Raw genomic sequence first — 57,671 nt, 5'->3', positions numbered from 1 at the left:
CATCATATCGACCTTCATTTTGGCAATCTGCTGGGCCACCTCCAGCTTTTCGGCCAGATTCAATTTGGCCCCCGGCACCTGCTCACCATCTCTTAAGGTGGTGTCAAAAACATAAATTTTTCGTGACATACTCTTTCTCCTTTTATGAATATAGTTTAGATAATTTAGAAACAAAGAACAATGATTGCTTTGTGCTCAGTTTCCACAAACAATTTTGTAACGTGTAGGCGAACAGTTCATCGAACTGTCCGCCGTACAGTGTAGAAATTCGCGAAGGCAACGAGCCAATCACAAGCTTGCTTGTAGTTGGCGACTGCCCGCGACCTCGAAGAAATTCGCATCGCGATTTCTTCTGGTGTTTCGTGCGAAACTGATCGCAAAGCTCACGGCACTTTCTTAATTACCTAATTTGGGGTAAAAAAAGCTCCCTTATCATCTCAATCAGAGACGAAAAGGGAGCTTTCCGCGGTACCACTCTTATTCATACAGACCCTGTATGCACTTTATCGATACCCTTTACTGCCCCTGAAGATTCTTTTTCGTCTAAAATTAGTGTATAAAAAAACGCCTGTCTCAAACGAGACAGACGAAAAATCTGCTATACCACTCTTTTTATAAATCTTCAATACGGGCTTAATAAAACCGATATCCATCCCCTGTAACGGTGGGCTTCCGTCTTAACCTAATTTTCGCCGACTCTATCGGCGCTGTTTCAGCAAGCAACTCCGAGGTGAGTTCATCATCTTCTGATTTCTGCTTCACACCACCCAGCAGATCTCTGCAAATCATCCAACAACTACTATTCCGCATCTACGTCTTTCTGATATTTTATTCATCATAAACGAATCAAACCCGTTTGTCAACCCAATAAAGCAGAAAAAGCAGCCGTTTATAAACAGCTGCCAATGATAGTGAAGTGAAAAAAGATGTCGAAACTTTTCTCACTTCACAAATTATAAATTGTTAAGCTTAACTTTCTCTGTAACTTTTCATTTATTTAAGCAGATGTTAAAGAAAGATGAAAGACAATGCTCTTTATTTCTAAAAACGCCCAATCTTTTTACACCGCCATCCATGCCATGTCTGGTTGTAATCTGATTGCCTGCTTGTCCGTTACACATAATGATCCCGGCCAGAATTAGCGGAAAATCTCCCGGGCCATTTTCTTGGCTGTCGGGGTGTCGGCCAGTCCGCCTTCTGCCGTTTCTTTGAGCGTTTTTGGCATCGCATCCCCAATGTCTTTCATGACGGTAATCACCTCATCCACCGGGATGACACTCTCAATACCTGCCATGGCCATTTCTGCAGCAATCAGGGCACTGGCCGCCCCGCTGGCATTGCGCTTAACACAGGGCACTTCGACCAGCCCGGCCACCGGATCACAAACCAGCCCCAGTACACTTTTCAGCGCAATGGCACAGGCATGGGCACTCATGTGTGGGGTACCGCCCATCAGTTCTACCGCTGCTGCCGCCGCCATCGCCGCGGCACTGCCACATTCAGCCTGACAACCGCCTTCCGCCCCAGATATACTGGCTTTCTTGGCAATTACCATACCGAGTCCTGCGGCGGTAAAAAGACTCATCACTACCTGCTCTTCTGTTAAATCGTATGCTTCTTTCAAGGTCAGTAAAAGAGCCGGAATGATCCCACAGGAGCCAGCGGTGGGAGCTGCCACAATTCGCCCCATGCAGGCATTCACTTCAGCAATGGCCAGGGCCTTGGCCAGGGTTTCGCTGAGCACCATCCCGCCGAGGGACTGACCGGCACGAATGGCCTGTTTCATTTTAAGCGCATCCCCGCCACTCAAACCACTGGCTGACTTACTCCCGCTGTTTAAGCCTTTGCTGGCGGCTTCGGCCATCACCTGCAGGCTTTTTTTCATTTCTTCGATCAGGTCTTGCTGGGATCTTTCCATCTGCAGCGCCTGATCGGCCAGAACCAACGCCGAAATAGGTTTTCCCTTTTTTGTCGCCTTGTCTGCCAGTTCCTGTACGGAATCATAACTTATCATCTTCGCTCCTAATAGATTGGTTTGATTAAAACCGCCTTTTTTACAGAGTTCACTGCTTCAATTAAACTGACCAGTTCTTCATTAACGGCCTGGTCGGTTTCAATCACCATCATTGCTTCACCGCCTCGTTGGGAACGATACATGTTCATCTCGGCAATGTTGATCCCCTGATCAGCCAGCAAATTGGTCACTGCCGCGATCATTCCCGGCGTATCATGATGGGGCACCAGCAGAGTGTAGTATTCGCCATTAAACTTGACATTGATCTCATTAATCCGGTTGACCACAATTCGGCCACCACCCACCGATGATCCCTGGACAATGGTTTTTTTGCCCTGTGAATCAACCGCTGCAATCAAAGCCGTATTGGGATGAACCGCCTTGTTGCCGGATTTTTTAAATTTAAAGGCCATGCCCAGGTCCCGGGCCAGCTCCAGACTGTCTTTGATGCGTTCATCATCCGGAGCCATCCCCAATAAGCCGGCAATAATTGCCTTATCGGTTCCGTGGCCCTTATAGGTTTGGGCAAACGAACCATAGAGCTCTATCGTCACCGTCGCTGGCTGCCCACCGGACACCGCCCGGGCGATTTTTCCGATCCGCACCGCTCCGGCCGTATGGGAACTGGAGGGGCCCACCATAATCGGTCCAATAATGTCAAATACATTCATCCCAACCTCACTCTTTTGGCATCAGCCAGACTTTTAATTACCTCTCCTCAACGATGCCATCTTTTTTATTTTCTTACCCTGAACACTCTTTTTTAAGCATCCGCCTTCTGACTGAATTTAAGAACTGGTTTACGTACTGCTTTTACCTCATCCAACCGTCCGACAATGGTATCATGGGGTGCCGATTTTACTACTTCAGGATTTTCTTTGGCTTCCCGGGCAATCTGTTTCATCGCCGCAATAAAAGCATCCAGGGTTTCTTTGCTTTCGGTTTCGGTTGGTTCAATCATTAGTGCTTCTTTGACAATCAACGGAAAATAGATCGTCGGCGGATGATAGCCAAAATCAATCAGACGCTTGGCAATATCAAGTGCCGACACACCGGCTTTTGCCTGCTTTTGAGCTGAAAAAACAACTTCATGCATACAGGTTTTTCCGAATGGCAATTCATAATCCTCACAGAGCCCAGCACGGATATAGTTAGCATTTAGCACCGCCATTTCTGAAGCTTCCCGTAGTCCCTTTGCCCCTAATGAACGGATGTAGGAAAACGCTTTAACGACCACTAAAAAATTACCATAGAACGATTTAACCCGGCCAATTGACAGCGGCCGGTCACCATCAAGATAATAGCCATTGGTGCCGCTTTCCACTACCGGCCCTGGCAGTAAGGGAACCAATTCTTTTTTGACTCCCACCGGACCTGAACCCGGGCCGCCACCGCCATGAGGTGTGCTAAAGGTTTTGTGGAGATTGAGATGTACCACATCAAAGCCCATGTCACCCGGGCGGGTTTTGCCCATGATGGCGTTTATATTGGCACCGTCATAATAGAGCAGGCCTCCTGCCTGATGGACGATCTTCGCTATTTCGACAATATTTTCTTCAAACAAGCCCAGAGTACTGGGATTGGTCAGCATCAGTCCGGCAATTTCATCACTCATCACCGCCTGCAGTGCTTCAAGATCAACCCCACCAGCCGGATTGGACTTCACCTCGATGACATCAAAACCAACAACCGCCGCCGAAGCCGGATTGGTGCCATGGGATGAATCCGGCACGACAATTTTTTGTCGCTTGGTATCACCTCGGTGCTGATGATAGGCTTTAATAATCATCAGTCCCGCCATTTCGCCATGGGCGCCAGCCGCCGGTTGCAGCGATACCCGTTCCATTCCGGTAATCTCTGCCAGCATTCGATCGGTTTGATAAAGCACTTCCAGACAGCCTTGAACAGTCTGCTCCGGCTGATAGGGGTGAACCCCGGTAAAACCACAGTACTGAGCCACCGCTTCATTAACTTTGGGGTTATATTTCATGGTACAGGAGCCCAGGGGATAAAAACCCGAATCAACCCCATGATTCATTTGCGAAAGGGCCGTAAAGTGGCGGATTGTATCGATCTCGCTAACCTCCGGTAAGGCCACTTCTTCTGCACGTAAAAACGCTTCAGGGATCATGGAATCAATGGATAGCTCGGGAACATCACACATTGGCAGAATATCAGCTTTTCTTCCCGGCACCGACTTTTCAAAAATAAGCGCTTCTTGTTTAATCACAATGCTTCACCACCTTTTCTACCAGCTGATCAATTTCCTGGCGGGTTCGTTTTTCAGTGACCGCCAGCAACCAGCCATACTCAAACTCCGGATAGGCCTTTTTTAATTCATAACCGCCGATGATTCCATCCCCCAGCAGATCTTTGTTTAAGTCTTCCGGTGCAGTTGTGCCGATAACTGCAAACTCTTTAAAGAATGGGGCTGTAAAAGCCGGGGTAAATTTTCCGGTGGCAATCAGCCTGTCATGGAGATAATGGGCTTTACGAAGGCATAGGGTAGCCACCTCTTTTAGCCCCGCCTTGCCCAGCAACGTCAGATAAATCGTTGCTGCCAGGGCATTCAGGGCCTGATTCGAGCAGATATTTGACGTCGCCTTATCCCGCCGGATATGCTGTTCTCTGGTCTGAAGGGTTAAAACAAAGGCTCGTTTGCCGTCATGGTCAGTGGTTTGTCCAACCACCCGACCGGGCAATTTTCGCATCAGAGCCTTGGTTGTTGCCATAAAACCCAGTCCCGGCCCGCCGAAACTGATTGGATTCCCCAGGCACTGACCATCTCCAACCACGATATCGGCCCCCAATTCGCCGGGAGATCGAAGGATTGCCAATGACAATGGATCGACAGAGGCAATAAACAACGCTTTTTGTTGATGGGCAAGGTCCGCTACCCGGCTCAACTCTTCAATAACGCCAAAAAAGTTCGGACTTTGCACAATCACCGCAGCAGTCTGCGCGCCGCATAAGGCTTCAAGCTCGTTTAAATCGATGGTACCATTTTGAAAACCAATTTCTCTTACCCGCACGTTTTTAAAGTGGGCGTAGGTTTGCACCACCTGGCGATGCTCAGGAGAAACGGTGCTGGCAATCAGCACTTCGTTCCGACCCGTCTGACTGACAGCCATTGCCACCGCTTCGGCCAGTGCCGTTGCGCCATCATACATTGACGCATTGGCAATCTCCATTCCGGTCAACTCACAGATCATCGATTGAAACTCAAAGATTGCCTGCAGGGTGCCCTGACTGATTTCCGGCTGATAGGGTGTGTAAGCCGTGTAGAATTCCTGTCGGGAGGTCAGACTGCCAACAACACTGGGAATAAAATGATCATACGCCCCGGCTCCCAAAAAACAAGTGCAGCTGTCCAGGTCGGTATTTTTTTGTGCCAGCTCCCGCATCAATGTGATCAGTTCCATTTCTGACAGGGCTTCCGGCAACGCCAGTTCCCGGTCCAGCCGGACTGCCACGGGGATGTCCGCAAAAAGTGCATCCCGGGATGTCAGACCCAGTTTTTCAAGCATCGCCTGTTGTTCTTCCCCGGTTGTTGATAAATAAGATGCCATCGATGTTCCTCCTTTATAGTGTGGCTTTCAGTTTTTCAAGTTGTTCTGCTATCGCTTCATCGTCAAAGCAGTATTTCATTGTAGTAAACTGGCTGCGGAGCTTTTTAACGTCTTCCGCCACCGCTTTTTTACGCAGAATCACATCGGCCATCAATTCAGCCGTCTCTTTAAAGGCTTCCCTGGTAAAGCCAAAGCGGGTCATCTCGGCAACACCAATGCGGATTGCCCCGGAAGCGGTAAAGCCCTCTTCCTCCGGTGTTGCCTGATAATTAATGATGATATTGCTTTCTTCGAGACGTCTGGCCACTTCTGGACCAATGCCATAGCCAACCTTCACCACCACCTGGTGGGTCTCGGTATAGGAAATCTGTGGATCGCCGGCCACATCAAGTCCAGCTTCGGCCAGCGCTTTGGCAAAATATTTGGCATTCTCAATGACAGTGCGCTGATAATCATCTTTGAAATAATTCATTTCGTAGGCCGCCATTAACAGACCCAACATTGTGCCGAGATGGTGGTTGCTGACACTGCCCGGAAACGCCCGGGTCTCGATGGTTTCCCAAAGGCCATACTTATAATCATCCTTGTCATAATTTCCGGCGATGACCCCACGCTGGGTACCAAAAAATGTTTTATGGGTGGAACCAGTTACCAGCTCAGCCCCTTCTTTAAAGGGATCCTGGAAATAATCACCGACCAGTCCCAGGACATGGGCCATGTCATACATAATCACCGCATTGAGTTGCTGATCATCGATAAATTGGCGTATTTCCTGTACCGGTTCCTTGTGCAGAACCATACTCTTGCCAAAGATAATTAATTCCGGTCGATACGTCGCAATGACTTTTTTTGTTTCTTCGACATCGATCTTAAAGAGATTATCCGGCTCCACCGGGAAATTGACAACTGCCGTTTTTTCCGTCCGGGGATCGACAGCGATATAATCATGCAGGGCGCCCATTGGCTGGGCACTTAAATGACCACCACGGATGATATGATTGTTCAGGATATAGCCCAACCGCTTGGCCTCAACCTTGCGGTTGACCCGATTCTTGTAATCCATCAAAGCACTAAAGACTGCCATATTGGCCATTTGCCCGCTGATTACCCGGGTTTCAACCTCGGCACAGTTAAAGTACTGCTTGAATTCCTCCATCAGCAGGTATTCAATCTCGTCGATAAAAGCCGTTCCCTGATAATAAAAAACGTCATAATCATAAAAAGATTTGGTTTTTTTGTGCTCCGCATAACGAAACGACGGATCCATCACTGATAACAACCGTACTGCCGATGAATGGGCTTGTTCCGATGGGATCAGGTTAATGGTTTCATACTGCCGGTGATGGCTGTTGTCAAAGCTCTTCTTCAGCAGATTGAGGGCTTTACCGGGATAATCGGCGGCACTTTCAAACTGTCTTGTCACCTCCACACCATAAAGAATCGGGCGGGCATACGGGGGCGCATCACTTTTTAAATGGTAGGGCACAATCACTGCCGCCACCCGTTTATTGCGGATTTCAACCTCCACCAGGTCATTGATTTCGACATCACCATCAAGGAGCGCCAGGCCAATCCCACGCATCGCTTTTTCATCGGTTATCTGACTATCCAGTCCATAGCCTTCGGCTTTTAAATAGGGTACCATGGTGGCACTGGTAATCACGCCGACTTCCCTGCCATCTTTAAAAACCTTGCATCCGGCCCGGGCCACACCCTTACCGGTAATGGCCAAGGGTCTGACAATTTTGGGCAGTTTGGATAAATCGCTAAAATCCCGTTCCATGATGGCCTTAAAGCCGCAATACTGTTCCCGAAGTGGTTCCCGCCCCAGATAATTGCCCTTATCCGCGGCAAAGCTGACAGCAAATTTAGCCAGTGGACAGGAAAAAATCGGAATCTCCTGACCCTCGTTATCCAGTCCCAGTTCGTGTCCATATAGCGGCAGACCGGCTTCCAGTCTTAATGTATCCCGGGCCCCCAGACCGACGGCCATGGCACCCAATCCCAGCAGCTCTTCCCAGATTTCCGGGCCCTGCCCGGCTTTGGCAAACAGTTCAAACCCCAGGGGTTCCCCGGTGTAGCCGGTTCGGGCCACCAGGAGGGGAGCCCCGTGATAATTAAGAATTCCCAACGCATTCTTAAGGGGTTCGGTCAAAAATTCGCTCCCGGTTAATTTTTTCAAAATATTCTTGGCTTCCGGGCCCTGCAGTGAAATCATCGCCAGCTCAGCGGATTGATCGGTTATTTGGGCATCAAAGGCTTTGATTTCGTTATTCAGGTGCTGCCAATCTTTGTCGGCGTTGGCCGCATTCACTACCAGCAGGTAGCGATCTTCATAAAAGCGGTAAAGGTAGGCATCATCAATGGCACCGCCGTTTTTATTGGGAATCATCGTATACTGGGCCTGAAGCAGATCCAGCGCAAAAACATTGTTGGTCAGGACATACTGTAAAAAAGCGGTGGCCTCTTTTCCGGTGATGATGAAGCGGGCCATATGTGAAACATCAAAGATGCCCGCTTTAATCCGGGTATGGAGATGCTCATCAACAATGCCATGGGGATACTGAATTGGCATCTCCCAGCCCCCAAAATCTACCAAGGTGGCTCCGGCTTTGACATGATTGTCATATAATACAGTGCGTTTTAAATCTCCCATTTGCTGATCTCGCACGCTTTCTATTCCTGACAAAACGCTTCGTACTCGGTTGCGTCCATCAAGTCATCAACTTCTGTGGGATCATCCATTTCAACACAAATCAACCAGTTTTCAAAGGCATCGGTATTAATCAGCTCTGGCTCATCATTCAGCGCTTCGTTAATTTTCTCGACCGTTCCGGCCACCGGCAAATAAATATCGGAAGCCGCCTTAACCGATTCGACCACCCCAAAGGTTTGATCCTTATCAATATGATCACCCACTTCCGGCAATTCAACAAAAACAATATCTCCCAGGGAATGTTGGGCGTAATCGGTAATCCCGATAGTGGCCCGATTGCCTTCTACCTTAACCCACTCATGATCCTTTGAATACTTCAACCCTTCAACAATTCTCATTTTTCAATCCTCCATTTTTTTCTAATTTTACCAAAAAACAAAAAAAGCAGAAAGCTAATGCCTTCTGCTCTGTTATTGACCTGAGAGATTTCTGTTTTAAAGTTGCCCCTTCGGTGCGTTTTCGCTTTCCAGAGAGATGTCCGGATGCGGTCCTCTTTACCTGAGATCATCACTGATATTATGGCTAATACCAGCTTATTCCTTCGGTGCTGCACACTCTGCAGTCTCTCCCGTATCCATCATTCATCATACCATCGTTTAATTGTATTCTTCAGCCTGATCTATTTATCAAGTTGTTGTGAGTATACACTGCTGCCCCGGTAATTGTCAACCACTGAAACCATATTATTTCAAACGGTGTCTATTTTTATTGTGCCTATCCTTTACCCGAATAGCTGCCCACTTTTGCGAAACGGCTATTTTCTTCGTGAATCGTTGTTAGCTTGGGCTTTAATTTCTGGTAGAATAAACTGGTTTAATGAAGCTAAATTGATTATGCGATATGAAAATTATTACATTTAACGCTATACTAAAAAGGAGAAAAATTATGAAAAAAACACTATTTGCCCTACTCTTATTTGCCCTCTTCATCCCAATTCAAACAGTCTTTGCCGAGACTGATATCATCCCGGTCTTATCCCGTGGCCATATCGAAAATTTGGGTGACTATCCAGCCGATCACACCTGGGTCGAAAGCCCTGAAATGATCGGCACCGTTGGTCAGAGTAAACGAATTGAAGGCTTCGAATTAAAACCTGATGCGGATGTGTCCTCGGAGATTGAACTGTGTTACAACGTCCATGTCCAGAATATCGGCTGGCACTATGATGAAAATGATCCCAGCACTTGGGCTAAAAACGGCGACTATGCCGGCACCCGTGGCAAGGGACTGCGCATTGAAGCGATCAAAATTGTTCTGCTTGACACCACCGGCAAACAGGTATCCGGTTATCATGTCCGTTACTGCGGTCATGTCCAGAATATTGGCGACTTGCCATCCGTTTCGGAAGAATGGTTCCTCGATGGTGAACAGCTTGGTACCGTTGGCAGCTCGCTTCGCCTTGAAGCATTAAAACTGGAAATTTTCAAGGATGCCACGACTGGCACCGATTTAAGTGCCTACACTGCCCTGATAAAACAAATTGAAAGTTTAAACGAATCCGACTTTAGCAAAACTTCCTGGAATAATCTGCAATCTGTTGTTTCTCAAAACAAGATTGATGAGCAAAGCAGTTCCGCTGAAATCGCCACCGCCATTGCAACTATCCAAAAGGCGATGAACCAGCTTGAAGATCTGACCCAATCAACCATTTACAGTAAAGCCGGTAGCTATGGACCAAGTAGCGGAAGCGAATCGATCAATCAGGATGTAATTATCACTACCGGTGATGTGACGCTTCAGAACTTGACAATTGATGGTAATCTGATCATTGATGAAGCCGTTGGCGACGGAAACGTGACCTTGAACAATGTCACAGTTTCCGGTGAGTTACGGGTTTGCGGCGGTGGCAAAAATAGTATTCACATTAACGGTGGCAATTATTCGAAAATCCTGGTTGAGCAGGCTCCGGATGGCGGCGTCCGGATTGTTACCACCGGCCTTGACGGAGTGCCAGTTATCCTAAGCGAAAACGCTGCTGGCGAAACCCTGATTCTTGAAGGCGAGTTCGATTCAGTCACAGTCAATGCTCCCAATGCGGTGATTAAAACCCAGGGGCAGACCAGCATTAAAACCCTGGATGTCGGCGAAGACGGTCAAAATACCGCCATTGAACTTGGTAGTACCACCGCCGTAACAAACCTGGCCTTGTCAGCACCTACTAATATCACTGGTAGCGGTAGGATCAGCAAAGCCGAGATTTCCTCAGACAATGTCAGCTTTGAAAAGGCTCCCGATAATTATACGGTTGACCCCGAGGTGGTGGTGCCACCTGTAATCCCCACCCCAGAACCGACACCTCAGCCACAACCCGGGGGCAGCGGTGGTGATAACGGCGGTGGCGGTTATACCCCACCGAGCAAAATCAGTCTGAGTGTGACCACTGTCCCAACTGTCAGCCCATCTAAAACCTACGATGGTACTACCGCCACCGATGTAACCAATCAGCTACTCGACACTGCAGCCATCACTGGAATTTCGATCGGTGATACCGTAACCGTTACCGCCACGGCTACCTATGACAATAAAAACGTCGGCAGCAATAAGGATATCACCATCACCTACAATCTATCCGGAGCTGCTGCCAGCAAGTACAATCCCCCGGCGACCACGACAATCAAGGGCGAGATTCTGACAAAACCCCTGAGCCTCCCGACAACACCGATCTCAAAAGAGTATGACGGAACAACGATGCTTGACACCGTGATTACCGAAGACATAGGCCAGCTGACCGCCGATAATTTCACGATCACCCGAACAGCCACCTATTTAGACAACAACGTAGGAGCCAATAAACCGGTAACCTGTTTCTACACCCTGTCGGGAAACGATGCCGGCAATTACAGCGCCCCGGCCGACCACTCGGGTACCGGAACCATTACCAAAAGAACCCTGACGGTCTCTTGCACCAGCCTGAATATCAATAAAACCAAAACCTATGATGGCAGCACTGACGTGTTTAATGGCAAGGGCAAAATTCAAGCTGGCAATAACGTGATCAGCGTGGCAACCGGTGTGGCAGCCGACCCCACTATTATCGTCACGGCCACCGCTGCTTATGATAATCAAAACGCCAGCGACAACCGAACTATTACGATTAGCTATTCAATTGACAGCACCTCTGCCAACAATCGCTATCAGGTCCCAGCGACAGAAACCATCAGTGGGGCTAATATTACCGCACGGTCATTGACAATAGCAGCTCCCACTCCGGTGGCCAAAGCCTACGACGGCACCGCCAATGTCTTTACAGAGGTCAATAATACGGGTATTATTTATAATACGTCCGTCCCAGCCGGCAATATTGCCGACACGGATTCTGGCAAGGTGACAGTCACCGCAACCGCCACCTATGATACCGGCAAGGATGTTGGCCCCGCTAAGCCAATAACCATCCGCTACACCCTTTCTGGGGATGCTGCCGGGAATTATCAGCCACTGCCCGATGATCACAGCAAAACCGCTGCCATTACCCCACTGACGCTAAATACCGGAACCGTGTCAGAAAAAACAAAAGAATATGACGGTACCAGCACCGCTAAACTGAATGTAAATGTCAGCTGCAGCGATAACAACGGTCTATTTGCCTCTGAAGCAGGCAAAACACTTTTATCCAAAGTAGACTCAAAATACTATACCGACAGCGCTTGTCAAACTGAAACCAGTAAGCCCTCAGATGCAGCTAATCTTTACATCAAGTACACCATTACTCTGGAAGGCACTTCAGCCAGCAATTATGTTTTTGCTGATAACCAATCCAGCTTAACCGGCACGACAAATGGCGGCAGCATTACCAAGAAGAAACTATCGGTTACCGCTGAAGCGATGGGGCTGCAAACCGAGAAAGACTATGATGGTAACATCAGTGCCAGCTCTACTCTCACTGCCATCACGGGCGGCACTGGCCTGACGGGGATCGTCGGCACCGAGCAGGTCACCGCGACAGCTTCAAGCCAGTATGATAGCGCCGATGCCGGTGACCGTACTATCACTACCAGCTTTTCGCTTTCCGGCCCTGATGCCAGCAATTACCTGATCGATCCCCTGATCAGTAGCGGCAAGATCAATCCGATTCAGCTAAATTATACCGGGGCCTTGCCTGATAATATTTCGAGTTACGCATCTAAAACTTACGACAGCACTCAAACAGTAAAACTCAATGGCGTTTATATTCAAGATCAGGATGTCACATCTGACGTTAACGGCATCCTTTCAGGTGAAACAGCCAAAGTCACCGCGACTGCCACCTTTAATGATAAAAATGCCGGCACCGATAAACCGGTCACGATAACCTATACGGTTAATTCCACCAATTATCTGGCCCCGCCCCCGAATACTGGAACAATCACGGCCAGTATCGACAAAAGGATGTTATCTTACGACGATAGCCTCCAGCTGGAAACCCTTAAAAAATGGGATGGCAAGACTTCAGCCATAGTCATCGATGCGAAAATCAGCCCCGCCACCGACTCATATTCCGGGATTGTTGCAGGTGATACCGTGTCGCTAGCTGCCTGTAGCGGGGAATACTATTCTGGAAATGCACCAACTTCAGCCGTCACACCGGATGATAGTTGGTACGAGATCCGCTTAACCCCCACCCTGAACGATGCAGCTACAAAAAATTATGTTATGGAATCGAAAAACGTTTCTGGCAGAATTCTACCGACGAATGCCGTCATCGGCGCTTCCTACAGTGGCAGCACTTGGAGTAATTGGAATTACGGCAATTTTGGTAGTATTAAAACTATAAGTCCGCCTGACGGGATGAAGCTTTTTATGTATGAAGCCAACACCTTCTACGGCCTTGGCTCCGATGGGAAAATTTATACTGCAACTGATGCTGCGAACATCACCAACTGGACACCCATTAATAATATCCAAGTCACATCTTCAGGTGCTTATCAGGTCTTTGGCCTTGATGCAGATGGCACGCCATTGGCGGTCGGTTCTGATGGAATGATTTATTTTTGGGCTGATCCGCAATGGTCAATTGATAGCTCCTCAATGGTAACTCTTCAAGGCAGTGGGTCACCGATCAACCCCACCTATTATAAAGAAGGTGCTTCGGAATACCTGATCTATCAGGACATTGCCGGTAACCTTTACAAAAGTGGTTTTGACAACTCGGGAGCTACTAGTATTTGTACCGCTCCGAAGCCGCCATCGACTTTTTCCCGTGAGCTAATCTATTACGACGGCTCTACAGTCGTCCTGTTCGCCTACTAAATCCAGCAATCGGATTCAAGAGATTCAATTGTAAGCGAAAATTGTATCCCACATACCCAAACAGAATAAAATCTGATAAAATCACCTCAGTATAACGCTGAAGGTGATTTTTATGTTAAACAGTGAAAAAGAGATAAATCATAAAAAATGGGTTGGGAGTATAGAAGCCTAGGAGCGCAGCGGATTAGAGCAGAAAAAATTGTGTGAAGTAAATCAGGTTAATTATCATAACTTCCAGTACTGGAGACAGCGTCCGAAAAAGAAAAGCGCCCTTTAGGAAGGTGTCTTGCCATCTGGGCCAATGTTTTGGATTAACTATTGCCGACACTGTTTAGAAGAGACAACAATTTTTACACAGGCACCTTGTGGGGTGTTTTCTAAGAACAACTGTCCTGAATGTTTTTGTGCCACTTTTTCGGCAATAGAAAGACCAATTCCATAATTTCGACTCCCTGTCCGGCTTGTATCCTGTTGCCAGAACATTTCCTTTGCATGGTGTATCGCTGTTTTTGAAAAGCCAGGCCCTTGATCCTGAACGCTAAATAATGTTTCCTGTTCATTTTGGCATGCAGAAATAGTAATATATCCTCCGGTTTTAGTAAAGCGTATCGCATTTTCGACAATGTTGATCAGCGCGCGGGCCAGCATGGAAGGGTAAACCATTATTGGGCGTAAATTCTCGCTATACACATACTCTAGCGAAATTGACTTATCTTTAGCCAGTGGAGAAAGAATCGTGTTAAGTTCGCCCAACATTGGGACAATATCAATCGTCTCCATTACTTCATTATCCATATCAATAATGGATACCTGCTGCAAAGCACCCACATACTGCTGTACCCGCATTCCTGCGCTAAATATAGAATTAACCAGCGCTGCCTGTTTCTCTTCCAAAGTATCTTCCAAAAGTAATTCGGCGTTACCATTGATTACTGTCAACGGTGTCTTTATGTCATGGGCAAGGGCGGCAATTTCTTGTTTGCGTTGCTGTTCAGATTCCCATTGTCTGATAAGCGTATCTTTCAGAATGCTCCGCATGTCGTCCATTGATTGCAGCGCGTGGTTAAATTCATTTATGCCCACAGATGTGGTGATTGGTGTATCCAGGTCTTGCTGTGCGATTTGTTTGCTGGCATTTTCTACCAAGGCCAACTTATTACCCAGCTTTCGACCCATGCTACGAACAAAAAGCAGGAAAAATAAAACCGATGCCATAACTGCCAAAAACAACATGATCAGTTCCGCATTGGGCAAAACGTTTTGCAATGTTGGATTGGTAAAGCTAGCCACATAGCGCCAAGTGAAAAGGCAACGGCTTCCATCCTCATAGAATACATACACACCTGTGCCATAGGTTACGTTTTCAGCTGTATATCTTGAAACCTCCTGTGAAAGGGTACTTCCCTCCAGGGAAGATGCCCTTACATTTCCCTCTTTGTCAAAATAGATATAATCGTACAGAGTGGGTTCTAAATCATTTGTGAACATCCCACTCTCGCTTTGCCGGTCTATTTCCACCCTGGCTTCCCTCTCTCCTGCATTGGCTGGCGCAATAACGCCAGCTTCCATGCAAAGAAAAAGGATGATGAATGCCAATGCAAAGATAACAACTATTCCGACAAAAAACAGCAGTAGCGTGCGAGTGAAATAGCCTTTTAAACCGATTGCTTTTCTCTTTTCCAACGGTATCCAATCCCCCATACGGTTTCTATCGGCTCAGCTCCATAGGGTTTTAGCTTTGCACGGATATTTTTAATATGCTCCACAATGACACTTTCGTCTGATTCTCCATCATATCCAAAAACCACTTCATATATTTGGCCTTTGGAAAACACCTGTCCAGCATGTTCCATTAAGGTGGCGCAGATGGCATACTCACTTTTGGTAAACGCAATGGCGATATTTTTATATAACACCCGCTTTCCGGACACATCCAATACCAAATCCCCCAGGCGCAACGTGTGTAGATGACTGCGGGATTCCCTGCGTAAATGTGCGGCCACCCGTGCCCGTAGCTCCGCAGCCGAAAACGGCTTTTGAATATAGTCATCAGCGCCAAGCCCAAGACCGTGCACCAAATCATCTTCAGCCGTTCGCGCTGTAACAAAAAGAATCGGTATATCGATTGTGTCTCGGATACGCTTACAATAGGAAAATCCATCTTCACCAGGCATCATGACATCCAGTAAAATCAAGTCGGCAAGACGAGCCATTTCCGGCGATACTTTACAGGTTGCCGTCACTGTTTGCACCAAATGGCCTTCCCGCTCCAGTGCCGTTTTTATAAAAGCCAGAATTTCTGGTTCATCATCAACAGCTAAAATATGTGCCATCGTATCCCCCCTGTATTCTTAATTATACAATGATCCGGGATAAGAAGACAACCGACCATTTATTCATCGTTTTTTCTCCCTTCCCAACGGTGAAACCATACAAACAGAACTGCCAGCATCAGCAAAGTCACTATTGCAGCTACGACTATGCCTAACTGCATAGCGGGTACTGTGCGCATATCGCCCTGCGTCCAATACCTGGACAACAGACTGACAAGCCGGACGCCCCAGGCACTGGGAACATAAAACCAAATGGTTTCACCAAGCCCTGTAAGCATAAGCGCAGAAAAAAGAATTTCCGCAGCAGCCACTGCAAAGCTCACATTCCGACCAAACTGAAAGCCCAGCCAGGTGTGAAACAGATATTCAAAAACAGCACAGCCCCAAATAAGCAAAGCCATGCAAAGCGTGAGAGAAAGAGGAACTGAAAAACCCGGTATCCTGATTACCGCCACAACACTGTAGCCCAGGGTAACTATCAGACATGCTACAAGACCGCCAAGAATCAAAAAGATCAGTTCAGACAGCAGGTTCTTCATCCGTGATGGGGCGCTCAAAAGGAGGAACCCTCCTCCGGCTTCCACATCTTGTTCGGTGAGGATTGAGCAAATCCATGCCGCTAAGAGCGGATAGATGAGTGTTAACACCTGATAATAGTTTACTGTAAATTTTTCCGGAGGATAAATGGTCATGCTTTGGTATACCGTAAAGACTAGAATTCCCAATACAGGAATAGCAAGGTGAACGATAAAAAAAGGGGTTTTGGATAGCCTGATGGCATCAGAAGATAGTTGCATGCTAAACTTTTTCATTCTATTCACTCCTTCCATTAAACCAGATCTTTGTTAACAGAAGTGATACTGCAAGCAGAACGGAAGTAATGAGTATGCCGGGGAACACCACACTGCTATCATGGAGCGGGCTGTCAGGAGCCATCAACACACCATTGGGATTAATCCCCAGTATGGGTGCCATTAAGCGGGCAGGTATTGCAAATGGAATAAACCAAAAACGGCCGCCAGCAATATCTTGAATCGAACAAATTATATTTACGCCAAGAATCCCCAAAAAAGTCACCACCGAATTTAGCTTGGCGGATAAGAACATTCCCAAAGGTATTTGCCATACCCATGCAATTGTTAAGACAACTGCGGCAGCCAGTCCCCGCCAAATAGGATACTGAGAACCAAAGAAAAGACCGGAAATGGTGGTCAGACCAAAAACGATGAGATTACCAATGAAAATATAAAAACAACCCGTCCAAACCTTTGCAAGCCACACACGGCCCTTCGGTGCAGGCAAGGTAGCCACATTGAAAAACTGCATTCTTTTGTCTGGCTCGATCAGATTAATGCAAATCAATGCCACCGTGACCGGAAGGAACATCATATACCACCAGTTATACGCACCTATCTGAGTCAATGCCCCGCCCATCAATACAATAGCCATGAGCGCAACTAGCGATGGGAAAAGCACTAAGCTTTTTCTGCCAAAACTGCGGCGTCCCTTTATAAGCTCGGATTTTATAATATTTACCATTCTAGTAAGCCTCCCTGTTACTGCTCATGCGAACAACATCCATAAACAGGGCTTCTAGTGAAGCGGTATCATTGGGAAGTTCTCCCTGATAGCCTAACCGCCCATTGGCAATGATGCCGATTTTATCCACTGTGTTCTCAACCTCAGAGAGAATATGACTTGACAGAATAACGGTGATTCCTTGTGCAGGGAATGAGCGTATCAATTCACGTAGTGATTGAATACCCATCGGGTCAAGTCCATTGGTTGGTTCGTCCAAAATAAGCAGCTTGGGGTGGTTCAGCAAAGCTCCGGCAATACCCAAGCGCTGTTTCATACCCATCGAAAATTGCCGAGCTTTCTTTTTTCCTGTGCCTGTTAAATCTACGATATGTAGCACCTCGTCAATTCGGGTTTTCGGTAAGCCTAACGCTGTGGTTCTCACCAGCAGATTTTCGTAGGCTGTGAGGTTTCCATACAGCGGGGCACTTTCTATCAATGCGCCGATTTCAGACAAATTTTTTCGTTGCCACGGCCTCCCTTTGTATCGTATTTCTCCTTTTGACGGCTTTGCAATACCGGTTATCATTTTCAAGGCAGTGGATTTTCCCGCCCCGTTAGGCCCCAGCAATCCGTATACAGTATTTTCCGGGATAGAAAGCGAAAGTCTATCCACAGCGTTTTGTCCCTGATATGTTTTTGTGAGCGCTTCAGTTGTTAGAATCATATTTGACATAGTTGTATCTCCTTTCGATAAAGCAACTATATCAGGAGACTATAAGGAATTTATAAGGATTAGAAACTCACTCAAAAATAATCACTACCTGAATGTAGAGGGCGCAGAAAGAAGAAGCATGTCAAAACTGCTCAGTCATTCCCCGTTCCTTTTAACCTTAAACCGCAGTACGGTCTTACGTTTATCCACGCTTGTCCGGCGGGGATCTGACAAATAGATTTCCCGATGGGTTTTATCAATCCGCAAATAGCCATGGTCTTTGCAAAAAGTTTCCATCCGTTCAAAGCTGGCCGGCTCATCATCATAGCTGCCCAGATGCAGCATCTGACAACAAAGTCCTTCATTTAGCGCTTCAACCTGAAGACCCTCAAGCCAGGGATTGGGCTTTTTCTTTTTCACCTCATCAAGAAAGCGCTTGGCCAAATCAGCCGTTAAGAAATCTGGCTGGCGAATCATAATGGTATAAGCATAATTGCTCTTGTCGGTGCTGTCTTTGGTCTTATCCACCAGATCCCAGACTCCTTCAAGGGGGAAAACCGCATAATCATAATACCCTTCGGGAACCGCCTTGCCCTTATGTGACATTTTAACGGCATAACTAAAACTGTAAAGTGCGGCCACCGCCTCGGTAAATTCGTCTCCGTTGGGATCCCCCTCGCCCTTAATTAGGGCAAAGGGAATTGCTGGCACGTCAATGATTGACGGCTGCCTCTTGGGAAGGTACAAGTCCTTAAACTGCTTTTTATATTCCACCTTTTCCACGAATAAACCTCCTCTTAATTAAGCGAGATATAGATGTGTATCTCGGCGTTTTCCATGTCTTCACCTGGCTGATATTCCTCAAAATCACAGCCAAATTTCCGGTCAAGGGACATCTCCCAGAGCTTCATCCAAAACTCTCCCACTGCCTTTTGAACATCCCCATGGACAATGAATTTTGCATAGTTTCCAGGCATAATGGTTTCAATCGTAACCTGTTCGGGCTGCAAAACCCCGCTTTCTACCTCGCAGCCGACCATAACATCGTAAGCGCCCAACTCAGCCTTTTCGTAATTGGTGTAAAGCCCGATACACTTTTCATTCGTTTTACCTTTTAACAATGCATCAATTCCACCACCATAAAACTGTTGCCAGGTTGTGCCAATCTTTTCACCCATCTGGGGATCGGTATTACTGGTTCTAATTCTTAGTCCCGCCACTTTTTTTTCGTCCAATTGCACTAATTCATATTCCATAATGTATACCTCTTTCCTTCATAAGATAGCTTCAGTATACACCCTTTAATATGACATCTTATGTCATATTAAACATATTTTTTTAAACTATTGACCAGTTTTTTTCTGATCTGCTCCCGCAACCACAAGGGCTCCATCACCTCAACCGCATCCCCATAGGACAATAAATACCCTTCAATCCAGCCATCCTCCGGCAGTCTGACTGAAACGATGAAGCTATCATCTGCCTGCTTTTTTATGGCCTGCTGATCAAATTCATCGTAGACCCGAAAAGCCATCGATGCCTCAATTTTAAGAACCAGTAAAAACTCCTGGGGTTTTCTCTTAAACAGTTCAAAGTCCACCTGGGGAGGAGTCTCCCGAATAAAGTATTCTGCCAGAACTTCCAGATTTCTGATACGGCTGACCTTAAAAAAACGATTTTCTGCTTTGCTCAGACAAAATCCGTACAGGTACCAAGCCTGTCCTTTAAAGAGCAGCTTGAGGGGCTCAATCGTCCGTGTGGTTGCTTCGCCATAGGAACTGTAATAGTCAAACCGAATACGCTGATGTTTTAATATAGCGTTTTTCAGGTGATTAAACTTCTCCTGCTCTTCCAAACCGCTGCCCCAATTCGAAAAATCCACATCAATCCAGTCAGCATTGTTTTTTTCAAACAAGACTGCCAGTTTTCTGAGTACCGGCTCCACCTCCGGCACATTGAGCGCCTTCATACCCTGAAGCGATGAAAGCACATTGATTTGATCGTTTTCCGATAATACGGATTTTTGTATGACATAATTACTTAACAGGCAAATTCCTCCGCTTTTGCCTTTTTCAGTATAAATGGGAATCCCGGCCGCACTCAGAACCTCCACGTCCCGATAAATAGTGCGCATGGATACTTCAAAGTAATCGGCGAATTCCCGGGCTGTGACCTTTTTCTTTTCGATGAGCATATAGACCATTTCAAACAAGCGATTGACCTGCACGAGCACTTCCTCCAAATTGACTGTTAATATTTTTGTTCGGCGTTTTTCTTTCAATTTTATCTTATTATATTGGTTCCGATTCTCTTCGGGTTAGTTTATCCATTCATTGAACCCTCTATTTCGCATATTAAAACACCATCAATACTTCAATTATACTTATAGTATACTAAAAATACTGATGTTGTCATTTTTTTTACCCTACAAAAAAAACGCTACCCACACGGGACAGCGTTTAAGCTATATCCAAAGTCGAAATGAAGTGCTGAAAATTAGCACTTCTGATTGTGTGGCCATGAGCGGACTGGCTTGCCTGTCGGATTCATTCGCACAAAGGATCAGACCCCTGGGTCACAATAGAAATTCAATTGGCCGGTACTGAGCTTGTCTTCCAACTCAACGCTGTCACAAGAACTGCGTTACGTTTTAATTCACAATAATCTGTTTTAAATATTTTATAACCAGATCGGCAAAACGATTGATGTCCTTGATGTAGGCAAAGTCCTTGCCATAGATCAGCTTTTCGGCCATCAGATCCTGCTCCTTGCCGGTGAAAACGCCCAGCACCATAATCCCCTGCTGCCGGGCAAAACGAACTTCCCGGGCGGTGTCGGCAATGGCCACCCGGCCCCGGTAGGCCTCGGCTAAATCATTGACCTGGCCCTTACCAACCTTGATATCGTTGGGCCGTCCATCACTGAGCACAATCAGGATCTTGTTATCCTCCCGGCGTTTAATCAAATCTTCACAGGTCGCCTTAATGGCCAAACCATCGCGATTGTTTCCGGAGCAATAATATTCAAAAATATTATCATTGGCTGAAAGCGGTGATTCGTAATCCCGGAAGCGTTTGATCACCGTATAATCCAAGAAACTTGAAAAACCCAGCACCCGGTTGGGTAGCCCCAACTGGGTTAAGGCCATCGCCAAAATATAGGCCTGAATGGCTACCTTGGACTGATTACGCCGCTGGGAACCGCTGGAATCGATGAGAATATCCACCACAAAGCTGCCCTTGTTATTATCGATATTCTTGACAAAGACCTTATTGTTGCTGCTGCGGCCAATCCGCCACAGTTTGCTGGGGATCAGCTGGCCAGAATCCGACGGGATGGCGTCGACAATTTCCTCCTGCACCAGGGTCCGGGACATGCTCTCCCGCAGCTTATTGATATTGCGCTTGAACACCTTGTAGTTGGCCCGAAACACATCAGTATTTTTAACCTGATGCCGCTGTACATATTTTTGCTGAAATTCATTATCACTATCGCTACGAATTACGCCATCAGTCATGTGAATCCGACAACTGCCGTGAGCCCCTTTACAAACCCGGTTCTGCAGCTTTTTAACCTCGCTGATTTCTAAAAAAGAGTTGCCGTAATAATAGGCCACCTTTTCATAGATTTTTTCAATGTCCTCTTCCTGAACCCGCAAAATCCGGTTGTCGGCGTCATTGGATAGGCTGGCCATATCGCCCTGGGATTCGCCCAGCAGGGCTTCGGCAATTTCTTCAATCGAGGCTTCAATATCCAGGTCTTCGGGATCTTCAAACATTTCTTCCAGCATAAAGTCCGAAAAATCACCACGGATATGATTTTTATTGTGACCGGATTCGTAAGCTTCACCGCCCTCACCCTCGACAAACAGCGGGAAATATTTCATATAAAGATCTTCAATGCCTTTAAGCAATTCGATGGTATCTTCCCGCTTCTGTAATGCCATTAGGTCATTGGCAATACTCCGCGTCTCGGTATCGACCATCGGGGTTTTGCCGATTTTTTCAAGAATCATGGCGTGGCGAACCTTTTCGAGCAGATCATCGGTGTGGAGCTTGTAATAATTGGAAAGAATATCGTCATAGGCGTTTTTACGGATATCATAAACCCCGGGGCGTTCGGCAATAATCTTTTCTTCCACCACCACATCACTGCCCATGGCAATCAGGCTTAAGAGAATATCCTTATTAAAACCGGCCCGATGGCGACTGATGACGTATTTTTTAACGGCTGGCCAGTTAATGTATTTGCGTCGTCCCCCGGCGGTGACAGCATGGTAAAGGGCGACATTTTTGGAAATAAAACTTTTCTCACCACTGTCCATGTTTTCGTCATAATCGCCGGAAATAGTCCACATCAGGTTGGCCACCCGATTGTCAAACTCATAGTCTTCGTAAATCCATTTGGCATCCTTCACAGCGCTTTCCTCCCTTCCCTGGATTGTGGCGTTTTAGTGGGTAAAGACATCAGATGCTTCCCAACTCTCCCGGATCCGGGTTTTGATGACATCCAGGACAATTTCCTTTTCAAACTGGTCAAAGGTTTTGCCGATAACACCCATATCCACGGCCAGCATTGGTTTGAGCCCCCGACGGATGGTTTTTAAGCTACCGATAATCCCCCGGAGATCCACCGATTTGGTTGAAATTTCGGAGTTTTTCGATTTTGCCTGAAGATCCAGAAAGATCCCAGCAAACTGCGGCAGGATTTCTGGATTGGCATCGGGGAAATATTCTTTTAGAATAATCATCAGGGTGTCTTCTTCAATCTGCGGAATATCAATGGTCATAAATCGGGAGACCAGGGCTTCGTTAAGCTCTTTGGTGCCAGCATATTCATAGTTCATCGTGCCGATAAAGCGGGTGGCATCGTGGAGCTTGATTTTTTCGTAACCCGGCACATCAATGACCTTGCGGTAATCAAGCGCCGAGTGAAGCACCACCAGAGCATCATTTTTGGCCATATTGATTTCGTCAAACACCCCAAAGCCGCCATTAATGGCGCACTCATAGACCGATCCCCGACGCAATCGAACCTCGTTATCAATAAAGGTATCGGTACCAATCAGGCTGGAGCTATCGGTGTTGACATGGAATGAGGTGTTCCACTGGGGCCGGTTAAAGAGCTCGCAAATATTGTCAGCCAGAACATTTTTCCCGGTGGCCTTGGGGCCGGAGAGCAGGATGTTCTCCCCCTCTAAAATGGCGGTAATGCACATCGACCAGATGTCCTTGCCATAAAAAACGGTTTCAGTACTGGGAACCCGGTCCTGAAGGCGATCTTCCAGTTTATAAAAATGTTTGAAGTACTTTATATCATCGAGCAGTTTCTCGCTGATTCCCTGTTTTAATAGTTCCTGTGTTAATCTCATTTCTTTTTTCCTTTCGCTAATGCTCTGCACTCATTCTGCAACGATTTATTTAGAATGATTTGAATATAACACAAAACCCAGCGGAATGGTTAGAAAAAATGCAAAACAACAAAAATTTATATCTTTTTTAAGCCTTTTATCATAATCTGTCAAAGCCCGGTAATTCTTTTAAAATCGGTTATTCTGTTTTCCGCCAAAAAAGCGACCCCCAAACGCGAAGGATCGCTCTTTGTTGTTTCGTATTATTTTTTGATCGCTTCCAGTACCTTAATCATCCCCGTGTTGGCATTTTCAATAACCGTCGCAATCTGTTCCCGGGTTATATCGTCCAAATGAAAACCCGCTACCACGGTACACACACAGCGGCAACTTTCAGAAACTTTTTTAGCCAGTGGGATCGCCAGAGCATCGTCCTTATGTGACCGAGGGGTATAGCTGCTCAACCGACCATCATCGCCAATGGCAGTGCAGCCGATATGGGTGTCACCGCCAGTGAGCAAAATCAGCCAGTCTTTGCCAACCGGGATGATCTCATACTGTAGCGCCGTTTTTCCGCTGCCCTGGGTCAGTATGATGCGATTATTCATGGCCGTCCTCATGACCCCAGCGGGTAAACAGATTGTGGGGGATCTTTAATAGATCAAAGACCTTGCCGACACTCTGGTTAATCACATCGTCAATCGATTGGGGTTTGTGGTAAAAGCCCGGCATTGGCGGCAGAATAATCCCGCCTGCCTCGGTTACTGCGGTCATATTGCGCAGGTGAATCAGGGTCAGCGGGGTTTCCCGAACCATCAGTATCAGTGGTTTGCGTTCCTTCAAGGCCACATCACCAATCCGAACGATCAGGTTATCGCTAAAGCCATTGGCAATGCCGGCCAGGGTCTTCATGCTGCAGGGCGCAATCACGGTGGTATCAATGCCATAAGAACCACTGGACACGGCCGCCGCCATATCCCGGCTGTCGTAGATACAATCGGCCAGTGACAGCACGTAATCTTCAGTATAGCTGGTTTCCAGACTAATGGTTTTGGCTCCCCATTCGCTTAAGATAAGCGAGACATGGTGTTTTGTCTCTTTTAATGCTTCCAGCAACCGGATACCATAAACAACCCCGGATGCCCCGGTAATGCCTACCGCAATTTTCATGAGTGTTTTCTCCGTTTTTCTGTTTTTTCATAATCAATGCCAGTTTCATTAATGATGACCCCGTAAACTATTTCAGCAGTTTCTCTGGAAATAATATCGTCCAGTACATCTTCATAAACTTTCTGCGGCGCTCGCTTGTGCGGATCTCCCCAGCCGCCGCCACTGCTGGTGTTTAGATAAATCCGATCACCCTTCACCGCATGACGAGGCGCTTCCTTACTTTCCATACTGATTTCTTCTCCTGAATGTACAAAAACGCTACGGTTTTTACTACCCGGATGCCCCCCCCGAAGTCCGTAGGGGGCAAATTTAATGCCATCGCCAAAATTGACTACATCACCGGTTTCAGCGGTGATCTCAAAGGCGTATTTCATCCCGGAGCCTCCCCGGTATTCACCGGCCCCGGCGGTATCATTATCCATCTCATGATGCAGGGTTAAATGAGGGTACTGAACCTCGTTGGACTCGATATTGGGAGCCTTGACCCCGCCGAAGTTGGATAAGGTTGCCATATAGGGTTTTCCGTCGTGGCCAGCCATCGCTCCGCCGCTGCCCAGCGAACAAAATGAAAAGCCAACATAGTAACGACCGTTACGGGGATCAACGCCATAAAAGGATGGTCCCAGATAACGATGGTAACCGGCCGACACCCGGCCCGACTGTGCTTGATCCAGGGCTTTAAAAATCACACCGATGATTTCGCTGGCCGGGGTCAGAGTACACAGCGTCATTGGTGCCGGAAGCCGAGGATTGACCAACGAACCCTCGGGCAGATTGACTTCAATGCAGTCGAAGGCACCGCTGTTTCGGGGTATATCTTTACCCAGAAACCACAAGGCAGCAATCCCGGCAGCACAGGTAGCCGTCACTACTGATGTATTGATAAAACCTTTGACCTGGGCATCGGTGCCGGTAAAATCGACTAGCATCCGGTCCCCAGTGATGGACACCGTCACGGCGATTTTGACCGGTTCGGTTTGAAACCCGTCATCATCAATGTAATCCACCGCTGTATAGGTGCCGTCTGGTATTTCTGCAATCCGTTGACGGGTCAGGGTTTCGGTCTGCAGCAACGACTCGCTAACCGCTTTCTTGACGGTAGCCACCGAATAGGTGCCTAACATCTCTTTGATTCGACGGGCGGCCAGACGGTTGGAACCGATCTGAGCCAGAAAGTCGCTGGTGAGCATCTCCGGATTTCTTGTATTCAAGCGGATCAACTCCAGCACGTCGGTAATCATTTCGTTGTTTTTCATCAGTCGGGTCGGTGGAATCCGTAGCCCTTCCTGAAAGATCTCCGTTGCCTTGGGATTATAACTCCCGGCGGTGGAGCCGCCGATGTCGCCGTGATGGGCCCGGCTGACACAGAAGAACAACAGCTCGTCCTGATAAAATACCGGGGTAATAATGCCAATATCCGGCAGATGATTGCCGCCGTCATAGGGATCGTTGATGATAAACACATCACCGTCTTCGATGACTCCGCCGTATTTTTTAAGCACCGCTTTAACGCTAAATGATCCCGCCGTGGCCAGAATCGGAATGCCGCTGAGTTGAGAGACCAGGTCGCCAGCCGCATCACAGATACAGCAGGCGAAATCACAAGCTTCGGCAAAAATCGGGGAATGGGCCGAGCGCTCCAGGGCGATGCCCATTTCGCTGGTGATGCTATCGAGCCGGTTCATAATCACCGTCCGGTTAATGATATCGTCAGTTCGTAGGTTCATCGGTCGCCTCCTTTCTAAGTGCAAAGATGCCCTCATCCTCACAAATACAATAAAAACCGTGCGGAACAATCAACGTCGTATAGGCAAAATCAATTAGGGCCGGACCGTTAATCGGTTTTTTTAAATCGCCAGCCTGATAAACGGGAACGGCAATCTCACCCTGACAATTAAAGACCTCACCAGCAACGATTTTATTTGTCACCCTGCTGATAGCTTTTGAAGATGGGAATAAAATATTCTCCTGATCGCGTTCTGAACAGGCCAGGTGTAAATCAATAATCTCCCATTCCTTGTCTTCGGCATATTCATAAATAGCCTCATGGGTTTTATAGAAGGCTTGCTCTACATCCGTAATACTTCCGGGACTAAATTCACCCAGCGTCCAGGGTACGGATATCTCGTGATGCTGACTGACATAGCGCATTTCCAGCATCAAATCAAAACACTGGCGGCTTTTTTCTACCCCCAAACGCTCCAACTGTACAGTCCCTTCGGCTTTCATGGCTGCAACCATGGTGTTTAATCGCTTGGCATCCCAACATCTTTTTTCCATTAAAATGCTCTGGTTGATGTCGTAACGGCAGGCCGCGCCCAACATGCCCCAGGAACAAAAGACTGGCCCTTGTACCGGAATTAGGGCTTCCGGCATCTGCAAGGATTCCATAATCCGGGCCGCAAACAAACCAAAGGCACCACCGGCACTGATTAAGCTGTAAATTCGGGGATCATTCCCTTTCTGAGTCGTCACCAGCCGCATGGCATCAGCCATCATTTCGGCGGTAATGCTGTAGATAATCCGGGCGGCATCCTGCACTGAAAGATTTAAGGGATCGGCCACCTTTTCTTTAATCGCTTTAACGGCCTGATCCATGGATAGCGGCAACTTGCCGCCAAGAAAATTGTCGCCGTTGATCAGCCCCAGCACGAGCAACGCATCAGTAACGGTCGGTTGTTCACCGCCCTGGTTATAACAGGCCGGGCCGGGAATGGAACCAGCAGAATCCGGCCCAATCAATACCCGACCACCAGCTTCCACATGGGCAATACTGCCGCCGCCAGCGCCGATGGAGCGGATATCGATCATCGGAATGCTCAGCGGATAGCCATCCAGTTCAGTTTGCGGCACCAATTGATTGACCCCGCCACTAACGACATGGAGGTCAAAGCTGGTTCCACCCATGTCGGCCAATACGGTATGGGTACGACCCAGGGCCTTCCCCAGAGCCTCATTGCCGACAGCCCCACCAGCCGGACCGGATAACAGAGTTTTGACCCCAAAATTCTCTAGGGCCCCCGAATCACTAAGACCGCCGCTGTTTTTCATAATATGAATCGGTTGATCCCAACCAAAGGCCGCCAGTTCCTTTTTGACATTCTTCAGGTAATCGGCTAGCACCGGGGTGCAATAGGCATTGATCACTGTGGTGGTGGTGCGCTCATATTCCCGGATTCGGGGTGAGACTTCTGCAGATAGCGATACAAAGACTTGAGGCAGTTCCTCCCGAATAATTTCAGCAGTCCGCTTTTCGTGTTCCGGATTAAGAAATGAAAACAAATAGCAAACGGCAATCGCCTTGACCTCCGCTTCCCGACACTTTTGACAGGCAGCTCGAACGGCGGCTTCGTTAAGCGGTTTGATAATCTGACCCTGATAGTCCATCCGCTGTTCAATACCCAGTCGCAGCCGCCGGGGCACCAGCACCATCGGGTTTTCGATCGCCAGATCCCACTGATTAGCCAGTTGGGCCCGGCGAATTTCCAGGGCATCGCGAAATCCCGCCGTCGTAAACAGGGCAGTCTTCACCCCTTTTTTCTCCAGCAGAGCATTGAGGGCCAGAGTCGTCCCCAACGAAATTTTTTCAGTCTGGGCTAATAGTTTTTCCAGATCGGTTCCCCAAACCATCGCCAGTTCTTTAAGTCCGGCCAGAATGCCCTGAGCGGGATGATCATGATTTGTGGGATTTTTCAGGGCAATTCGCTGTTCGGGCTGATCCCCTAAACAGCCCACCGACGTGTAATCGGTAAAGGTACCACCGGTATCAATCGCAATTTTTATCATCGTTTGTCCTTCTTTTTATATACTTAATCATTTCTAATGCTGCCATAAGCTCTGCTAGCCAGTTTACGCGATACAATTTCTACACTGTACGGCGTACAGTCTATCGACTGTTCGCCTACACGTTACGAAATTGTTTTCGTGAAGGCAATGAGCCAATCACAAGCTTGCTTGTAATTGGCGACAGCCTGCGAACCAGAAGAAATTCGCATTGCGATTTCTTCTGGTTGTGAAACTGACTATCAAAGCAATTATTGTTCGATTATTAAAATTCTCAACTCAACTATTTTACATATTTAAACAATCGTTTGACGTCTTCAATGACATTTTCATCGATATCGATTTTGGGTGAGTAACCGCTAAGCGGTTTAGTGGCGTCGATGCCCATTTTGGCCGTCAGGCCATCGTCACCAGTAGAGGGATCCAGGGTTTCGCCCATCATATTCGGGAAGATCATCACGCCCCTGTCGGCCTGCAACCGGGTGGCCATCGCCCACAGCACTTCCTGCTCGTTGAAGACGTCGACATCCTCATCCACGACAATCACCATTTTGATGTGATGATCCATGCCCAAGGCGGTTAACATAACCTGTTGCGCCTGTCCTTCGGCGGTTTTCTTCATCGACACATAGCAGTGGAAAATCCCACAGGAAGATAAGGGCGAATGAACGGCCTTGATGTTGGGTAGATTCTGTTTTAAGAACTTGGTGATATCCCCTTCCCTCTGGATTGAGACAATCGTAATGTGTTCACTGCTCATCGCTGGGGTCAGATCGTGGAAAATCGGTTTTTCACGGTAGCGGATGGCATTGACCTGAAAGACATTTTCGGTGCTGCGGAAGCAGGCGTAATTGGTGTATTCGGCAAAAGGGCCTTCCGGCTCCCGAACATTGCAGAGGACTTCACCTTCCAGCACAATTTCGGCATAGGTGGGTACATTCAGATCCATGGTGGCACAGGGGGATACTTCCAGCGGTTCCCCGAATAATCCGCCGATGGCGCCGTATTTTCCCAGATGATAAGGAACCGAAGCTTGCGAGCCCAGGGCAATATTGGGATGGACGCCGATACAGATGGCGGCTTTCATGTTCTCACCCCGTTCCTCACTCTTTCTGAAGAATTCCCACATCCGCTGACGGGAGTGGAACGAAATCCCCAGTTTATTTTTTCCCTTCAGTTGCAGCCGATGAAAACCCAGCGTTTCACAGCCGGTTTCGGGATCTTTGGCAACGGTCACACCCGAAGTGATGTAAGGACCGGCATCAATGGGAAAGTGGGTAATAATCGGCAGTTTGGTTAAATCCACCGCATCACCGGTCAGCACATGGGCATTGCAGGGCGGGTTTTCAACCACCTTAACGTCATCAAAGCGATTTTTGATCCGCTCGGCAAACTCAAAGGAGAGGTCTTCGGTTTTAACGCCCATCGCCTTGGCAAAGCGGCCCTTGGTCCCGAGAATGTTTGTCACCACCGGAATATCGCCGCCCTCCACCTGATCAAACCACATTACCGGATATTTCCGTTGTTTTTCCAGCTCCATCATCAAGGTGCTGATTTCATATTCCCGCTTAACCGGTTCTGTCACATGACAGATTTCCCCATCCTTTTCCAATTGTTCTAAAAACACCCGTAAATCCTGACTCATCTTCGCTTTCTCCTTAAATTGTAAATAAACTTTAACGCTTATGAAACTGCCGTGAGCTTCGCTGCCGATTTGCGCTAAACAATTTCTACACTGTACGGCGTACAGTCTAACGACTGTTCGCCTACACGTTACAAAATTGTTTTCGCGAAGGCAACGAGCCAATCACAAGCTTGCTTGTAGTTGGCGACTGCCCGTGAACCAGAATAAACTCGCCTGGCGATTTATTCTGGTTGCGCAAACCAACATCAAAGCAACGATTGTTCGGCTCTTTTGAAATTGGTAATTTTCTGAATGATCACATTAGCTACTTATAAAACTACAAATTGCTTTGGCACCTGTTTTCTAAAACAGATACCAAAGCACTTGATTTTTCTTTATCTTATTTTGATTTTATGGATTATTTTACCATTCCTGATTTTAATAATGCATCATAAACTTTCTTTTCTGCCAATGTTGCCAATGGCCAGGTTACACCAATGGTTATCAGGCTGGATACCGCCGCAACACCTACCGGCAGACCAAGAATGAAAACCAGACCCACTCCCACAATGGCGTTTCCTAAAACACAAACGCCACCCTGAGCCAGAATGTGATGCGACCATTTGGTCATGTCACATTTTACCGCCACGAAGGATACCCAGATGGACGCAATGCCATTGGCAAAGATAAAGGTTGGCCAAAGGGGCGTATACATGATTGAAATCAAGGCTTCCACTTCGGCGGCAATCAGTCCGCCGGGCTGTCTGTAAAGCAGGGTCAGAATCCCGGTAAAGAATGCCCAAACCGTTCCATTAATCAGTAACATACCCATTTTCCCCCAGGGCAGCATGTTATCGATCTGGCCGGTAATCTGGCAGGCGATCACAAAGACGATCCCCATGATGACGGCACCAATTAAAGATTTGGTGTCCGTTTTAAAAATACTTTTTTTCCCAATTGCTTGTTCGTTTTGCATGTTATACTCCTTTTTTGTATAAATTAATTTTTATCTATGCAGTTTTTTAACTGTTATAAAATGGTTTTAATCAAGACTCCGCCAAACCCGATCATCAGGCAGACGATGGTCATTCCTTCGAGTGGCCGGAGATTGATTTTTTTCTGAAAATTTCGGGTTGTATGGCGGCCGTAGCCTCTGAGTTCCACCGATAGCGCCGCATCACTGGATATCCGCATGGCTCGATACATCAGCGGTAAAATTGAGGCCGGCAGGTTGCGGATTTTCTCAATTACGGTATCATTGGGTACCCCCCGGACCGACTGGCTGTCACAAATAGCTTGGTATTCCCCAATCATCACCGGAAAAAACCGGGCTACCATTGGCACCAGCATCGCATAGCGATAAGGAATCCGCCAGTGAATCAGCATCTGAGCCATATCCATAGGATCGGTATGAACCCCGAACTGATAGGCCGAAAATGAGATGATACCAATTCTTAAAAAAGCCAGCATGGAAGTGGCGATAAAGCCGCTGTAAATCTGCAGCATCCCCCAGGAATAAAGCAGCTCACCTTCACGCCCAAAGATCAGATTGATAATCAATACCTGGGTGCCGATAATCAGCAACACAATTGACAGCATTTTAAAAGCTTTCAACGATTTCTCCGAGAGCAGTTCAGAAATCAGGATCACCCCCAGCAGAATGCCATTGAGAAGCATACTGCGCGACATCAGGGCGGTCAGCACAAGAAACAGACACCAGGTCAGTTTAAGCCGCGGATCCAGTTCTTTTAGATTAAACATTTAAAATCGCCTCCTTCGATGAGTTCCAATCGAGCCAATTCGTTCAGATAATTGTCTATTATTTCGGCTTTAAATTCCAAAGCCAGTTGATGGTTGTGCATCACCACAATCCGATTGGCAAAATCTCTGGCTTCAGTCAAATCATGGGTTACCAGCAAAATGGTGACTCCCTGACTGCTGAGATGGGCCAGTTTTTCCATGACCACTTGACTCTGGGCACTGTTTAAGCCGGAGGTCGGTTCATCAGCAATGATCAACTCGGGGTCATTAATGACCACTGACCCCAAGGCCAATAGTTGTCGCTGTCCCCGGCTTAACCGCTGGGGATGGATTTCGTCCAATCCTTTTAGGCCGATCAGAGCCAAGGTTTCTTGAATCTTTTGTTCGATTTGCTGCGCACTGAGGTTCTTATTTTTTAAAACATAGCTGATTTCATCGCGTACCGAGCTGCAAAAGATCTGATCATCGGGGTTCTGAAACAGAAACCCGATCCGGCGCCGTAGTTCGCCCACATTTTTCTTGGTCACCGGACTTCCAAATAGTTCCACCGAGCCCGAGGTTGGTTTGACCAATCCTTCAATGAGCTTGAGCATGGTGGATTTACCGGAACCGTTCTGGCCGATGACCGCTGTGAAATCGCCTTTTTTCAGACTAAAATTTAGCGGCTGACAGCCGATTATCCCACCTTTGTAGGTATGCGATGCACCGCTTAACTTAATCACGTCGAACCGCTCATCCACTTGGATCGGTTTCGCCCGGCGATTGGTTTTCCGGCAGCCATATTTTTTCTGATATTCACCAACCGGCAGAAAATCTTTGACCGTCCCAGCTTCCATTACAAGCACCCGATGGGCATCTTTCAAAACTGCACCAGATTTATCCATAACGACCAGGGTGGTCACCTTTTTCTCCCGGTTCAACCGCCCCAGGTGCCGATAGAGTTCCGAGCTGGTTTTGGGATCCAGTTCGGCCGTGGGTTGGTCCAGTAGTAGGATCGGGGTTTTCATTGCCAGAATACTCCCCAGCACGACCTTCTGGGCTTGTCCGCCGGAAAGGGCATCGGTTGTCCGATCTGAAAATGCCCGGATTCCGAGAAAATCCATGACCGCATTAACCCGATACTCAATTTCATCCTGACTCAAATTGAGATTCGCAACCCCAAACGCCAGTTCATCGCCAACCCGACGATTGACCATCTGGTTTTGCGGCTCCTGCATCATATAGCCCAGATAGTCAGTCATTTGGCAAAGTGGTATCTTTGACACATCCCGATTCGCTACCGTCACCGTTCCATCCAGTTCACAGGGATAAAACTTCGGCGCCGCCGATGTAATCGCATGAAGCAATAACGATTTACCCGATGCCGCACCACCGGTAATGGCAATGAATTCGCCCTCATTGATATTTAGTTTGATGTTTTTAAGCGCTGGTTCCGGTTCGTCGGGAAATGTCAGCGCTGTAATATCCAATTGGATGATCGGTATCATGGAATGGCCTCGTGATTGAATTTTTTTAAAATGACGGTTTTAGTATAAAGCCGAATACTCCGGTCTTTGCTACGCATAAAATTACTGCCGTTTGGTATAAGACCGTGCACTCCGGTCTTCGCTGCGCTGCGACCTTCGTCGCGGGCTACGCCCTATGAAGAATTTGAAAAATGAAATTTTTTATAAGCGAGCTTAATAAAACTTCATTTCCCAAATTCTTCACACGGCTTTATGCTTTCGCGCAAAATAAAAAGTTTCGACTATCCCAGGGTAATCCTAAGGATAGCCGAAACTTTACCGTCGTTTCATACTATATCAATTCATGGCAGGTCTCCTGACTCTGGTTTATCTGTTTTTGCGCCTTCCCGTTTCCAGTGGCATCTGCAAAAACAAAACCATTACAGTGATGGGTTCGTTCAGGATTTTCACCTGATTCCCTATTCTCCTTTGTAAGGCACCATAAATCGTATATCTGTTAAGTTGTATTAATCATAGCGAATTTATTGACAATTGTCAACAGATTAACAAAATTTTTCTTTCTGATTCATCATATTCATTGTTAAAACTGGCAAAATCAATCGTGCCTGTTCTTAAAAAGCAGAGTTGTATCTCGCTTAATGAACAATCGTCTAATTTATCTGATCAGTATTGGCGCTCTGTTCTAATTTTTCTTTATTTTCAGTTATCGCTGATAAATTCCAGTAATACTGCTCTGTTGCATAATATGTCCGTTCATCGCTTCAAGCAACTGCTTTTTTCGGGCACTGCTGTCAAGCTCCAAAAAACAATCAAGTACATAAAATTGAAATAAGTAACGATGACTGTTCCTGACGAAAACCGGCTGTTTCGGTCCCCGATAACGGTTACGGCCATATCCGCATCCCTGTTTTGCGTCACCCAGCACGGGCACAATCGAACCATAGGGTATATTTTCAGAAATCGTTTCTGATTTGGGAATATTCCAGATCAACCAATGATTATAGGCCTCAATTAAAGGAATATCCAGATCATCCATAATAATCGCTATTGATACCGCTTCGGGAGCCAAATTTTTTAATTCAAAAGGGGGTGAACTATCCTCCCCAAATCCAGTATGCCGTTTAGGCATCAGACCATTATTTTCAAACGAACGACTGATGACTTCAAGATTTTTCCGATTCTTCATAACGATTCCTTTCTTTGTGTTAAATCACCATACCGATACAGTTTTACTGATCCAGACAGTGTTGTTTGTCGCTTGCGCAAGTTTTTTGTGGTAACCTTTTTAAAAAAGCGGCATACCCAAGGCTAATAAGAATCAGCACAACACTTACCACTGTATCTTGTTCAAAAGTTGATTGTCCTGAAAAAACACTGAAGGCATTTAAAACTCCATGGGTAAAAATACCAGGCAGCAAGCTGCCAGTTTTGATAAAAAGAATGGTAAACAAATACCCGATGGCAATGGCATAACCAATCTGGAGAAAGGTTTGCCAATATTCAGCTCCATTTAATAAATTAACACTGTGTCCAATCCCAAACGTGACACTCGATATGATTATTGCCAACCTTGCTCTTTTTTGTAAAATCGCTTTAAATAAAAAACCGCGAAAGATCACTTCCTCAATAAAACCAACAAAAAGCATCGTGACAAATACCAGAATCGTTTCAAGTGGCGGATATCGGATCGTTACTCCACCCCATAAATTGACGCTGGCAATGATAATCAGCGGAATAAAAAACAGATATCTTTTAAAATCGCCCCTTGCAACGTTACAAAGGCCATAGTACGATTGCAATTCATTTCGCCGAATCCACCTAAACAACAGAAATGAAATAGCCCCCCCCAGCATCGCTGAGAAACATGATCGGATACCTACCGAATCGGACAGGGAATCAGCCAGACTAAACAGAACTACATAAATGGCAATCCACACCAACGCAAATGCTAACGGATTCTTTTTAAATATATTTGTCATTTTTCTCTTCCCCCGCTTTCAAAGTTAGTACGGCCCCTTTAAAACCCACCTTTAACAAATTCAGAATATGTGCTTCATCAAAGGTCATTTGATTATTCGCCAACAAGCTCGCAATACCATGAACCATAAAAAAGATTTGCTCGAACAACGCCTCAGCCTGACCGGGTGACAATCTAATAGCCTGGGATAAAATCTCTAATACGGGTCGAAGTTCTTCGTCTCGTATAATTTCGAGCAATTCTTTATCAGCAAACTTATCAGACTGAAAAAGGAATTTAAAAATTGCTTTTTCCATTACAGCAAATCTTATATAGCGTATCCCAATTTCCAACAGCGGATTGCTTTCATCATAACCGAAATCCATAATAAACGCAGTATGGTAAGCATCCGCTTTTTTGTAAATAATGCTTTTCAACTCATTCATTCCTGAAAAATAATACATAATTGGCTGAGTCGAGCAGTTCAGCTTTTCAGCAATTTTCCTGGCATTAACTATCTCGATTCCGTCAGTTTTTAATAATTCAAATGCAGCATCAATGATCATGTCCTTTGTAATTCTTGCTTTTGGTGGCATGGTTAAGCCTCTTCCGTATTGCGATTTTTATAATATAACAGCAGTAATATAACTATTGTTATATTACTGCTGTTATATTCGTTTGTCAACAGATTTTATTTAGTTTGGATTTTCGAATCCAAAATCCCCGGAAAATTGATTCATCAGACCATCACATTGTTTAAAACAACCATTTCACTTTAAGCTAATCCCTATGGTAATTATCACGATTACGAGCGAAAATTTAAGTTAAATCTATATCGTCGATGGATCTCTTAGAATTAACTTATTCTAAAGAATCAAACTCTTTTTACATCAGGGATAAGTTTTTTCTATGAAAAAAATGGTTATGGATCTATAATAAAGTATCGAACCGATGTTTATTCGTATTGAAATCGAAGATAGGAAGGACTACCATGACAAAACAAAACACTACTGCCGATCCTTTTTTAACCGGCTACGATCCCCATACCCATGGCGGCCAGTTTCTGGAAAACCTTGCAACCGCCAACTGGTTATCCGAGGCTTTATTCACCGCTCTGGAATTGAATTTTTTTGAAATTTTAAACGCTTTCGGGGATGATGGCGCCAGTATTCCTGCGCTTTCAGAAAAGCTGGGAACGGATAATGCGGCCTTGTCATCCTTTCTGCCACTACTGGAAAGCCTGGGACTAATTTTCTGTTATCAGAAGAATTACAGTAACACCATCATAACCAGACGCTACTTGCTGTCATCCAGTCCGGATTATTTGGGTGATGCCATCAAATTCCGAAAATTTCAATCACAACAATGGCATCAGCTAAAAACCTCGTTGCTAAAAAACAAACCAATTAAACTCAATCAAGAATCGGAGTCTTTATCTCCCGAACAAATAAACCAACTGAAAAAAAAGGCAATTCATGAGTTAACCCGCATGAAAGCCCTTGAATGTGTCAAATTTTTTCCTAAATTATCCGGGAAAATTTTAATCGGTGGTCCCGGAGCCCAAACTATGGCGGACTGTTTTATTGATACTTTTCCAACACTGGATATCACCATCCTGATCGATGATAATCCCTTCCAGACCGATCCTGCCGCTTTAAGCAACCTCAAAAGGCCAGTATTTAATAGCTGTTCCATTGACGAACTGGACACCACGGCTGCGAAAAGTCAGCATATCTATTCACTGATCTTATTCACGGGTTTATTCATCGCTAACGATTATCAATCTATTCTGGATCAATTACTTACCTGTCTGCCGATGCTTAAACCTCAAGGTATCCTGATGCTTCACGATGCTTTTGATGAGCATGCTACCCTGATGGCCAGATTGTCGGGGGTCAATCGGATGATCCATTTCGGTGGCAAAGTCTGTTCTGGCGAGCCAATTATTCACAGCTTGCAAAAAACTGGTCTTCATGTCTCACCTTTGATCCCACTGGAAACTGATACCGCTGTCATCTTTGCCAGCCCATCACCCAACTTTAGCGATTCGCTATCACTCTCGCCCCTGCAGCGTTTAAAGCATCCGATCCTGGCCATTGGCTTTGATGAGGTGATGGCAATCGCTCCCGATTCAGTCGTCGTGACCGAATTTGCTAAAAATAAATGCGCCTTCGGATGCTCGTCGGCCAACCTCAAACACTGTCAGGCCAATGAGATCCCACTGGCAGAAACGAAACGGCTCCTCACCACCTACAACAAGGCTTTTCTGATTAAAGGCATTCCGGGTACTGGTGAATTTCAGCGAAAGATGCTCGAAGCAGAACGATTGGCCTTTACCGGTGGCTACCACAAGGCCTTTGCCTTCTGGGCTGGCCCTTGTCATATCTGTCCCAGCTGCGATCTTACGGCTCCTTGTCTTAATACCAAAAATCGCCGTCCCTCTATGGAGGGCTCTGGCATCGATGTTTTTGAAACCGTCCGTAACAATGGCGAAACCCTGAAAACGCTGGCTGCCAAAGATGAGTTTGTCAAATATTATGGTTTGCTGCTGCTTGAGTAAACACCAATAAATCAAAAAAACACGGTTATTCCGTGTTTTTTTGATTTATTATTCGACGACGATAACCCGTCGTTCGATCGGTTCAAAATTCTTTTCAACGGGCATCTCTGTAGGAACCCCAAAAGGCATCTGAGCAATCAGTCGCCAATCCGATGGAATCAGAAAAGCATCTTTGACGTCCTTGTCAATAATTGGATTATAGTGTTGCAGGCTGGCGCCCAGACCGGCGGCTTCCAATTGCGTCCAGATGGCAAACTGCAGCATTCCATTGGCCTGTTCAGCCCAATCCGGAATACTGTCCCGATAGGGCAAAAACTTTTCCATCAGTCCTTTAGTCACTGAGGTATCATCATAAAACAACAATGTCCCGCATCCTGCCGCAAAACCATTGATTCGATTTTCGGTAGGGCGAAACTCATCTGCTAGAATTCGTTTTCTGAGTACTTCCATCACAATCCCCCAGAATTCCAGATGCTTTTCTCCAAATAATACTGCAACCCGCTGACTTTGGCAGTTAAACGCCGACGGTATGTGCTTCGTCGAATGGTCAACAATTTCCAGTATTTCTTCAGCCGTGATGGTACTTTCATTACAAATCCCGTATATTGAGCGTCGTCCTTCGATAGCTTCTTTAAAATCCAGTGGCATAAATACTCCTTCTTGTAAAATATATTAGCCCTTATGATAAGTATTATACTCCTATTTTTGACAATTTCAATTTGTAAATTAAGTAACCTCAAAAAAACAGCGTCATCATGACCCTGTTTTTTTGATCGTTTTATATTTATTTGCGACTCAACGCTTTTTTTGCAGCAGCAACGATAGCGTTCGCCGTCAAACCATATTTTTCCATCAGCGGTGCCACCTTGCCGGATTGTCCAAACAGGTCTTTTACACCAACCCGTTCCAGCGGTACCGGCGCCTCATCACCCAAAACTTCTGCAACGGCTCCACCCAAACCACCAATAATGCTGTGTTCTTCGGCGGTAACAATGGCCCCTGTCGTTAAGGCGGCCTGCTTAATGGCATCCACATCAATCGGTTTGATTGAGCCCATATTAATCACCTGGGCTGAAATTCCTTCTTCTTTTAGCTGGTCAGCCGCTTCCATTGCCAACGCCACCATTAAACCGGTCGCAATAATAGTCACATCACTGCCACTTTTCATCATACTGGCTTTACCCAACTCAAAGTGATAGCTTTCATCAAAAAGCACCGGCACATCACTACGCCCTAAACGGATATAAACCGGGCCCTCAATAGTCATGGCCGCATCCAGCATTTTTTCGGTTTCGATGGCATCTGCCGGTGATAACACCGTCATATTGGGCAATACCCGCATCAGGGCAATGTCTTCAACCGACTGATGGGAACCGCCATCTTCACCAACGGAGATACCCGCATGGGTTAAGGCGATTTTTACATTCAGTTTCGGATAACAAATACTGTTTCGGATAATTTCATAAGCCCGGCCAGCTCCAAAAATGGCAAAGGTACTGGCAAAGGGAACTTTTCCGGCCGTTGCCAAACCAGCTGCCATCCCCATCAGGTTTGCTTCGGCAATCCCCACGTTGAAATGCCGTTCGGGATATGCTTTCTTAAATATATTCGTCTTGGTTGCTCCAGAAAGATCCGCATCCAGTACCACCAGATTGGGTTTTTTTTCTCCCAGCTTTACCAGATAATCGCCATACGCCTGTCGTGTTGCTTTTTTTTCTGCCATGATTACGCCTCCAATTCTGCCAATGCTTGTTTCACTTCTTCTGCATTCGGCCCTTTTCCATGCCATCCCGCATTATTTTCCATAAATGAAACACATTTACCCTTAACCGTTTTGCAAATAATCACAGTTGGTTTATCTTCTGATTTTTTAGCTGCTTCCACAGCAGTTCGCAGTTCATCAAAGCTATGTCCATCTTCCACCGTGATGACATTCCATCCAAAGGCTTCAAATTTGGCATCAATGGGGAATGGTGACATCACCTCACAGATGGCGCCGTCAATTTGAAGATTATTATTATCCACAAAGGCAATCAGATTATTCAGCTGATAGTGGGAAGCCGCCATGGCGGCTTCCCAAACAAGACCTTCTTGCAGTTCACCATCGCCCAGTAGCGCATAAATTTTATGAGATTTGTTGTCCATTTTTCCGGCCAATGCCATTCCGGCCGCCACCGAAATTCCCTGTCCCAAGGAACCAGTCGACATATCAACCCCCGGTACCTTGTTCATGTCCGGATGACCCTGAAGGATGGAGCCCAGTTGTCGCAGATTTTCCAACTCCGCATTGGGAAAAAAGCCTTTTGCGGCCAGGGTTGCATACAACACCGGAGCCGCGTGTCCTTTTGACAGCACAAAACGATCCCGATCTTCTTTTTGGGGATTATTTTCATCCACATTCATTTGCTCAAAATAGAGCAGGGTTAAAATTTCTGCTGACGACAATGATCCCCCAGGATGACCTGAAGAAGCCTTGCCAATCATTTTTACAATATCCTTGCGGATTCCCCTAACGGTTTCTTCTAAAAATGCCATTTAATTCTCCTCTTTTAATAAATATCACTATTTGTGTTGATTTGCCGATCTAAAATATCTCGTCTAATCGCCTGCGGGACGCCATCCTTAATGAAGACCCGGGGCACCCGTTTATTGACCATACAGGTGATTTCATAATTGATGGTACCCAAGGCGTCGGCCAATACATCAGCGGAAATATTGTTGCCAAAAAGCTCCACTTCGTCATACAGGGAAACGGCTTCCACATCAGTCAAATCAATCATGCATTGATCCATACAGATGCTACCAACCACCGGCACCAGCTGACCGGAAATAAAGACCTTGGCCAAACCATTGAGCATCCGGGTGTAGCCATCGGCATAACCAATTGGTAAGGTGCCAATAATTCGATCCTCCTCAGCAACAAAACGATTGCCATAGCTGACGGTTTCGCCAGGATGGAGGGTTTTGAGATGAACAATGGTTGACTTCAGGGTCATCACCGGTTTTAAGCTGATTTTTGACCGCTCCACTTCCGCCGACGGATAGAGACCGTAGAGAATAATCCCCGGCCGCACCATGTCAAAATGAACGCCGTCCACATCAAATATCCCGGCGCTGTTAGCCATATGCTTAATGGGAATAACAATATTTTTTTCTGCCAGTTCCGAGATAACCTGTCGGTAGCGTCGAATCTGCTCCTGCGTGTGGGTTTTATCAGCGGCATCGGCGGTGGAAAAATGGGTAAACAACCCCTGAAGCTCAATCCCTTCCAACAGGTTCATCGCCTCAATTGCTTGTGAAGCTTCTCGCCAGCCAATCCCAATGCGCCCCATACCCGTATCAATTTTTACATGAATGGGATGGCGAATGCCAATTTCCTGACAATGCTCCGACAAAGCCTGGGCAAAATCCATCTGATAAACACCGGGAATCACATCCCAGCGAATCAGATCGGGGATGTGCGCTTTTGAGGTATAACCGAGCAGTAAAATCGGCTCGGTTATACCCCCCTGTCGCAGGGCGATGGCTTCATCGATGAAAGCTACCGCCAACATATCCACCCCGGCATCACAAAGGGTTCTGGCACATTCCAAACTGCCATGACCATAAGCATCAGCTTTGACCACGCCCAGAATTTTAACGTCAGGCCCGACAATCCGGCGAATTTCTTCGTAATTACTGGTCAGAGCATCCAGGTCAATTTCTGCCCAGGTCGGGCGGAGTGCCAACTCTTTCATGCCGTCGGAACTTCCTGAACCATTTTTAGCACCATGGCTACCCCATTTTTGATTGATGCTTCGAGATTTGCCTTGTAATCATCAGTCAGATTGGAATCGGCTTTGTCAGACATGGAACGAATGACCAGATAGGGAACCTGATTGAGCATTGCCACCTGTCCTACTGCTGCCCCTTCCATTTCCACACAAAGACCGCCGAATTCTTCCAGTAATTCTTGTTTGAGCTGGTTGGAGTTCACACCTAAATCGGCAGTCATAATTCGACCCACCCGATGCGTCGCACCAAGATCTTGCGCAGCTGCCACCGCCAGCTTGATAAGGGTTGAATCGGCCTTGAAAAAGGTAATATCCATGTTTGGTATTTCACCCCGGGGATGACCAAAGGCCCGGGCATCCATATCATATTGACAACTGTCTTCAGAAATAACGATGTCACCAATTTCCAGCTCGGGATGCACTGCACCAGCTACCCCTACATGGATAATGGCCGTTACTTTAAAAATGTCAATCAATACCTGAGCACACATGGCGGCATTAACTTTTCCGATTCCACTTTTGACAGCCACCACTTCTTTCTGATGAAGTTTTCCTTTAAAAAAAGTCATTCCTCCGTGATGAACCTTGATCCCATCTTCCATCGCCGCTTTGATGTCACGAACCTCACTGTCCATGGCTGCAATAATACCGATCATCTGCTTTTTTCTCCCTTCAAAAGACTCACCGCTGCATTGGCAGCGATTCCCTGTTCACTTCCAGTAAAACCCAGACCTTCTTCGGTTGTCGCTTTTACACTAACACAACCTCTGGATAAATCCAGAGTAATTCTGATATTTTCCACCATCATTTCAATATACGGCGCAAGCTTTGGGGCTTGTGCAATAATCGTTGAATCGATGTTGTTAATCTTATATCCATTTTCTGCCACCAATTGTCCCACTTTTTTAAGTAGCAGCAAACTGTCGCAATCTTTGTAGGCGGCATCAGCATCCGGAAAATGTTTGCCGATATCGCCCAATGCCAGGGCGCCTAACAAGGCATCCATAATGGCATGCACCAATACGTCGGCATCCGAATGGCCCTGCAGCCCTAACGAATGCTCTATTTTTACACCGCCTAAAATGAGTGCTCGATTTTTTACTAAACGATGGACATCATAACCAATTCCGATCCGTATCATTTTACTCCTTCCAGCTCGTTTCCAAATAAATTTAACCACATTTTCAGCCATTTGTACAGATTTTTTTCGTTTCCACAAATTTACATCTGGCGATCCCGAAATGCACCCAGAATCCATCTGAATAACACTTTTATTTTTGCAAATGATAAAATAATATCTTTTTTCGAAAACTTTTGTCTCAATTCAGAGGTTAAATTGTTTTTCCGGCTGTATGCTTCGAGGCCGATCCTGTGAATTTCTCTGAACTTGAATTTTCATTAAAAATTATAACATAAAGCAAACAAAAAAACGCCACCAAATAAATAACTTAAATGGCTTTTAAGCTATTTGATCTGGTGACTATTGTCAAAATATTAATCCTCATGTCCGCTGTTAGTTTTTAACAGATCCCGGACCACTTCTCCGGCAATCAAAAGACCGGCTACCGATGGGACAAAGGCAATGCTGCCGGGCGGGGTTTCTCGGATAATCGGTTCTTCAGTGGAATAAAGCACTTTTAGTGATTTTACCCCCCGTTCCCGCAGTTCTTTTCGCATCACTTTGGCCAGCGGACAAACCGAAGTTTCATAGATGTCAGTAATATTAAAGCGGCTAGCATCGAGCTTATTTCCCGTTCCCATACAACTGATAATCGGCACCTTGTTTTGCTGACTTTTAATGACCAGATCGATTTTTGCCGTCACCATATCCACCGCATCGATGATATAATCATAGTCCTGAAGATGAAATTCCTGATAATTCTCAGGGGTATAGCATTTATGCATCGGATGAACAATCGAAAGCGGATTAATGGCAATCAATCTTCTGGCCATGACATCCACTTTTTTCTTACCGATGGTTTTAACATTGGCCATAATCTGACGATTCAGATTACTGGGATCGATGATGTCTTTATCCACAATTGTTAAAAAACCAACCCCACTGCGAATTAAAGCTTCGGCCACAAAAGAACCAACACCACCAACCCCGAACAGGATGATTCTTGAATTTTTTAGAATCTCCAAACCGGGTTTTCCAATCAGTTTTTCGGTTCGGTCAAAGATTCCTGATTCTGTTTTCATTTTTACATTCTTTCCGGAGCCGATACTCCCAAAATACCCAGAGCATTTTGAATAACCTGCTTTGTTGCCTCAATCAGCGCAACTCGGGCCTTCATTAAAGCCTTGTCGTCAACCCGAACGTGGCAGGCATTATAAAAACTGTGGAAGGCTGCGGCCAGATCAATGGCATAGCGGGTAATTCGGCTGGGATCCAATTTATCTTCAGCAGTCAAAATTTCATCCGGGAAATTAGCAAGGATTTCCATCAGATTCAATTCTTCTTTTTCAACCAGGCGGCTGTAATCCAGGGAAACCGTCTGATCCAGTTCTTCAGTCATCTGGCGAATAATACTACAGATTCGAGCATGGGCATACTGCACATAAAACACCGGGTTGTCATTGGACTGCTCAATTGCCAAATCCAGATCAAAGTCAAAATGACTATCTGGCGAGCGCAGATTAAAGAAGAAGCGGGTGGCATCAACACCGACTTCATCAATCAGATCGGTGAGGGCAATGGCTTTTCCCTGACGTTTAGACATTCTTGCCACTTCTCCATTTCGAAGCAATCGCACCAGCTGCATAATAACCACATCAAAATTACTGGCATCAATGCCTACCGCAGTTAATGCGCCTTTAAGGCGAGCTACATGTCCGTGATGGTCAGCACCCCAAACATTGATACAACGATTAAAACCACGATTGATAAACTTGTCCATATGATAGGCAATATCGGCCATAAAATAGGTGGGTAATCCATTGGCCCGGATTAATACATCATCCTTATCGGAACCGAATTCAGTTGCTTTAAACCATAAGGCGCCTTCCTGTTCGTAGGTAAAGCCCCCCTTTCCGAGCAGCTCAATGGTCTTCTCAATGGCACCGCTGTCATAAAGGCTCTGTTCCGAAAACCAGACATCATAGCGGATTCCATAGGCTTCGAGATCGCTTCTCATCTGGCTGAGGTTTTTGTTCAGCGCATAATCAATCAAAATTGGTTTGCGTTCTTCCGGTGTCAGTAAGCGGTGGACATCACCATTGGCTGCAATAAATGCTTTCATATGGTCGGTAATGTCTTCTCCCTGATATCCATCTTCCGGAAAGGGAATATCCTCGCCCATCAATTGTCGGTAGCGAGCATCGAGAGAATCACCGAATTTGACAATCTGGTTTCCAGCGTCATTAATATAAAATTCCCGGGTGACGGCGTAGCCGGTCCAATCAGCCACTGCCGCTAAGATATCGCCAATGGCTCCACCCCGGGCATTGCCCATGTGCATCGGTCCGGTCGGATTGGCCGAAATAAACTCCAGGTTAAATTTCTTTCCGGCATTTTTCTGACTCCGGCCGTAATCGGCTTTCAAATCTGCCACTTCGGCTAAAACCGCATACTGCCAATAGGGTTTGAGTTTAAAATTAATAAAGCCCGGTCCGGCTATTTCGATGGATTCAATGTAGGAGTCGGCAATTTGCATATTTGCCACCAGGGTTTCGGCAATAAAACGGGGCGCTTTTTTCGTCTGTTTGGGCAGCTGCATGGCGATATTGGTCGAATACTCACCATGTTCTTTTTCTCTGGGAATCTCCAGAAAAAGATCTGGCATGGTTTCAATGGTCAATGCCCCCGATTCAACCGTTTGATTCAGCGCATCGCCAATGATTGTTTTAATCTGTTTGGTGATCTTTTCACGTATGTACATCCTTTGTTTCCTCTCACTTTTCTTTTTATTATCAGTAACTCGTGACTTTTTAATTCTGCTGGTCAGGTGAAATTTAAAGGAGAAGCGCAACTGGCGCTTCTCCTGTGATTGGCATTGCTGCCATTTTTATTGGGTGATTTTGATGTTTAGAATATTCTGAGAATTGGTCACCCCTTCGATTTCGATGTCATAATCGATGGACACCTTGGTGGGCTCTTTATCCTCATTATAATTGACAAATACATCCTTGGTTAAAATCCCCATGGTCACATCCCCGTAAGGGGTGGAATACCAGGTCAGGTTTCGCTTTCCCCGCTCAAATTCCATAATGGAATTGGTGGTTCCCAGACGAATGACTGATACTTTTTGCGCATCAACACAAACGGTGGTGATTGTTCCTTCCATCCCGGAAACTTCCGATTCGTGATAAGTCACACAGGAGCGATTCGCTTCTTTATATAAATCTCCTTCGGTCAGGAACTCCAGGGTATCCTTTTCTTCTTCGTTTTTGACGGTTCCCGAAATGGATAACCACACTTTTTTTCTTTCTTCAGTCATTGGTCTCCTCCTAGAGGTATAATTTCTCCCACTATTAAACCATTGTTGGGTTTTTTTATCAAGAAAAATTATCCGTTTAAGTTTTTATTAGGATTACGCATCATAAAGAAATCGGACAACCTAGTTGGTCGTGGTGCGTTTCCGCTTGGCTGACGCAATAATCAGATCTACAAGTTCTATATACCCAATTCCGGTGGCTTCCCACATTTTTGGATACATACTGATGTTGGTAAATCCCGGCAGGGTGTTTACTTCATTGATTAAAATGCGTTCATCATCCGTGACAAAAAAATCGACCCGGGTCAAGCCGGAACCTTCAATGGCTTCAAAGGCTTTAATGGCATAGGCTCTGACTTTTTCGGCAACTTCCTGCGACAGATCAGCCGGAATGACCACCTTGGAATCTTCGGTTGCGGAATACTTGGCTTCATAATCATAGAACTCTTTTGAAGGGATGACTTCTCCGGGAATCGAGGCCCGAATGACGTCTCCAACTTCTAACACAGCACATTCAATCTCTCTTCCTTTGACAAAGTCTTCCAGAATCAGTTTATTGTCATAGATAAACGCTTCATTAATGGCAGCAACCAGTTCGTTTCGGTCATGGGCCTTGCTGATCCCGACGCTGGAGCCCATATTGGCCGGTTTAACAAAAATCGGATAACCCAGATTCGCTTCGATCTCAGCAATTTTGCTGTCGGCATCTCGTTTCCACTCATTTTCCCGAAAATAGATATATTTGCCGGTGGGGATTCCCACGCTTTGGAACATAATCTTGGAGAAGACCTTATCCATTCCCACCGCTGAGCTTAACACCCCACACCCCACATAGGGTTTGTTGAGCATTTCAAAAACACCCTGGATGGTGCCATCTTCTCCCATTGGTCCGTGAAGAACAGGAAAAAAAACATCAATTTTAGCGATTTCCGGATGCGAGAAAATTGAAAAATCAGCAATCAGGTTGTCTTGATCCTGCTCCCAGGAACCATCCTTGATTTTTTTTGTATCACCTGAATATAAATACCATTTCCCCTGCTTTGAGATCCCGATGGTAACAATGTTATACTTACTCCGATCGATAACCCCTAAAACATTGTAAGCAGAGACTCTGGAAACCTCATGCTCGCCCGACTGGCCTCCAAAAACCACGCCGATATTGAGTTTGTTTTTCATATCTTTTCCTCACTTTTCTTTCGAGATCTCGTTATTATGATTGTATCAATGCTAACAACTATCCGTACGCTTTGCGACCCTTCGCAAAGACCCGGTTATTTCAGACACTCTAAAAAATCTTCTTCGGAAATAACCCGAATACCATTTTCTTTTAATAGGGCGACGGTGATACCATCCCCACTAACCAGATTCTCACTGAAGGTACCATCATAAATTTTTCCACAGCCACAGGAAGGACTTTTGCTTTTCATGATGGCAATTTTAGCACCTGATGTTCGGGCTGTGTCTAAAGTCCTTTGCGCTCCCAGAAGATATTCTTCAGTCACATCTGTTTTTTTATTATTATACACTTTCCGTTCCCCATTGACCACGACTATTTCCGCTGGATCCCGGGGGATCGGCATGGTTGCCAGTACCTCCGGACAAACCGGAATAGCCTGCCCCTGCAGAAAGAGCTGCCGCAATTCATTGACTGGATGGGCTTTGCCCTCATAATTAATCTTCATTCCCAGCAAGCAGCTGGACACTAAAATCTTTTTTTTCTTTTCCAACGCTTCTTTTAAACAAGTAAAGTCTTTCTGATTCATTTTTCCCCTCATTCTTCGTTTTTATGATCCAAACTGTCCTCCCGATAAATCCAGGCACCCCGCTTAAATACCATTTTATAAATCATATCTTTTAAAATAATTTCACCAATTTTTATAATCGAACCGGAACCAATTGTTACCTTGTTGGTAACTCTGGCGCCCATTCCGATTTTGGTATGATGACCGATGGTCACATCTTTTCCAATAATCACTCCGGGCTCCAAAACACAGTTATCTTCAACCCTGGTGTTTGCTTCAATGATCACCCCGGTACCAATCTGACAATTTTCCCCAATGGAAACCCCGGCGCCGACAATTGCCCCAGCACCAATGGTGGTTTCATTTCCAATCGTAACCGCTTCGGCAATCACTGCACTGGGGTGAACATTTTTTCCGTTCACCTGGTGTATCATCTACTTTCTCCTATTTTTTTCGGATTCTCAACCCCTTGGGGTAGTGGTTCTTAATCAACCCTTCGCTGGCTTTACCAAACCCCAGCGGATAGCCATTGTAGCCGATCAGAACCCACCCTTTGGAAGCAGTGAGGTTTAATGCCTCACCTTTTAAATACTGATAGGCCAGCTCTTCATCGGTAAGATTATAACTATTTTGGGCCTGAGACAAGCCAAGTGCCATGGCCAGCGCATAGCTGGGCTCAAAACGATTTTTCTTAAAGGTGCCCAAGTGAAGACCCGGACGCAAAAGTTTTAAATTGGCAATCCGCTCGAGTAAAATCCCTGCTGGGATGGCATAAAGGTGTTCTCCCAAAAGATAGAGCCGGTCTTTAATTGTTTGATAGAATTCTGAATCGAGATTGTTTTTGACAAAATCACAATAGTCCTGCAACTCCATACGCGTCGCCTTTTTCAAACGGGATTTGGCATATCCCTGTTTGATATCAAGGTTCTCCCCCTGACTAGGCAATTTCTTTAATTTGGCAATAAAATGCCCCTCACCTTTGACTGTCATGGGCATAATCCGCAGCGTTTTTGCAATGTCTTCCTGCTGCGTTCGAGTCCAGGCAATCCGGCCATGTTCAATAATCCCGGGCAATTCAACTGTTTCCACTTCATAGGGATATTTTTCGATGAACGCCTCGATCATTTGTTCATTTTCTTCCGGAGAAAAGGTACAGGTTGAATAAACCAATACCCCGCCAGGTTTTAAAAGGCGATGGGCACTTTCCAGTATTTTTTCCTGCTTTCCCCGACAGCGGTCGACCCGTTCCAGACTCCAGTCAGCCAGCGCACCAGGATCTTTACGAAACATCCCCTCGCCTGAGCAGGGGGCATCGACTAATATCTTATCAAAGCTCTCATAAAAAGAATCCACCAGCCGCTCTGGAAATTCATTGGTCACAAGGGCATTGGTGATCCCCATCCGTTCGATATTGGTAGAAAGGATGCCAGCCCGGGAATTAACCAGCTCATTGGCAACCAGCACCCCTACCCCTTGAAGCCGGGCTCCGATTTGGGTAGATTTCCCTCCCGGTGCCGCACAAAGATCCAGTACCCAATCCCCCGGCTGAGGGTCAAGCACTTCAACCGCCGCCATGGCGGTCGGTTCCTGAACATAGTAAAGCCCGGCATAATAATAGGGATTTTTGCCAGGTCGCACCGTATGGTCAATATAAAATCCTTCTTTACACCAGTTCACACGCTGAGTATTAAACGATAATTTATTAGCCAAATCATCCGGCGTAATCTTCAGGGTATTGGTGCGAATCCCCTTACTCTCCGGCTGGTCATAGGAATCCAGCAGACTCTGATAGGATTCTCCCATCAGATTTTTCATTTTTTCCTTAAACGCTTCAGGTAATTGCATAATGATCCCCATTTTTACTACTTTATTTCAGACAATTTCATCTCAGTCACAGTCCGAATTTATAACAATACTCGTTTCATTATACGTAAAGCCCTGATCAATTACAATAAATTTGTCAAAAAACACGTAAATAAAAACACCAGCCCAAAAGCTGATGTTTTTTTAATTATAATTGCTGTTTATTATTTTTTGGGTTTTGCAAAAATCATCCGTCCGGCTGCAGTTTGCAGAATGCTGGTAACAATAACCGCAGTGCTGGAGCCAATATATTTTTTGCCATTTTCAACAACGATCATGGTTCCATCATCCAGATAGGCCACCGCCTGACCATTTTCTTTTCCCCCTTTAACCAGAAGAACCTTCATCTCTTCCCCAGGCAAAACAATGGGCTTGACAGCATTGGCCAGTTCATTAATATTGAGCACGTCCACCCCTTGAACTGTGGCGACCTTGTTCAGATTATAGTCGTTGGTCAGAATCTTGCCTTTGGTTGATTTACCCAGTTTAACCAATTTTGAATCGACCTCATGGGTGTCTTCAAAATCTTCTTCAGTAATTTGCACTTCGATTTCCAGATCCGTCTGAATTTTATTTAAAATATCCAAACCCCGACGGCCTCGATTTCGTTTGAGTTCATCAGCCGAATCGGAAATCAACTGAAGTTCATTGAGCACAAATACCGGAATTACCAGAGGGCCCTCAATAAAACCAGTTTTGCAGATATCAAAGATCCGTCCATCAATGATCACGCTGGTATCCAATAGTTTGGGAATCGCCGCACCTTTCTTTTTAGCCGGGCGTTTTTGGCCCAACGTTACAGTGGCGTCCTTTTCCCGCTTGGCACTCTGAAATGCCTGAAGAATGTCTTCCCGTTTTTTAATTGGCAAGGAAAACCCAATGTATCCCAGCACAATATAAATGCTGATGGTTAACAATCCGCCAATCCAGGGAATGGGAATCTGTGAAAAAGCAAAACTGATCAGCATGGCAATTACCAAACCGATCACCAAACCACCAATGCCCAGGCCGACGTCAATGAGACGGACATTTTCCATGCTGGCCTCTACAATTTTCGTCAACTTTTTTACGCCTTTTAGCATGAGTGGAAATAGAATGAAAAATATAAGTCCGAATAGAACGATGAAAGCCGCATAAAAAACAATTTCCAATTCAGGCGTAGGATTTATTTGCATGGTTTTCATGATCCATGAATTGGTTATCAATACGTTGGCCAGGGCTATCCCAACCAGAATTCCAATAATTCCAAATGACACGCGAAGTATCTTTTGTATCACTATCTTCACCTCCTTTCTAAAACATTACCTCAAATTATAGCACCTAATTCTTAAGATTAAACTATTAAATACAACAAAAGGCGCGAAATTCACGCCTCACTTTGTACCGAACTATTGATTAAATCAAGAATTTCTTCTTTATTCTTATCTTGAATCAAGACCATTTCGCTGACAATAAAATTCCGGGCATTATTTAGCATTTTCTTTTCCCCGGTTGAAAGGCCTTTTAATCGATCCAGTAAGATAAGATTCTTAACGACCTTGGCGACTTCAAAAATATCACCGGTTTTTAAACGTTCGAGATGTTCCCGATAGCGTCGGTTCCAGTTTTTTTCCATCACATCCATTGGTAATTTCAGCGACTCGATCATCTCATCAATCACCGACTGGTTCACGATGGTTCTTACCCCAATATCATCGACTTTATCAACCGGAATTAAAATCTGCAAACCTTCGGACACGATCTGCATGATGTAGTAAGGTTTCGTTTCTTCAAATATTTCTCGTTCTTCGATTGCTTCAATGATACCCGCTCCGTGCATTGGATAAACAATTTTATCCCCAATCTTGTACATTTTAACCACTCCTATCATCGATTCTGGAGTTATTATAACACAAAAAAAAGGGAGAAGCCTTTTATTTTATAAAAAACTTATCCCGCTGTCAATATTTTTTTAAATAATCGTGGTTAATTGTTATATAATCATGGTTAAGCTGATCCGTTTTCGTTTTTGATCCACCGCCAGCACCTTGACAGTTACCACATCTCCCAGGGAAACCGCTTCTGACGGATGTTTTATATAACGATCGGTGATTTGTGAGATATGTACCAGACCATCCTGATGGACACCGATATCCACAAAGGCGCCAAAATCGATGACGTTCCTTACCGTGCCCGTCAGTTCCATATCCACTTCCAGATCACTCATTGATAAAACATCTGACCGCAAATGGGGCTTGGGGGCATTTTCCCGGGGATCCCGTCCCGGTTTTTTAAGTTCCTTGACAATATCGTATAGAGTTGGAATCCCGATTTCCAGCTGGGCCGCCATTTCCGAGTAATTCATGTCATTAAACAAATCCTGTTGTTCCCGAGTACCGAGCTTTTCTTTTTTAATCCCTTTTAATTTCAGCAGTTTCTCGACACTTTTATAAGCCTCCGGGTGAACCCCGGTATTGTCGAGGATGTTATCGCCGTCATCAATCCGCAAAAATCCGGCGCATTGCTCATAGGCTTTGGCACCCAGCCCTTTGACCTTCATCAATTCTTTTCTATTCTTGATCGGTCCGACACTGTTGCGATAATCCAAAATATTATTGGCAATGGTTTTGTTGACCCCGGCTACGTACTTGAGCAGTGCTACCGAAGCCCGGTTAACGTTAACCCCGACATTATTAACAGCATCTTCAACCGTTGCTTCCAAGACCCGCTCCAGTTCTTTCTGATTGACGTCGTGCTGATACTGCCCCACACCAATATGTTTCGGATCAATTTTAACCAGCTCCGACAATGGATCCTGAAGACGTCCACCAATGGAGATGGCCCCCCGGATGGAGACATTGATATCCGGGTACTCTTCGGTGCCAATTTCCGAGGCCGAATAAACCGAAGCTCCAGCCTCATTCACCACAATGTATTGGACTGGAACATTGGTTTTTTTGATGGTTTCTGCCACAAATTGCTCTGACTCCCGAGAAGCAGTGCCGTTGCCAATGGCGATGATATCCACCTGATAACGCTCGATCAAGTCAATCAGCTCCTTTTCTGCTTTTTCGGCCTGACCTTTGCCAAAGGTCGGATAAATGGTGGTATAATCCAGCACCTTTCCGACCTTGTCAAGAATAGCAATTTTGCAGCCAGTTCGGAAGGCCGGGTCAAAACCCATCGTGACTTTTTCTTTAAAGGGTGGCTGGAGCAGCAGTTTTTTGAGGTTCAGAGCAAACATCTTGATCGCCCCTTCTTCCGCCCGCTCTTTTAGCGCCGTCCGGATTTCCCGCTCAATGGCCGGCGCAATCAGCCGGGTATAACTGTCGTCAATGGCGTTTAACAAATAGCTCGAGGGCTGGGCTTTAACCAATTCCTTTTTCAGATAGGCTTGAATTTCATCGCTCGGTGCCAGCAGTTTAACCGACAGGGCTTTTTTCTTTTCACCCCGGTTAATCGCCAGAATCCGGTGATCCTTGATCGTTTTGATCGCTTCGGTATGATCAAAATACATTTCCAGCTCCGGGTTTTCCGCTTCTTTGCCTTTAACCACAGTGGATTTGATCTGGCCCTTGTCGAAGGTACATTTCCGGATCACACCCCGGTAAGCAGCCGTATCCGAAATTACTTCGGCGATAATATCCATAGCCAGTTGCAGTGCTTCAGCCGCACTGTGAACTTCTTTTTCAGCGTCGATATAATCAAGTGCGGCGTCCTCCAGTTCGGCTTCTGTCAGTTTTTGCTCCAAAATTTGCAACGCCAATGGCTCCAGCCCTTTTTCCCGGGCCACCGATGCCCTAGTTTTCTTTTTCTGTTTATAAGGCAGGTAAAGGTCTTCCACTTCCTGAAGGGTTTGGCTTTTTAAAATGGCACTTTTTAGTTCCGGGGTCAACTTGCCCTGTTCCAAAATGCTACCGGTAACCTCTTCTTTTCGTTTTTCCAATTTTCTTAAATATGTTAACCGCACATCCAGATCCCGCAATAGCGCATCACTTAAATTTCCGGTGACCTCTTTTCGATAACGGGCGATAAAGGGAATGGTATTTCCGCCATCGATTAAGTTGATGGTATCTTCCACCTGCTGGGGGCGTATTGAAAATTCTTTTGCCAGTTGGTTAATAATATGTTCCACAAAATACTCCATTTCTAAATTTCTTAATTCCACGTTTTTATTAATTGGTGTAAATATCAAAGAATAGTTTAACATTTTTTTGGTATAATCACAAATCTTCCCTAAAATAACCGAATGACTGTTTAAACCGCCTGTTGGCGCATTGTAATGAAAACAGGTTCATGATAAAATATTCTGTACTAAACGAAAAGGAGCATCACCTTAATGGCTATAAAATTTATTGTCGATTCCATGTGTGATACCAACAGCGACATTCTGAATCGCTATGATTTTGATATATTACCCTTTCCCGTAACCCTGGATGATAAAACCTACTTCGATGGCATTAACATTACCCCGGAAATGGTCGTGGATTTTGTCAACACTAACAGTAAACTCTTTCCAAAAACCGCTCAGATTCAACCACTGGATATCACCAACACGATTGAAAAACACCTTAAGAACGGTGATGATGTTATCTATATGGTACTCTCCTCAAAGCTTTCGGGCACCTACCAGACCGCCCGGCTACTGGCCAAAGATTTACAGGAAAAATACCCGGATCGAAAAGTCGCCATTGTCGATTCCCTTTCAGCCACCACCGGTTCGGCATTGATTCTTTTTCAGGGACTAAAACTGAATAAGCTCAACCGTCCCTATGAAGAAATTGTTGAAACGATGAATTTTCTGGCCCAACATGCTCAAATCTTTTTTATGGTTGGCGACATCAAATGGCTGGCCCAGGGCGGCCGAATCAGCCGAAATGCCGCGATGATTGGCGATATGCTAAAAATCGTCCCGATTTTGTATTTTAAAGACGGGGAAATCCAAGTTTATGAAAAAGTCCGCGGCCAGAAAAAAGCTTTAAAAACGCTGCTTAGCATTGTCGAAGAAAAAATGACCAATCGGGAACAGGTTCTGGGGATGATCCAAAGCACTGCTCCGGATCTTCAGGAAAAAGCCAAAAGATATTTCGAAAAAGAGCTGGGTATCAAAAACTTTCTGCTTCCCGAAAAAGCCGGCGCGACTCTGACCGTTCATATCGGCACGAATTGCCTGGGCATTATGTTTTTTGACGCACTCCCGGATAATTATGTTAATGTTACCCCCTGAGCCCCTTAGTATTGTCCTGTCAAATAAAAAGCGTCTTACCGGATGCCAAACTGCACCGTAAGACGCTTTTTGCTGTTTATTTGGACGATTCTAACCTCTCGGGGGTAAACTGGAAGCCACCAGCTGAACCAGTCGGCTCAGCGGCATAGTTTGTAACCAGACTTTTCCCGGCCCTTTTAAGGTGGCCAGGAATAATCCTTCACCACTTAAAAAGATGTTCTTCATGCCCTTGACGGCCTGAATGTCAAAACTCACCGATTCCTCAAACATGCCGATATGTCCCTGATCAATTTTAATCACTTCGCCGGGCGCCAGATCATATTCCACCATGGCACCATCCATTTCAATAAAAGCGGTTCCCGGTCCAGATATTTTTTGCAGAATAAAACCTTCACCACCAAAAAAGCCAACCCCGATATTCTTTTTAAAGTACATGTCCACATCCAGTGTCGATTCACCCGCCAAAAAGCTGCTTTTCTGACAGATAATCGACTGTCCCTGCTGCAGTGTCAGCGCTTTGATTTCGCCCGGATAACTGGAACAAAAAGAAATCTGACTGTTGCTTCGCTCTGCCGTATAAGTAGTCATAAATAAAGAATCCCCCGCCAGGGTTCGTCTTAACCCCTTCATCAGACCACCTTTGGTATTGGTTTCCATCCGGATATTTTCCGACATCCAGGACATTCCCCCCGACTCGGTAAACATTGATTCGCCACTGTTTAACGTCACTGTTACCACCGGGAGATTGCCTCCCTTAATTTCAAAATTCATTTTTTCCTCCTCGTTTTGTATTAATATACAAAAATCGCCAATTTAAGGATATTTACCCGGAAATTGGCGATTTATTTTATTTATCTGATTATTTTTTTAATTTGATCAGGTTGATCAATCCGCCAGCCAGCAACATTTCTTTTTGGCGTTCTGAAACTTCCAATAACATAACATAGGTTAACCCCTTGGTTTTGTTAATCAACTTGGCCTGGCCTGATTTAACAGCCTCCAGGGCATTTTCAACGACCAGTTCATCGTTAAGTTCAATGGTATCATAATCGGCTTCGTTCTCAAATACCAGCGGCAGAATGCCATTATTAATCAGATTGTTTTTATGAATCCGGGCAAACGATTTAACCGCCACCCCTTTAATGCCCAGATAAACTGGTGCTAACGCCGCATGTTCCCGGCTGGAACCCTGACCGTAGTTGGAGCCGCCGACAATAAAGCCGCCGCCATTATCCAGGGCCCGCTTAGGGAATTCGGCATCGCAGGGTGCCAGACAATAGTTTGACAGGTATGGGATATTCGAACGGTAAGGCAGTAATTTGGCATTGGAAGGCATAATATGATCGGTGGTGATATTATCTTCGACCACAATTAAGGCTTTACCAGCGACGGTATTTTTAAGTGGCTGGGTAGCTGGGAAGGGTTTGATATTTGGTCCTTTGATGACCTCCACATCAACGCCTTCCGGAGCGGGTGCCATCACCATGGTATCGTTGAGCAAGAAGTTTTCCGGCATCGCAATTTCCGGCAGCTCAATCTTACCTAATGGATTCGTCAGTACCCCTTCTAAAGCGGATATCGCTGCAGCTTCCGGGCTTAACAGATAGACATCGGCTGAAGGTGTTCCCGAACGACCAAAGAAGTTCCGGTTGAAGGTTCGCAGCGACACCGCATCGGTAGATGGTGCCTGACCCATCCCGATACAGGGACCGCAGCCGCATTCCAGCACCCGGGCACCAGCATTTAGCAGATCAGCTAAAGCACCGTTTTCAGCCAGCATCGTTAACACCTGTTTCGATCCTGGGGCAATTACAAGGGAAACATTTTCAGCCACCGTTTTGCCTTTGACAATGGCGGCCACCTTCATCAAATCCAACCAGGATGAATTGGTACAACTGCCAATCGCCACCTGATTAACTGCTAAACCTTCAATTTCCGAAATTTTGACCACTTTGTCAGGACTGTGCGGACAGGCAGTCAGTGGTTCTAAGGCATCCATATCAACCGTGACGACTTCATCATAGATGGCATCGGCATCAGCGGATAGTTCAATATAATCCCCGCCACGGCCCTGAGCTTCTAAAAATACTCGGGTCATTTCATCGGATGGAAATACCGAGGTGGTTGCCCCCAGTTCGGCGCCCATGTTGGTAATCGTGGCCCGTTCCGGTACGGTCAAAGTCTTTACGCCGTCTCCTGTGTATTCAAACACCTTATTGACCCCGCCTTTAACAGTACATTGACGTAACACTTCCAGAATGACATCCTTGGAGGATACCCCGGTGCGCAGCTTGCCGGTTAATTCCACCTTAACCACTTTAGGCATGGTAATATAGTAAGGATCGCCAGCCATGGCCACAGCCACATCCAGACCACCGGCCCCAATGGCCAGCATCCCGATACCGCCACCGGTGGGCGTATGGCTATCCGATCCTAAAAGCGTATCGCCCGGCACTCCAAAGCGTTCAATCTGAACCTGGTGGCAAATGCCGTTGCCCGGTTTTGAATAATAAACGCCATGTTTTTTGGCCACGCTCTGAATATAGCGGTGATCATCCATGTTTTCCGGGCCTTCTTGGAGCATGTTGTGATCAATATAGGCCAAGGATTTTTTGGTTTTAACCCGGGGCACCTCCATGGCTTCAAACTGTAAATAGGCCATTGTTCCGGTGGAGTCCTGAGTCAGGGTCTGATCAATTCGAATTCCAATTTCTTCACCTTTGATCATTTCTCCCACTACAAGGTGCGCCGCAATAATCTTTTCTGTTAACGTTTTTCCCATTTAATTTACTATTTCCTTTCCATACTGCTATTTTCTGAATTTTTCGGTGTGATGTGCTTGTTCTAAACGATCAATTTTTATTATACCATCTTTTTTTCCAACTTTCC

Annotated in this window: 49 protein-coding genes, 1 pseudogene, 3 riboswitches and 1 other annotated feature (1 of these 54 running past the window's edge); of the genes and pseudogenes, 4 read left to right on the top strand and 46 right to left on the bottom strand. The window is 45.9% G+C overall.

Going from position 1 to position 57,671, the window contains the following annotated elements:
- The 7 genes from BI182_RS03190 to gcvH form a co-directional block, all read right to left on the bottom strand.
- Positions 1–129 carry the 5' end (the start) of a 2-isopropylmalate synthase gene (locus BI182_RS03190; RefSeq protein WP_286805485.1) on the bottom strand. It extends 1,392 nt beyond the left edge of the window, so 129 of the gene's 1,521 nt are visible here — the first part of the coding sequence; it begins with the start codon at positions 127–129; its stop codon lies off the left edge, out of view.
- Between the two features lie 311 nt (positions 130–440).
- Positions 441–822, bottom strand: a binding site (T-box leader).
- Positions 823–1,138: 316 nt separating this feature from the next.
- Positions 1,139–2,014, bottom strand: coding sequence for an L-serine ammonia-lyase, iron-sulfur-dependent, subunit alpha (gene sdaAA, locus BI182_RS03185; RefSeq protein ID WP_286805484.1), 876 nt, complete (start codon positions 2,012–2,014; stop codon positions 1,139–1,141).
- Positions 2,015–2,022: 8 nt separating this feature from the next.
- Positions 2,023–2,685 (bottom strand): L-serine ammonia-lyase, iron-sulfur-dependent subunit beta, encoded by a 663-nt coding sequence (gene sdaAB / locus BI182_RS03180; RefSeq protein WP_286805483.1) that lies wholly within the window; start codon positions 2,683–2,685, stop codon positions 2,023–2,025.
- Positions 2,686–2,777: 92 nt separating this feature from the next.
- On the bottom strand, positions 2,778–4,244 hold the full coding sequence (gene gcvPB / locus BI182_RS03175; RefSeq protein ID WP_286805482.1) for an aminomethyl-transferring glycine dehydrogenase subunit GcvPB: 1,467 nt from the start codon (positions 4,242–4,244) through the stop codon (positions 2,778–2,780).
- A complete protein-coding gene (gene gcvPA, locus BI182_RS03170; protein ID WP_148638005.1) occupies positions 4,237–5,583 on the bottom strand; it encodes an aminomethyl-transferring glycine dehydrogenase subunit GcvPA in 1,347 nt (448 codons plus the stop codon). The genes gcvPB and gcvPA overlap by 8 nt, the downstream gene beginning before the upstream one ends.
- Before the next feature lie 13 nt (positions 5,584–5,596).
- A complete protein-coding gene (gene gcvT / locus BI182_RS03165) occupies positions 5,597–8,239 on the bottom strand; it encodes a glycine cleavage system aminomethyltransferase GcvT (protein ID WP_286805481.1) in 2,643 nt (880 codons plus the stop codon).
- Positions 8,240–8,259: 20 nt separating this feature from the next.
- Positions 8,260–8,637: a glycine cleavage system protein GcvH gene (gene gcvH / locus BI182_RS03160; protein WP_070369632.1), complete on the bottom strand. Its 378-nt coding sequence runs from the start codon at positions 8,635–8,637 to the stop codon at positions 8,260–8,262.
- A gap of 67 nt (positions 8,638–8,704) precedes the next feature.
- Positions 8,705–8,771: riboswitch (glycine riboswitch) on the bottom strand.
- A 3-nt stretch (positions 8,772–8,774) separates the two neighbouring features.
- Positions 8,775–8,880, bottom strand: a riboswitch (glycine riboswitch).
- Positions 8,881–9,184: 304 nt separating this feature from the next.
- On the opposite strand from gcvH, the gene BI182_RS03155 reads away from it, so the two are divergent.
- Positions 9,185–13,525 carry a YDG domain-containing protein gene (locus tag BI182_RS03155; protein ID WP_286805478.1) on the top strand — a complete coding sequence of 1,447 codons (4,341 nt, stop codon included), beginning with the start codon at positions 9,185–9,187 and terminating at the stop codon, positions 13,523–13,525.
- Positions 13,526–13,712: 187 nt separating this feature from the next.
- A pseudogene (locus BI182_RS17310) lies at positions 13,713–13,802 on the top strand (hypothetical protein); the annotation flags it as partial.
- Between the two features lie 38 nt (positions 13,803–13,840).
- Here the strand turns inward: BI182_RS17310 and BI182_RS03150 are convergent.
- The 21 genes from BI182_RS03150 to BI182_RS03050 all read right to left on the bottom strand — a co-directional run bounded on the left by BI182_RS03150 (position 13,841) and on the right by BI182_RS03050 (position 35,798).
- A complete protein-coding gene (locus BI182_RS03150) occupies positions 13,841–15,208 on the bottom strand; it encodes a sensor histidine kinase (protein WP_286805477.1) in 1,368 nt (455 codons plus the stop codon).
- Positions 15,181–15,858, bottom strand: a complete 678-nt coding sequence (locus BI182_RS03145) for a response regulator transcription factor (RefSeq protein ID WP_286805475.1) — start codon at positions 15,856–15,858, stop codon at positions 15,181–15,183. The genes BI182_RS03150 and BI182_RS03145 overlap by 28 nt, the downstream gene beginning before the upstream one ends.
- A 59-nt stretch (positions 15,859–15,917) precedes the next feature.
- Positions 15,918–16,670, bottom strand: a complete 753-nt coding sequence (locus BI182_RS03140; RefSeq protein WP_286805474.1) for a lantibiotic immunity ABC transporter MutG family permease subunit — start codon at positions 16,668–16,670, stop codon at positions 15,918–15,920.
- Position 16,671: 1 nt separating this feature from the next.
- Complete coding sequence (locus tag BI182_RS03135; RefSeq protein WP_286805472.1) at positions 16,672–17,397, bottom strand: lantibiotic immunity ABC transporter MutE/EpiE family permease subunit; 726 nt, start codon at positions 17,395–17,397, stop codon at positions 16,672–16,674.
- A 1-nt stretch (position 17,398) separates the two neighbouring features.
- Positions 17,399–18,112 carry a lantibiotic protection ABC transporter ATP-binding protein gene (locus tag BI182_RS03130; protein WP_070369638.1) on the bottom strand — a complete coding sequence of 238 codons (714 nt, stop codon included), beginning with the start codon at positions 18,110–18,112 and terminating at the stop codon, positions 17,399–17,401.
- 135 nt (positions 18,113–18,247) lie between these two features.
- Positions 18,248–18,874 (bottom strand): GyrI-like domain-containing protein, encoded by a 627-nt coding sequence (locus tag BI182_RS03125; RefSeq protein ID WP_286805469.1) that lies wholly within the window; start codon positions 18,872–18,874, stop codon positions 18,248–18,250.
- 14 nt (positions 18,875–18,888) lie between these two features.
- Positions 18,889–19,347 carry a GyrI-like domain-containing protein gene (locus BI182_RS03120; RefSeq protein ID WP_286805467.1) on the bottom strand — a complete coding sequence of 153 codons (459 nt, stop codon included), beginning with the start codon at positions 19,345–19,347 and terminating at the stop codon, positions 18,889–18,891.
- A 68-nt stretch (positions 19,348–19,415) separates the two neighbouring features.
- Entirely contained in the window at positions 19,416–20,318 is a 903-nt protein-coding gene (locus tag BI182_RS03115) for a helix-turn-helix transcriptional regulator (protein WP_286805465.1), read from the bottom strand.
- Between the two features lie 423 nt (positions 20,319–20,741).
- Positions 20,742–22,508 carry a cobaltochelatase CobT-related protein gene (locus BI182_RS03110; RefSeq protein WP_228879010.1) on the bottom strand — a complete coding sequence of 589 codons (1,767 nt, stop codon included), beginning with the start codon at positions 22,506–22,508 and terminating at the stop codon, positions 20,742–20,744.
- A 33-nt stretch (positions 22,509–22,541) separates the two neighbouring features.
- Positions 22,542–23,462: an AAA family ATPase gene (locus BI182_RS03105; protein WP_070369642.1), complete on the bottom strand. Its 921-nt coding sequence runs from the start codon at positions 23,460–23,462 to the stop codon at positions 22,542–22,544.
- A gap of 242 nt (positions 23,463–23,704) precedes the next feature.
- Positions 23,705–24,049 (bottom strand): prenylated flavin chaperone LpdD, encoded by a 345-nt coding sequence (lpdD, locus tag BI182_RS03100; RefSeq protein WP_286805462.1) that lies wholly within the window; start codon positions 24,047–24,049, stop codon positions 23,705–23,707.
- A complete protein-coding gene (locus tag BI182_RS03095) occupies positions 24,042–24,611 on the bottom strand; it encodes a UbiX family flavin prenyltransferase (protein ID WP_286805461.1) in 570 nt (189 codons plus the stop codon). The genes lpdD and BI182_RS03095 overlap by 8 nt, the downstream gene beginning before the upstream one ends.
- Complete coding sequence (locus BI182_RS03090) at positions 24,608–26,338, bottom strand: hydantoinase B/oxoprolinase family protein (protein WP_286805459.1); 1,731 nt, start codon at positions 26,336–26,338, stop codon at positions 24,608–24,610. The genes BI182_RS03095 and BI182_RS03090 overlap by 4 nt, the downstream gene beginning before the upstream one ends.
- Positions 26,322–28,397, bottom strand: coding sequence for a hydantoinase/oxoprolinase family protein (locus tag BI182_RS03085; RefSeq protein ID WP_286805457.1), 2,076 nt, complete (start codon positions 28,395–28,397; stop codon positions 26,322–26,324). The genes BI182_RS03090 and BI182_RS03085 overlap by 17 nt, the downstream gene beginning before the upstream one ends.
- 280 nt (positions 28,398–28,677) lie before the next feature.
- Entirely contained in the window at positions 28,678–30,039 is a 1,362-nt protein-coding gene (locus BI182_RS03080) for a UbiD family decarboxylase (RefSeq protein ID WP_286805455.1), read from the bottom strand.
- Positions 30,040–30,436: 397 nt separating this feature from the next.
- Entirely contained in the window at positions 30,437–30,994 is a 558-nt protein-coding gene (locus tag BI182_RS03075; protein WP_286805453.1) for a hypothetical protein, read from the bottom strand.
- A 53-nt stretch (positions 30,995–31,047) separates the two neighbouring features.
- Positions 31,048–31,779, bottom strand: coding sequence for an energy-coupling factor transporter transmembrane component T family protein (locus BI182_RS03070; protein ID WP_286805450.1), 732 nt, complete (start codon positions 31,777–31,779; stop codon positions 31,048–31,050).
- Positions 31,767–33,266 (bottom strand): ABC transporter ATP-binding protein, encoded by a 1,500-nt coding sequence (locus tag BI182_RS03065; RefSeq protein ID WP_286805448.1) that lies wholly within the window; start codon positions 33,264–33,266, stop codon positions 31,767–31,769. Before BI182_RS03065 ends, BI182_RS03070 begins: the two co-directional genes overlap by 13 nt.
- A gap of 307 nt (positions 33,267–33,573) precedes the next feature.
- A riboswitch (cobalamin riboswitch) is annotated at positions 33,574–33,743 on the bottom strand.
- Between the two features lie 205 nt (positions 33,744–33,948).
- Positions 33,949–34,431 carry a YbhB/YbcL family Raf kinase inhibitor-like protein gene (locus BI182_RS03060; RefSeq protein WP_148638036.1) on the bottom strand — a complete coding sequence of 161 codons (483 nt, stop codon included), beginning with the start codon at positions 34,429–34,431 and terminating at the stop codon, positions 33,949–33,951.
- Between the two features lie 43 nt (positions 34,432–34,474).
- Positions 34,475–35,224, bottom strand: coding sequence for a CPBP family intramembrane glutamic endopeptidase (locus tag BI182_RS03055; protein ID WP_286805447.1), 750 nt, complete (start codon positions 35,222–35,224; stop codon positions 34,475–34,477).
- A complete protein-coding gene (locus BI182_RS03050; protein ID WP_148638037.1) occupies positions 35,208–35,798 on the bottom strand; it encodes a TetR/AcrR family transcriptional regulator in 591 nt (196 codons plus the stop codon). Before BI182_RS03050 ends, BI182_RS03055 begins: the two co-directional genes overlap by 17 nt.
- 395 nt (positions 35,799–36,193) lie before the next feature.
- Between BI182_RS03050 and BI182_RS03045 the strand changes: the two genes are divergently transcribed.
- The gene (locus tag BI182_RS03045) at positions 36,194–37,762 is read left to right on the top strand and encodes a DUF2284 domain-containing protein (protein WP_286805445.1); all 1,569 of its coding nucleotides are present in this window, start codon (positions 36,194–36,196) and stop codon (positions 37,760–37,762) included.
- A gap of 48 nt (positions 37,763–37,810) precedes the next feature.
- On the opposite strand, the gene BI182_RS03040 is transcribed toward BI182_RS03045, so the two are convergent.
- The 16 genes from BI182_RS03040 to BI182_RS02965 form a co-directional block, all read right to left on the bottom strand.
- Entirely contained in the window at positions 37,811–38,410 is a 600-nt protein-coding gene (locus BI182_RS03040) for a nitroreductase family protein (RefSeq protein WP_148638039.1), read from the bottom strand.
- A 136-nt stretch (positions 38,411–38,546) separates the two neighbouring features.
- Complete coding sequence (locus tag BI182_RS03035; RefSeq protein ID WP_286805443.1) at positions 38,547–39,485, bottom strand: transketolase family protein; 939 nt, start codon at positions 39,483–39,485, stop codon at positions 38,547–38,549.
- 2 nt (positions 39,486–39,487) lie between these two features.
- A complete protein-coding gene (locus tag BI182_RS03030; RefSeq protein WP_070369654.1) occupies positions 39,488–40,297 on the bottom strand; it encodes a transketolase in 810 nt (269 codons plus the stop codon).
- A 14-nt stretch (positions 40,298–40,311) separates the two neighbouring features.
- Positions 40,312–41,499 carry an alanine racemase gene (gene alr / locus BI182_RS03025; protein ID WP_286805442.1) on the bottom strand — a complete coding sequence of 396 codons (1,188 nt, stop codon included), beginning with the start codon at positions 41,497–41,499 and terminating at the stop codon, positions 40,312–40,314.
- Entirely contained in the window at positions 41,496–42,191 is a 696-nt protein-coding gene (locus tag BI182_RS03020) for a 5'-methylthioadenosine/adenosylhomocysteine nucleosidase (protein WP_148638042.1), read from the bottom strand. The genes alr and BI182_RS03020 overlap by 4 nt, the downstream gene beginning before the upstream one ends.
- A complete protein-coding gene (gene ispF, locus BI182_RS03015; protein WP_286805510.1) occupies positions 42,188–42,673 on the bottom strand; it encodes a 2-C-methyl-D-erythritol 2,4-cyclodiphosphate synthase in 486 nt (161 codons plus the stop codon). The genes BI182_RS03020 and ispF overlap by 4 nt, the downstream gene beginning before the upstream one ends.
- 356 nt (positions 42,674–43,029) lie before the next feature.
- Positions 43,030–43,737 carry a tRNA threonylcarbamoyladenosine dehydratase gene (locus BI182_RS03010; protein WP_070369657.1) on the bottom strand — a complete coding sequence of 236 codons (708 nt, stop codon included), beginning with the start codon at positions 43,735–43,737 and terminating at the stop codon, positions 43,030–43,032.
- Positions 43,738–43,739: 2 nt separating this feature from the next.
- Positions 43,740–45,416: an arginine--tRNA ligase gene (gene argS / locus BI182_RS03005; protein WP_148638043.1), complete on the bottom strand. Its 1,677-nt coding sequence runs from the start codon at positions 45,414–45,416 to the stop codon at positions 43,740–43,742.
- Between the two features lie 126 nt (positions 45,417–45,542).
- A complete protein-coding gene (locus BI182_RS03000; RefSeq protein WP_148638044.1) occupies positions 45,543–45,974 on the bottom strand; it encodes a YwiB family protein in 432 nt (143 codons plus the stop codon).
- 120 nt (positions 45,975–46,094) lie between these two features.
- Positions 46,095–47,147: a D-alanine--D-alanine ligase family protein gene (locus BI182_RS02995; RefSeq protein WP_148638045.1), complete on the bottom strand. Its 1,053-nt coding sequence runs from the start codon at positions 47,145–47,147 to the stop codon at positions 46,095–46,097.
- 95 nt (positions 47,148–47,242) lie between these two features.
- Positions 47,243–47,734, bottom strand: a complete 492-nt coding sequence (locus BI182_RS02990; RefSeq protein ID WP_286805437.1) for a 2-thiouracil desulfurase family protein — start codon at positions 47,732–47,734, stop codon at positions 47,243–47,245.
- A gap of 8 nt (positions 47,735–47,742) precedes the next feature.
- Positions 47,743–48,147 (bottom strand): DapH/DapD/GlmU-related protein, encoded by a 405-nt coding sequence (locus BI182_RS02985; RefSeq protein WP_286805435.1) that lies wholly within the window; start codon positions 48,145–48,147, stop codon positions 47,743–47,745.
- Between the two features lie 10 nt (positions 48,148–48,157).
- Entirely contained in the window at positions 48,158–49,558 is a 1,401-nt protein-coding gene (locus BI182_RS02980) for an RsmF rRNA methyltransferase first C-terminal domain-containing protein (RefSeq protein ID WP_286805433.1), read from the bottom strand.
- A 182-nt stretch (positions 49,559–49,740) separates the two neighbouring features.
- Positions 49,741–50,853, bottom strand: coding sequence for a PIN/TRAM domain-containing protein (locus BI182_RS02975; RefSeq protein WP_286805431.1), 1,113 nt, complete (start codon positions 50,851–50,853; stop codon positions 49,741–49,743).
- An 89-nt stretch (positions 50,854–50,942) separates the two neighbouring features.
- Complete coding sequence (locus tag BI182_RS02970) at positions 50,943–51,428, bottom strand: CarD family transcriptional regulator (RefSeq protein WP_286805429.1); 486 nt, start codon at positions 51,426–51,428, stop codon at positions 50,943–50,945.
- 120 nt (positions 51,429–51,548) lie between these two features.
- A complete protein-coding gene (locus BI182_RS02965; RefSeq protein WP_187389295.1) occupies positions 51,549–53,690 on the bottom strand; it encodes a Tex family protein in 2,142 nt (713 codons plus the stop codon).
- A 204-nt stretch (positions 53,691–53,894) separates the two neighbouring features.
- On the opposite strand from BI182_RS02965, the gene BI182_RS02960 reads away from it, so the two are divergent.
- Positions 53,895–54,782: a DegV family protein gene (locus tag BI182_RS02960; protein ID WP_148638051.1), complete on the top strand. Its 888-nt coding sequence runs from the start codon at positions 53,895–53,897 to the stop codon at positions 54,780–54,782.
- 90 nt (positions 54,783–54,872) lie between these two features.
- On the opposite strand, the gene BI182_RS02955 is transcribed toward BI182_RS02960, so the two are convergent.
- Together BI182_RS02955 and BI182_RS02950 are read right to left on the bottom strand one after the other, a co-directional pair.
- Positions 54,873–55,553 (bottom strand): TIGR00266 family protein, encoded by a 681-nt coding sequence (locus BI182_RS02955; RefSeq protein WP_148638052.1) that lies wholly within the window; start codon positions 55,551–55,553, stop codon positions 54,873–54,875.
- Positions 55,554–55,641: 88 nt separating this feature from the next.
- Positions 55,642–57,564 carry an aconitate hydratase gene (locus BI182_RS02950; RefSeq protein ID WP_286805424.1) on the bottom strand — a complete coding sequence of 641 codons (1,923 nt, stop codon included), beginning with the start codon at positions 57,562–57,564 and terminating at the stop codon, positions 55,642–55,644.
- Between the last annotated feature and the right edge of the window lie 107 nt (positions 57,565–57,671).

The sequence above is a fragment of the Acetobacterium sp. MES1 genome, from assembly GCF_002237635.1.
GTDB classification, from domain to species: Bacteria; Bacillota; Clostridia; order Eubacteriales; family Eubacteriaceae; genus Acetobacterium; species Acetobacterium wieringae.
This window is presented reverse-complemented; position numbering and strand designations above follow the sequence as displayed.

Excerpts from the sequence above, each read along its gene's own strand:
- sdaAA (WP_286805484.1), bottom strand. The coding sequence starts at position 2,014 with ATGATAAGTTATGATTCCGTACAGGAACTGGCAGACAAGGCGACAAAA.
- sdaAB (WP_286805483.1), bottom strand. The coding sequence starts at position 2,685 with ATGAATGTATTTGACATTATTGGACCGATTATGGTGGGCCCCTCCAGT.
- gcvPA (WP_148638005.1), bottom strand. The coding sequence starts at position 5,583 with ATGGCATCTTATTTATCAACAACCGGGGAAGAACAACAGGCGATGCTT.
- gcvT (WP_286805481.1), bottom strand. The coding sequence starts at position 8,239 with ATGGGAGATTTAAAACGCACTGTATTATATGACAATCATGTCAAAGCC.
- gcvH (WP_070369632.1), bottom strand. The coding sequence starts at position 8,637 with ATGAGAATTGTTGAAGGGTTGAAGTATTCAAAGGATCATGAGTGGGTT.
- BI182_RS03155 (WP_286805478.1), top strand. The coding sequence starts at position 9,185 with ATGAAAAAAACACTATTTGCCCTACTCTTATTTGCCCTCTTCATCCCA.
- BI182_RS03145 (WP_286805475.1), bottom strand. The coding sequence starts at position 15,858 with ATGGCACATATTTTAGCTGTTGATGATGAACCAGAAATTCTGGCTTTT.
- BI182_RS03140 (WP_286805474.1), bottom strand. The coding sequence starts at position 16,670 with ATGAAAAAGTTTAGCATGCAACTATCTTCTGATGCCATCAGGCTATCC.
- BI182_RS03135 (WP_286805472.1), bottom strand. The coding sequence starts at position 17,397 with ATGGTAAATATTATAAAATCCGAGCTTATAAAGGGACGCCGCAGTTTT.
- BI182_RS03130 (WP_070369638.1), bottom strand. The coding sequence starts at position 18,112 with ATGTCAAATATGATTCTAACAACTGAAGCGCTCACAAAAACATATCAG.
- BI182_RS03120 (WP_286805467.1), bottom strand. The coding sequence starts at position 19,347 with ATGGAATATGAATTAGTGCAATTGGACGAAAAAAAAGTGGCGGGACTA.
- BI182_RS03105 (WP_070369642.1), bottom strand. The coding sequence starts at position 23,462 with ATGAGATTAACACAGGAACTATTAAAACAGGGAATCAGCGAGAAACTG.
- lpdD (WP_286805462.1), bottom strand. The coding sequence starts at position 24,049 with ATGAATAATCGCATCATACTGACCCAGGGCAGCGGAAAAACGGCGCTA.
- BI182_RS03095 (WP_286805461.1), bottom strand. The coding sequence starts at position 24,611 with ATGAAAATTGCGGTAGGCATTACCGGGGCATCCGGGGTTGTTTATGGT.
- BI182_RS03090 (WP_286805459.1), bottom strand. The coding sequence starts at position 26,338 with ATGAACCTACGAACTGACGATATCATTAACCGGACGGTGATTATGAAC.
- BI182_RS03085 (WP_286805457.1), bottom strand. The coding sequence starts at position 28,397 with ATGATAAAAATTGCGATTGATACCGGTGGTACCTTTACCGATTACACG.
- BI182_RS03080 (WP_286805455.1), bottom strand. The coding sequence starts at position 30,039 with ATGAGTCAGGATTTACGGGTGTTTTTAGAACAATTGGAAAAGGATGGG.
- BI182_RS03075 (WP_286805453.1), bottom strand. The coding sequence starts at position 30,994 with ATGCAAAACGAACAAGCAATTGGGAAAAAAAGTATTTTTAAAACGGAC.
- BI182_RS03070 (WP_286805450.1), bottom strand. The coding sequence starts at position 31,779 with ATGTTTAATCTAAAAGAACTGGATCCGCGGCTTAAACTGACCTGGTGT.
- BI182_RS03065 (WP_286805448.1), bottom strand. The coding sequence starts at position 33,266 with ATGATACCGATCATCCAATTGGATATTACAGCGCTGACATTTCCCGAC.
- BI182_RS03060 (WP_148638036.1), bottom strand. The coding sequence starts at position 34,431 with ATGAAGAATCGGAAAAATCTTGAAGTCATCAGTCGTTCGTTTGAAAAT.
- BI182_RS03055 (WP_286805447.1), bottom strand. The coding sequence starts at position 35,224 with ATGACAAATATATTTAAAAAGAATCCGTTAGCATTTGCGTTGGTGTGG.
- BI182_RS03050 (WP_148638037.1), bottom strand. The coding sequence starts at position 35,798 with ATGCCACCAAAAGCAAGAATTACAAAGGACATGATCATTGATGCTGCA.
- BI182_RS03045 (WP_286805445.1), top strand. The coding sequence starts at position 36,194 with ATGACAAAACAAAACACTACTGCCGATCCTTTTTTAACCGGCTACGAT.
- BI182_RS03040 (WP_148638039.1), bottom strand. The coding sequence starts at position 38,410 with ATGCCACTGGATTTTAAAGAAGCTATCGAAGGACGACGCTCAATATAC.
- BI182_RS03035 (WP_286805443.1), bottom strand. The coding sequence starts at position 39,485 with ATGGCAGAAAAAAAAGCAACACGACAGGCGTATGGCGATTATCTGGTA.
- BI182_RS03030 (WP_070369654.1), bottom strand. The coding sequence starts at position 40,297 with ATGGCATTTTTAGAAGAAACCGTTAGGGGAATCCGCAAGGATATTGTA.
- alr (WP_286805442.1), bottom strand. The coding sequence starts at position 41,499 with ATGAAAGAGTTGGCACTCCGCCCGACCTGGGCAGAAATTGACCTGGAT.
- BI182_RS03020 (WP_148638042.1), bottom strand. The coding sequence starts at position 42,191 with ATGATCGGTATTATTGCAGCCATGGACAGTGAGGTTCGTGACATCAAA.
- BI182_RS03010 (WP_070369657.1), bottom strand. The coding sequence starts at position 43,737 with ATGAAAACAGAATCAGGAATCTTTGACCGAACCGAAAAACTGATTGGA.
- argS (WP_148638043.1), bottom strand. The coding sequence starts at position 45,416 with ATGTACATACGTGAAAAGATCACCAAACAGATTAAAACAATCATTGGC.
- BI182_RS03000 (WP_148638044.1), bottom strand. The coding sequence starts at position 45,974 with ATGACTGAAGAAAGAAAAAAAGTGTGGTTATCCATTTCGGGAACCGTC.
- BI182_RS02995 (WP_148638045.1), bottom strand. The coding sequence starts at position 47,147 with ATGAAAAACAAACTCAATATCGGCGTGGTTTTTGGAGGCCAGTCGGGC.
- BI182_RS02990 (WP_286805437.1), bottom strand. The coding sequence starts at position 47,734 with ATGAATCAGAAAGACTTTACTTGTTTAAAAGAAGCGTTGGAAAAGAAA.
- BI182_RS02985 (WP_286805435.1), bottom strand. The coding sequence starts at position 48,147 with ATGATACACCAGGTGAACGGAAAAAATGTTCACCCCAGTGCAGTGATT.
- BI182_RS02980 (WP_286805433.1), bottom strand. The coding sequence starts at position 49,558 with ATGCAATTACCTGAAGCGTTTAAGGAAAAAATGAAAAATCTGATGGGA.
- BI182_RS02970 (WP_286805429.1), bottom strand. The coding sequence starts at position 51,428 with ATGTACAAGATTGGGGATAAAATTGTTTATCCAATGCACGGAGCGGGT.
- BI182_RS02960 (WP_148638051.1), top strand. The coding sequence starts at position 53,895 with ATGGCTATAAAATTTATTGTCGATTCCATGTGTGATACCAACAGCGAC.
- BI182_RS02955 (WP_148638052.1), bottom strand. The coding sequence starts at position 55,553 with ATGAATTTTGAAATTAAGGGAGGCAATCTCCCGGTGGTAACAGTGACG.
- BI182_RS02950 (WP_286805424.1), bottom strand. The coding sequence starts at position 57,564 with ATGGGAAAAACGTTAACAGAAAAGATTATTGCGGCGCACCTTGTAGTG.